The sequence below is a fragment of the Verrucomicrobium sp. 3C genome (genome assembly GCF_000379365.1).
GTDB lineage: Bacteria > Verrucomicrobiota > Verrucomicrobiia > Methylacidiphilales > Methylacidiphilaceae > Methylacidimicrobium.
The window spans coordinates 136950-183653 of record NZ_KB901875.1 but is presented as its reverse complement, the minus strand read 5'-3'; the positions used below and the strand labels follow the sequence as shown (position 1 = coordinate 183653).

Genomic DNA, 46704 nt, shown 5'->3' with positions numbered 1-46704 from the left:
CCCCCAAGGGGCAGGCACCCAATCTGGCCTCTCAAGCTTTGGGAGCGGCCTTGCGGGCGTTGCCGGGACAGTGGCGGGATCGCTTTGGATACACTCCGCTCTTGGCCGAGAGCTTCACCGATCCGGAGGCCTATGCGGGGACCTGCTACAAGGCGTGCAACTGGGAGGCGGTAGGCCTACAGCGCGGGCTACAGCCGCCATCGGGCCGATTTTTACCTGCCCAATGACCGGTCCAAGCGGCTCTGGCTGCGTCCTCTTTCGGTCCAAGCGCGGCAAACCTTACGGGCGGCCCAATTACCCGAAGAGTGCCGCGCCGGTTTGAGCGCGAGACCCTCGGGCACGCTGCCGGTCAACGCCCAACAGCTCGAATCGTTGCTGGAGGTCTTTTGGAAAGCGCCCGATCCGCGCAAGAAGAACGCCCACTATCCGGTCGGGTCGGTGTTGACCTTGATCGCGATGGCGCTTTTGGCTGGGCGGCGGGAGATCGCTGAGATCGCCCGTTTTGCCACCAGTCTGACCCAGCCCCAACGCCGTCGGCTGGGCTTGCCGCTCAAGAAAGGCACGGGTGGCTTTCATCCGGTTCCCGGCTACAGTGTCTTCTACCAAGTGCTCACCCGCATGGATCCCGAAGCCTTCGCTTCCAGGCTCACCGACTGGTTGCAAGCACAGGGCGGCACGCTGCCGCAGGCGCTGGCCTTGGACGGCAAAATGATTCGTCATCACATTGGCCTCCTGACCATGGCCCAACAGGAGGACGGCGCCCCGCAAGCGGTGGCGGTCCACGACCGAAAGCAGGACACGCCCCGTTGCGAACAAAGCGCGGCGGTGGCGCTGCTGGAAAAGCTGCCGGCCCTGGATGGCAAAATCATCACGGCCGACCCATTGCATTGTCAGCGGCGCCAAGCCCGTCTCATCGTCGAAAAAGGGGGCGATTACCTGTTCGGGATCAAGGGAAATCAGCCTCGTTTGCTCCAAGAGGCTCAAGCCTTGGATGCTTTGCCCGACACCCCCTTTTTACCGACAACCGATCCGGTCATGGCCGGGTCGAAACCCGAGGGCTCCATGCCTTCTCCATCGAGCCCCTGGTCGTCGACTTCCCCTTTGCCCGCTCCCTGATCGTGGTGCGCAGCCAGCGCACGAAGAAAAAAGCGCCCTCACCAGCATCGAGTCCCGTTACTACCTCTCCAGCGCGCCACCGGATCCGTATGCGCCCCAAGAATGGTTGGACTGGATCCGAGGACATTGGGGTGGGATGGAAAACCGCAACCATTGGCGACGCGATGCCCGGATGGGCGAAGACGGTTCCCGTTCCCGTCAGCCCAACCTGCTGGCCAACTCCGTCCTCATCCGTAACGCCCTCCTCTCGCTCCTATCCGAACGCCTCGGCGCACAATCCCTCCTACACTTCCGCGAACGACTCCTCTCCAGTCCCAAACAATGTCTGGCCATCCTTGCCGCCGCATGAACTCCAAAACAAAAGACCCTGTGGGTAAACTGCCATCGCTCGCGGAGGGCGGCGTTCCGTTCGGCTTGAAGGTGCATGACATCGCCTCCAGTGATCATAGAGGGCCAGCGGATGCTGGAGGGCTCTCCACCAGCAAGACGACTCAGGGAAGGGCCACCGGCTTTGCCGCCAGCGGAGGAGGCCGCAGCAGCTTGCGCACCTCGCGGTGGATTTCCGGTCGTGCCCGAGGCGCTTGCGCCCTTCGCTGCTACTCGTCTCCCGTCCTATCCATCGAGAAGATCGCTCCTGCTTTCCTTTCCGCCCGCTTCCCATTCCGCGCGGATTTTGGGAAGACATTGCGGAAATCGCTCGCGGATAAAAGCGATCATCTGCTCCCGAACGGCACAACGCAGATCCCAGGCTTTCGAGGAGTCCTGCGCGCTCACCAGCAGGCGAATGTTCATCGTTCGCTCGGTCGCGTGGGTAACCTGCGTGACTGCCACGCGCCCGTCCCACAGAGGATTGTTCCGGCAGATTTCCAGGAGGTATTTCCGCATCTCCTCCACCGGCATCGTGTAGTCGACGTAGACATGCACGATTCCCAGGAGTTCGCTCGAGTGTCGCGTCCAGTTCTGGAAAGGATGCTCGATCAAATAGGTGATCGGAAGAACCAGGCGGATCTGATTCCAGACGGCGACCACGACGTAGGTCAGGGTGATCTCCTCGATCGTCCCCCACTCTCCCTCGACAACCACGACGTCCCCTAGGCGCACCGGTTGAGCCATAGCGATCTGCAACCCGGCGAAGACGTTGCCGATCGTCTTCTGTGCGGCTAGGCCGCCGATCACGCCGAGGATGCCGGCGGAGGCAAGCAGGCTCGCGCCCACGTGACGGACCTCGGAAAAGAGCATCAGAACCGAGGAGAACGTCAATAGTCCGATCACGAAGGAGAGCACCCGAGTCGCCATCTTCACCTGGGTTTGAAGCTTTCGGGAGCGTAAATTCGCGGCCGGATCCAAGCTGCTCAGTGGGTGGCGGCGCAGCATCGCGTCGCCCACCGCCGCCACGCCATTCCCGGCCGCAAGGCCGATCAAACCGATGCCATAAATGGCCAAAACTTTATGAAGCATGGCCCGATAGAAGTCGGAAAGGGGGAAGCTTTCCAGGGCGATCAATCCGATTGCGGGAGCAAGGAAATGAGCAAAACGGACAAGCCTGGGGAAGAGCACGACGGCCCATTGCCCGCGGCCAATGCCGGTTTTCCGGCGAAGCCAACTCAAGCCGACCGCCATAAACCGAGCGAGAAACCACCAGAACGCCAAGGCCCAAACCGCCTCCACCCCGACCACGATCGATAGGCGAGGCAGCCCCTCCCCGCCAAACTGGCGGAGATAGTTGGATATCGCCAAAACGGTCATGACGGCAGCGGTCCCCCATAGGCCCACTTGAACCGGGGGAAGCAGGGAGCTTAGGATTCCGTCCCGCCACCCCTCCGGCTCGCTCGGCGTCCGCCAAGAAATCGGCTTCCGATGCCACAGGCCGAGCAATTTTGGCAGGAGCGCACCCAGAATCAGAAGCGCCAAGGCGACCGACACCTCTCCCAGAGGCAGTTGTTCCAATCGATAAGGCCAATAATAGACTACGGCGGTCATGTAGGTCATGCGGCCAACGGCAATCCTGCGGCCGGCGGAAAACCGGTACGGATCAACTGGGGGATCGAGGAGATCGACCCGCCCCTCTGCCTTCAACCTAGCATGGCCTCCGGTACGGATGTCAACGATTTGATCGACCGCTCTCGCGCCTTCTCCTGTTGCCTCAAAAATAAAGGAAACCGGAACGGGTGCGAGGAGTGAGGGTCGTTGCCTCAAAAATCGACGACACCCTAATTGGTGATGTTTTCTGCCTTAGCTGTCATGTCCCGGATGATTGCGTACTGTTTTTTGAAAGAGCTGCGGATGGGATTGTTGCCATGTTTTTAGGGCCTGAAGTGGGGTTTGATGATTGAGCGATTTTTGAGGGAGGTGTTCGTTGTAGAGCCAGGCGTAGCGGTGGAGCGTGGTTGTCAGGTCGAGGGAGCTTTGGAAGTGATGAGTACGGAGGATCTGCGCCAGTCTTCCGTTGAAGCGCTCGACCATGCCATCGGGGCGAGGCGACTTCGGCTTGGTCAGGCGGTGCTCGATGCCCAATGCTTGGCAGAGCGCGTCGAACTCATGGGATCCGGTAGCATCCTTGGGTTCTTGGCCGAAGACCCGATCGGTGAACTCCTTGCCGTTATCGGTGAGGATGGTTCGGATTTTCACGGGTGCCGCTTTGGCCAGCGCGTGGAGGAAGCTGCGGGCGGGCCGCCGGGGTCTTCGCACGCTTGACCGCCAGGAAGACCCAACGGGTGGCTCGGGGGTCCTTGGCGACGAAGACATAACGGCGAGAAGTCTCGTCGGCCATCTGGGGCAGGTATTTGAGGTCCACAGGAAAATAGCCCGGCAGGTAAACTGGAAAGGGTTGGGTGGGATTGGCCGGTTTTTCAGGTTGAGGCAACCGGGAATGGCCTCCACGTCGCAGGAGCCGGCCCAAGGCCGAGCCGGTCATCGAGGGTTCGATAAACATTCGCGGATGACGGCCGACAGATCGTCCAGCGGCAGCCCGAGCTGCTCCAGAAACCGCACATTTCGATCCTCTCCGACGAGTTCCTTGTCGAGGTGCGAGGCGTGCCGCAGCGCAACCTCGCGATCGATCTGCTACGGAAACTGCTCAAGGGGGAGATCAGCATCCGCCGCCGCAAGAACGTCGTCCAGGCCCGATCCTTCGCCGAGATGCTGGAGCAGACCATCCGCCGGTATCAGAACCGTGCGATCGAGGCGGCGCAGGTGATCGAGGAGCTGATCCAGCTCCCAAAGGAGATGCGGCAGGCGAACGCCCGAGGCGAGGAGTTGGGCCTGTCCGAGGGCGAGTTGGCTTTCTACGACGCGCCCGAGACCAACGACAGCGCAGTCAAGGTGCTTGGGGACGAGACGTTGCGAACGATTGCCCGCGAACTCGTCGAGACGGTGCGCAACAACGTGACGATCGATTGGGCCCTGCGCGAGAGAACGTCCGCGCCCAACTGCGCGTGCTGGTCAAGCGCATCCTCCGCAAGCACGGCTACCCGCCCGACAAGCAGGAAAAGGCCACGCAGACGGTTCGAGAGCAGGCTGCGCTGCTCTCAGCAGAATGGGCGGTAGCCTGAAGTGGGCATCTGCTGCGGGCTCAGGCTGCGACTGGCGCGAGGCGTAGAAGACAGGGTGGGCGGTAGGCTTGTCACCTCGCCGGCTTGCGAATGGTCGTCCCCGGAATGAAATTGGGGTGTTGGCTCGATTTCAACCTCCAGGTGCGGATGAGTCTCACGGAATCCGCGTGCCGCTTGAGATGGAGCGAACCGAATTTCCCCCGATCGGATGCATAAGCTCTCGGGTATCCCGAGGGGAGTTGGCCGCTTGAACTCGGGCAACGGCGCGCTTTGAGACTGCGCCAGATGCGAGCTTCTAAAGCCGGAAGCGGCTTACGTGCGGAGGCTGGGAGGTTCCATCCGGATGGTCCAGCTCGGCGCGCGTGAAGTAAAGGCCCTTTGTCAAGAGTTCGCCGATCTTCCACGGACACGTTTGCGGAAGATCTTCTTCGGCCACAGTCCAATCGATATCCCGCTCCCGGTGCATTTTCCGAGACTTTTCGATAACTTCGTCGCGGATGTCGCCATACGCTTCCGCCATCGTCTCGTCCAACTGGTGTTTAAGGCTTGGGCTGTCCTTCAAAAGTTTTGCCAATTGGCGACGCTGCTCCCGGACCGTATCGTACCAGCCCCATCTCTCTGCCTGCGAAGGTTTCGTCAGGTACGCGATGTAAAGAAGATGTTCCATCAACGTCCCAAGCCGATTCCACAGCTCTCTCTGTTGCTATTTTCCCGAGCTTTCTACCTCCTCGGCCAGATCCTCGAGATCCAACTCCGCGAAGCGCCGCGCGCGTAGGAGTCGAGCCGTCTCCATGCTCCAAGCGTAGAAATCGCGGTCGTAGAGCTTCCGCATCGTCATGTAGTGACGATCCTCGTGCGCTGGAAGAGGCGCAAGCGGAAAGCGCCGCTCTCCCACCTCTCCCTTCCCCGTGCGCCGTGACCAAGGGTGCATCGTCCAGTGGGGAGGGAGTCATCCCCACCCGGCAACTATTGCTCCAGCCGGAGGCGCCCGATGCGGCTATGACGGTAACGCCGGTGGTCGAAGCCTCTGGGAAAAGGCCCGGAAAGCGGGAGAGCCGAGCAAGCATGCCCTAAGGAAAGTGAACGCTGCACAAAACCTCGAAACCGGCAATGCGGACGTCGAGCGCGTGAGACAGAAGCGAAGGCCGCCGTTTCCCTGAGAAGGAGAGCAATGAGGCACCGCGGAGAGTCGCCGGGGTATGGGGGAGGGCATGCGTGCGAAGGGCGATGCATCAGCACGGAAGCCCGATCCGGCCGGGAGTTCCGGTGAGCCGCACGCATGCCGGCCGCTGCCTCGCGCGGGGCGGGCAGGCTCTCCGCAGGAGAAAGCTTCTCAAAGAAGGTTGGTTAGCTTTGGCGGGCTTCCGCCCGCTCCTTGTGAGCGCCGCGTTCATGGCCTCCAGCCCCCGTCGGCTCCTCGGCTCCATCAGTGGCCAAAGACAAGGGAGGAGTAGGCCGTGAAAGGTCTCCCCGTGGTGAAGGAGGACTTTCTTCGGGCCTTGGATCTCGAAGAGGAAGCGATGGTCCCCGGCCAGCAGGCGTGGGGAAAGCCAGTAACAGGTCCAACACAGTTCCTGGTTCGGCTCCACCGCGCGGACCTCAGCGTTCATGCCAACCCGGAGGAGAGTGCGGAGCGCAGACGCGAAGCACAAGTCGCGCGCCCGGATGGGCCTCCCCGCGAACCGAGCGGAGGAAAGGATTCCATTGGGGATAAGAAGAGAAGTCCACGAGCTCATTCCAGACAGCCACGGGGGAAGCCTTGATCTCGATTTTGGTTGCAATCGTTCGGCTCATGTTTGGGCGCGGTGTCGTATGAAGTGCTCCCTAAAAAGCCGACCAGTGGTTAAGCTAAGAAAGAAGCCACTGGAATGACAGACAAGACAAGCAAACGGACGCGCCAACGGCGCAGCGCGGAGTTCAAGGCCAAGGTGGTCGTCGCGGCGCTGCGCGAGGACGAGACGCTCAACCAATTGAGCACGGAATTTGGGGTGCATCCGGTCGTGGTGGGGCATTGGAAGAAGCAAGCGCTTCGGGCTCTGCCTGGAGTCTTTGGCCGGCGGCCAGAGCGGGAGACGCAGCTGAAACTCCCCATGACTAAAGCCAGGGGGTTCTAGAGAATAGAGATCCGGCTCTCCGGGGCTCTCGCTTGCGCTACAGCATCCCCGGCCTCGCCGGAACGGCTGCGAGGGCAGCCGCTTCCCATTTTCCCCTTCGACGGGCGACCCGCTCTGACGTTCCTGACGTGCGGTCGGGACAAGCCCTCCCGGCTCGCTGGTTTCTTCACTCTCGACATCGCCCGTCGCGGGAGCGGTTCCGCACCCGGCCAGGACTTTCCAACCCGGCTGATGTCGAGGAAATCCTTCTCGAAGCATTTCGCGAGAAAGGCGCTGTAGAGATCCCGCTGCACCGGCTCGGTGCGGCCATCGCCGAAGACGTGCGTCCGCAAAGAGAGCGGCTTCTTCACGTAGTGCCCGGTCGTATGGTCGAACTGGCTCAAGCGGGTCTTCCGGGGGTCGATCTCGGATGAATCCGCCGCCGCCGCGCTTTCAGCCTTGCGGCGAATCCTCTCCACCCACATCCCCGGAGCGCGCACCTTGACGCTCCGTCCGAAATTCTTTTGAAAACTGCTATAGCATAGCTTCTCCCCCTTGATGGTCTTTCCCTGCGCCAATATCCGATTCGCGAGATTGCCGTGCGCGGTCTTCCGTGCGGCGGCCAGCCGCCGCTCGGTTTCCGCGAGATCCCGTCGCCTGCGCTTGTAGTGTTCCGACCGGACCCAGCGCTTGACGCCGCGCTTCACCCGACCCGCGGTGTCGTAATTTCCAGGATTGGTCGCCCGGCGGGACCGGTCCATGGACCGCAAGATCCGCCGCGTCTCCCTCCAGGGCTGCTCGACTTCCGGAGAGAGCTTTTCCAGGCTTGCATCCGTTTCGGAGACGAAGGCCACTGTCGATGGCCCCAGATCGTACCCGACGACATCCTCTCCCGCGGGCCGAACCTGCGGGGCGAGTCCTTCCTGGAGGAGCTGCGCGTACCAGCGAATCCGGCACCGGATCGTCCTGCGAAGGATGCGGACGTATTTGGTTCGGGGCTTCCAGCGCGATCCGCTGCCAGCCGCGCTTGTCCTTCGGATCGAGCCCGAGCGGCAAGACCAAGCCCGCCCAATGAATCGCCGGAACCGGTTCTTTCCGGAACCGGACCCGGATCAGGGCATCGCCCTTGGCCTTCGACCCGAGTGGAACCGGCTGGCTGGCTTGAATCTTGGCCGGCCCCGAACGCCGAAGGCATAGCCCTGGACGGCCTGAAATGCCCGCAGACTCGCGGTCCGCGTGTCGTGCGATCCGAGATGATCGCCGATGGAGCAGGCATCCCGGCATGCCTCCGCGAACTTCTGGATGGAGTCGCGAGTAAAACCGAATCGTTCCTGTGTTTTTCGGAAGCGGCTGGATCGCTCCTTGTTGGAGATCCGATTCCCGCTTTGTTCATCCATGACCGTTTTCGGCATCCGGCAAGCGTGCTGCCAGTCCTTGGATTGCCGCATCAAGGCCAGCCGGCGAAGGGCCTCGCCCAAGGAGGCATTGTAGGTCTGGCGTGCTGCTGCGAGGCGCTTGGAGAGGGCAACCTCGTCCGCCGCGGTCGTTCGCAACGGAAACTCGGCGATGAAAGATGGAGTCTTGGCTCGCATCGAATGCTCTCCAGCATCTTATACAGACACGTAAATATCCATCAAGCTTTGCCTCGCCGCTCACCCCATGGCTAAAGCCAGGGGCTTGCGCGGCGATTTTCGGTCATCGAGTCGCGGGAGCGGGAGCTGCCCCGAGCAGATCGGGCGGTTGGAGGTGGAAAACCTCTGGCTTGAAAAAGTTCGGCCCTCTCACTTGAGGCTCGTCGCGTCAGGATTGACTACCTAGGCGAGCTATCCGTGCGCCGCCAGCGCGAGTTGCTCGGGCTGGACCGCAGCGGGCTTTACTACGAGCCGGTGGGTTCGGATGCCCAGGAGATCTCGTTGTGTCATCGCCTGGACGAGCTTTATACGGCGCATCCGTTCTACGGTGTGCGCCGGATGACCGAGGTCCTGCGACGCGAAGGCGCCACCGTGAATCCCAAGCGGGTGCGGCGTTCGTTGCGGCAAATGGGGTTGCTGGCGGTCTATCCGAAGCCGCGATTGAGCCTGTCGGCATTCGGGCAACGCGTGTTTCCGTATTTGCTGCGCGGGCTGGCGATTGAGCGACCGCATCAGGTCCGGGCTATTGACATAACGAATGGGCGACTGCGAAGCAGCTTTGCATTTTTGGTAGCGCTGCTCGAATGGTTCAGCCGCTACGTGATGGCATGGCAACTGGAGCCGAGCCTGGCAACGCTGCATTGCTTGCGCGTCCTGGAGGCGGCAATGGCCCGAGCCGGCTGCTCGGCGCAGATCGTCAATAGCGATCGGGGGAGTCAGCCGAGCCCAGTGGTCCATGAAGCAAAACTCCCTTGGGCGCGCCGATCCTCTTTACCCATCCGCCTGTCTTACAAGCGTTCTCCTGCGGCTCGAGACAGCCGGGTTGACCTCCATCCGTCATGCCTTCCGGCCTACTGTTGAACCGCAGAGGGAGAACGAGCATGGAAATGCTGCAACAGAAAGCGCGTCCCCGATCGCCTAGGGAGGCGCGGCTTGCGCAGGAAGGGCGCGGTCTACTCGATCCGAAGACGGCTCTCCGGCTATATCATTCGGTGGCGAATGCGGCGCAGGGGCAGCGCGGGACCATTGGATCGCTGCATAGTAAACGACGCCTGTATACCGTATGCGGTATTCTGGAACGTCTCCAGAGGTTGTCGTATCTCCGCCCGTCTCAAGCTGATCGGGGTCCAGCAACATCAAGGCATTCGCGCCGACTTTCTTGGCGAGAGCCACGGCCCTCGTTCTCGCCGAGACGAACGTACCCTTGCGGGCAAAAATCAACCCGACGATCACGTAAGGCTTGGCGGGAGCAGTGGTGTAGATCGCCATCCCTTTTACCTCGCTGTGGATACCGGAACCCTCGTTACCCACCGTAGGGTGTTCGAAAGGTTGCCAGATTACTCCTAGAGCGGCTGCTCTGGGCGGCCCTACTGCAACCACGCCACACGCGACCGAGAGGGCAAGGACGGCTCGCTTTACTAAGCCCATAAATCGGGTTCGCCCCATTCGCCCGATGAGGATCGGGCCGTAAACAACCCGCGACTGAAGTCGCAGGCTTTATTGTGAAGCGCAGACATGATTGCCAACATCCGCACCTCCAACATTAGGCGTGCTTACGGCCGCCCTTGGCGGAACCGCCGTTCCGCCAATCCGGGCAAGATTCCGACTCGCGCTCAAGTCGCTGTGCGCCCGGAGACCACAGTGAGGACACGCGAACCGATGCTTCGTGCGTCTGCCCAATTGTTTACAAGACGAGCAGGTTTGGCTCGTGTAGGCCGGATCGACGTATTCGACCGCGATGCCGGCCGATTTCGCCTTGTACTCGACAAAGCGTTGGAGCTGCCGGAAGGCCCAGCGATGCAATCTTCCGCGCATGCGCTTGCCAGCCTTGATCCGGTCTCGGATATGCGTCAGGTCCTCCATCGTGATCTTGGAGACTCCGGCCTCGAGCGCCTCCCGCACGATGGCCTTGCTCGTCTCGTGGTTCACATGGGTGACGTGCCGCCTCTCCTTGCCGGAGACCTGCCGAAGCTTCTGTTTTGCGCTTCGGCTGCCGTTGGACTGGAGACGGCGACGCAGGGCGAGATGGTGGTCGCGACGATCGCACAGGCGACCGCCTCCGAATATCCCTCCCAAACTATGTGCCGCGAGATTGTTTTCGCCGACATCCACGCCCATTACCGGGCCGGATGCGATCGACTCCTTGTCGTCGGATTCGACGACGAGGTTGAAATACCAGTTCCCCTTCCGAAACGCCAGTTCCGCCTCCTTCGGCCGGCCGAAGGAGAGGATGCGCCGCTGGTGTTCCCCAAGACGCATCGGAACGATGACGCGTCCGCCCAGGGAGTAAAGCGAGACGGCATTCTTCTTGAGCGCGTAGGTGCGCTTGTCGAAGTGGACGCTGGCGCGCTGGAAGCTGATTGCCGGAACCGGCGTGTCTTTCGGAATCCGTCCGGTTACCTTGAGTGCCTTGTACGCCTTGCAGACCGAAAAGATGGCATTGCAGCACATCTGGCTGCCCAGCGGAGTCGAGGAGCGCATCTCCGAATAAGCGCGTTGATGCAATGCCACCCGATTCCAGACCCGATGCTCGCGAACGACGGCGGAAAGTCGCTGGCAGGCGTTCGCAAAGGCGGATTGCAGCGCGGCAAGCGCCGCTCGCTGCTCTGGCGACGCGTCCAACTTGATCGACGCCGTGCGCATCATGGCCTATCGCCTCTTGGTGACGTGTTCGGATCGTTCGATGTAGCGACGGATGGTTTCCGCGCTGACATTGCCGGCGGTGCCGACGTAATAGGATGGAGACCAGAGATGTCCATCCCACAACCGCTCCTTAAGTGCTGGAAACCGTTGAAACAGCAAGCGAGCCGTAACGCCCTTGAGCACCTTGACGGCGTCGGCCACGGCAATGGCGGGAGGTATGCTGAGAAACAGATGGATGTGGTCCGGCTGAATCTCCTTGGAGATCATCGGCCAATCTCGTTCCGCGCAAATCGAATCCAGCATCGCTCGCATTTCCTCGGCCACCGGTCCCGTCAACACGTCGATCCGATACTTCGGGCACCATACCACATGGTATGCGGTTTGGTAAACACAATTGCGATTAGTGATAACTCGTTGTGTGTCGGAAAGACTACATCACGTGTTGCGTTCCGCGCAACCGCAATTCCTCCCGCGATTGAAATCGCAGGTTTCCTTGCAGGAACTCTATGAACGGCCGCAGGTCGAGGTGGCGGGGTTCCAGATGATCTCCCACCAGGGTGGGGGCGGTGGAGAGGGCGAGGGTGGGTTGGGCGATGTAGTTGCGTGGATCGGCACGGATGAGTTCGGCAAAGCGGGCCCGTTCCTCGGAGGTGGCTTGTGGCCCAATGAGCATGCCATAGCCGCCGGATTCATTGGCGGGCTTGACCACCAGTTCCTCAAGGTGGGCGAGGACATAATCGAGGTCCGCTGCGCGCATGCACAGGTAGGTGGGCACGTTGGGCAGGATTGGTGCTTCGCCCAGATAATAGCGGATGATCTCCGGCACGAAGGCATAGACTACCTTGTCATCGGCGACCCCGGCGCCGGGCGCGTTGGCAATGGCCACCGTGCCCTTGCGCCAGGCAGTAATCAGGCCCGGTACGCCGAGCACCGATTTCGGGTTGCAGACTTCGGGGTCGAGGTATTCGTAGTCAATGCGCCGGTAGATGACATCCACCCGCTCGGGGCCGGCTATGGTCTTGAGGTAGACGATGTCATCCTGACCAACGAACAGGTCTGGGCCTTCCGCCAGATAGGACCCCGTCTGCTGGGCGAGGTAGCTATGTTCAAAGTAGGCGGAGTTGTAAATGCCGGGCGTCAGCACCACCACTACGGGGCGCTCCCCAGTTCGGGGGGGAGAGGGCGGCCATGGTATCGTAGAGGCGGCTGGTATAGTCATCCACGGGCAAGACCCTGCAGCCCTGGAAGAGTTCCGGAAAGAGGCGCTTCATGATCCGACGGTTTTCGAGCATGTAGGAGACCCCCGATGGCACCCGCAGATTATCCTCCAGGACATAGACGGTGCCATCCCGGTCGCGCACTAGGTCGCTTCCGCAAATGTGAGTCCAGACGCCAAAGGGCGGGTGGATGCCCATACAGGCTGGACGGAAATTGTGCGACCCCTCCAGCACCTCGCACGGAAAGACGCCGTCGCTGATGATCCGCTGGGCATTGTAGAGGTCGTCGATGAAGAGATTCAGGGCGCGCAGGCGCTGCTTCAGGCCCGCCTCGATCCGCTCCCATTCCCGTCGGGAAAGGATGCGCGGGATGATGTCCAAAGGCCAGGCGCGGTCGATGTTACCCGCTTCCGTATAGACCGTGAAGGTGATGCCCATGGCCAGGATCGCGGCCTCGGCCGCCTGCCGGCGGGCGGCGAGGGCGCTTGGGTCGAGACTGAGCAAGTGAGCAAAGAGGGCCTTGGCCGCGGGCCGGGGCTGTTGCTGGGCGTCGACGAGCTCATCATGGGCCGATTTGCTCTCCATATGTCTCAGAAAGCAGGCTCATACTCCCCCTGTGCGTGGCGGGTGCCTATTCGCCACATCTTGTGCGTTGATCGGCATAAGCGGATGGCGCTAGGCTGCGCCCCTGCTACACCACCGGCCTGCGGGTCCGCACCGGGCGGTTCGAGAAGTTGAGCTCATGCGAGTCGAGGGAAACCAAGAGCGTCATGGTTGACCCGATCAAAGAGCCTCTCCAGAGCAACGTCAATGAAGCAATCACTATGCCAGCCAATGGACGTGGTAGGTCTCGCCCGGGTCCGGCAAGGGTGCCACTCGACTCCCGCCTCGGCCTGATGCACGGGCTTCGAGCAAATTCCGGATGCGGACGATGCCATTACCGTGGCAACGCACCACCCAGACGCAGATCCAATACCGCCGGGTAATCGGCGTTGGTCTCCTCGGGTGGCGCATCCATCGCACCGGGGTGGCTTCCCTCCGGAACGAAGGTCCCCGCTACGGGCCCCCTGGTCCACATCACCGGCGGTGGCGTGTAGGGTCCCGGGGTATGCCCGATCCTCTCGAAGCGGCTTTGGCGGCGCGCTTCCGCTTCCCAGGCGTTCACCGGATATAGCTCGGAATTGCGTCCGCCGGGGTGCATGACATGCAGGGTGCAACCCCCGATGGAGCGGCCATTCCAGGTGTCGATGAGATCGAAGACGAGCGGGGAATGCACCGGAATGGTGGGGTGCAAGGCCGAAGGCGGCTGCCAGGCCCGATAGCGCACCCCTGCCACAGCCTGATCGGGAGTGCCGGTCTTGCGCAGCGGGATGCGCCGGCCATTGCAGGCCAGCACATGGCGTGTGTCGCTCAGACCGCTGAGCAGAACCTGCAGACGCTCCACCGAGGAATCGACATAGCGGGCCGTCCCCTGCCCCGTCACCTCCTCCCCCAGCACATGCCATGGCTCGATGGCCGCGCGCAGTTCGATGCCGATGTTACCGAGCTGAACCTGCCCGTAAACGGGAAAACGGAACTCCAGAAAGGGTTCAAACCAGGCTAGGTCGAGAGGGAGGTCGTGGGCCTGGAGATCAAGCAGGATCTCGCGCAGATCCTCCCAGAGATAATGCGGGAGCAGAAAGCGGTCATGCAACTCGGTGCCCCAGCGCATCAGGGCGTGGCGATAGGGATGTTCCCAGAAGCGCAGCAGCAGGGCTCGGACCAGGAGCTGCTGGACCAGACTCATGCGCGCATGGGGCGGCATCTCGAAGGCGCGCAGTTCCACTAAACCCTGGCGGCCGGCCGGGCCGCTGGGGGAGAAGAGCTTGTCGATGCAGATTTCCGCGCGGTGGGTGTTGCCGGTCACATCCACCAGCAGGTTGCGGAAGAGGCGATCCACCAGCCATGGCTGGTGCGCGTCGCCCGGCGGAATCTGGCTAAAGGCGATTTCCAGCTCGTAGAGGGCCTCGTGGCGGCCTTCGTCGACACGCGGTGCCTGGCTGGTAGGGCCGACAAAGAGACCGCTGAAGAAGTAGGAGAGGGCGGGATGGTGTTGCCAGTAGGTGATGAGGCTCTGCAGCAGGTCGGGACGGCGCAGGAAGGGGCTATCTGCGGGAGTGTTGCCGCTTAGGGTGATATGATTGCCTCCGCCGGTGCCGGTATGGCGACCGTCCAGCATGAACTTCTCGGCCCCGAGACGGGATTGCCGCGCGGCCTCATAAAGACCGACGGTATTGGCCACCAACTCCGTCCAGGAGCGGGATGGATGGATATTGACCTCGATGACTCCGGGATCCGGGGTGACCAGGAGTTTTTCCAGGCGCGTATCGCGGGGCGGCGGATAGCCCTCCAGCACCACCGGCAGGCCCAGGTGCGCTGCCGTGGCCTCGATGGCGGCGACTAGGTCCAGGGCATGTTCCAGGCGTTCCAGGGGTGGCAGAAAGACGTAGAGGCCGCCCCCTCGGGGCTCGATGGCCAGGGCGGTGTGAGGGATCTGACGAGGGGAAACGTCGGCATCCGCGGGGGCCTGCGTCTTTTCGGCAGCAGCGGGCGAGGGCACGAAGCGGCTGTAGCGCGCCGCCACCTCCCCCTGGATATCGGCCAGCGGCATGTGCGTCGCAAAGGGGTCCACCTCCGGACGTATTTCCCGGTCTTCCTCGGCGACCCAGGGTAGGGCATCGAGGGGTAGGCGCAGGCCCAGGGGCGAATCGCCGGGAATGAGGATGAGTCGGCCGCGGCGAAAGGTCCATGCCGCCGAGCGCCAGGTTTCCCGTGTTTCATCCCAGGCAAGGGGCAGAACGAAGCCGACGGGCTGGTTCAGGCCGCGGGAGAGTTTGTCGGCCAGGGAACGCCGTTCTCGGGCATCGTCAAGCCGCAGCTGCGCCAGATCGAGGTTGATGGGCAACTCCGCCTCCTGTTGCAGATAATGGAGCGCATCTTCATAGGCCGGCAGGACAAACTGCTCTGCCACGCCAAGATAACGGGTGAGGGTGCCGGCAAAGCGCTCCGCGTCCGACAGCGTCCGGCCAGAGTCCCCGCCCGCTATAGCGAGGAGGCCGGCATCCCGCCACACGGGTACCCGGTCCTTGCGCCAGTAGAGTCCCAGGGCCCAGCGTGGGAGGGCTTCGTCGGGGTACCACTTGCCTTCGCCGCTATGCAGCAGCGAACCGGGGGCAAAATCCTGCTGCAGCTTGCGCACCAGAATTTCCGCCCGCTCGCGCTTTTGCTCGCCGAGGGCAGCGTTGTTCCATTCCGGGGTATCCCGGGCATCCACAGCGACAAAGGTGGGCTCGCCGCCCATGGTCAGGCGCACATCCCCTGCCGCGAGGCGCGCCTCCACCCGCTGGCCGAGGTCCATGATGGCCGCCCACTGGCGCTCGCTGTAAGGCTTGGTGACACGTGGAGTTTCCCGGATGCGGGTCACCGTATTGTTAAAGGCGAAGGTCACCTCGCAGGGATCGGTAGCCCCGACGATGGGCGTAGCCGTGCTCGGGTGCGGGGTGCAGGCCAACGGGATGTGTCCTTCGCCGGCAAAGAGCCCCGAAGTGGGGTCCAGCCCGATCCAGCCCGCGCCCGGCAGATAGACTTCGGCCCAGGCGTGGAGGTCGGTAAAATCCTGTGCGGGGCCTGCCGGGCCTTCCAGGGGCTTCTCATCGGCCACGAGTTGAACCAGATAGCCGGAGACAAAACGGGCCGCCAGGCCCAGATGGCGGAGGATCTGGACCAGTAGCCATCCGGTGTCGCGGCAGGAGCCCAGATGGCAGGCCAGGGTCTCCTCGCAGCTCTGTACGCCAGGCTCCATGCGCACGCTATAGTCAATGGTCTTCTGCAACCGTTGATTGAGGGCTACTAGAAAGAGCACGGTGTTTTGCTCTTGCCGCTCCATGCCATGGAGAAAGGTCTGCAGCAAGGGCCCGGCCGCTTCGCACTCCAGATACGGTGCCAGTTCCTTGGCAAGGGCCGCCGGGTAACGGAAGGGCCAGCGTTCGGCGCTCTCTTCGACAAAGAAATCAAAGGGATCAAGAACCGTCAGATCGGCAATGACCTCCACATCCACGAGCAGCGACCGGGCGCGTTCCTGGAACACCAAGCGCGCTAGATGGTTGGCGAACGGATCTTGTTGCCAATTGAGAAAATGCTTCTGCGGAGCGACCTTGAGGCTGTAGGCAAGGATGGGGGTGCGGCAATGGGGCGCCGGGCGCAGGCGCAGGATATGGGGATAAATCGTTACGAGACGGTCGAAGTGATATTCGGTCCGATGGCGAATGGCAACGTGGATACCCATGGGAATACCTCCTGGTGTTCATGCGCCTGAGTTAAGGGGAAGGATAAAGGGGGCATATCTTACCTTCATCCATCTGCCCTTCCCAGGGAAAGGGAGGCAGGCTGTTCAATGCCTGCAAGAGTCCTTCGTTCCAGCGCTCACCAATGGAACGGAAAAAAGGATCATCCTCGCTCAGGTACAGCCGCTGTCCTTTCTCGAGGCTGCCGGTGCGGTAGATGAGCAGTTCCACTGGCCCGCCCACGGAAACATTGCTGCGCATGGTGGAGTTCATCGACACCAGGGCACAGCGCCCCGCTGCCTCTAGGGAGGGGTCCGGGCGAATCACTCGGTCGAGGATAGGTTTGCCATATTTGATCTCGCCAATCTGCAAAAAGGGATGCTCGGCGGATTCATGAATATAGTTGCCCTGGGGATAGATCAAGAACGTGGCCGGTACCTCCGTGCCGATCTGCCCGCCCAGGATGAAACTCGCTTCAAAGCTGGTGCTGCTGACGTCACGCTCTGCCTGATTGCGCTTTATTTCGGCGTTGACCATCCCGATATAATCGGCCGCCTCCAGCATGGATTGCACGCTGAGGAGGTTGGTATCGGCGGCCCTGCTTCACATCATTGCGCAGGCGCTTGATCACGCCCTGGGTGGTGGCCAGATTCCCCGACGAGAGGGGGCAGAGCATGCGGTTTCCCGACCAAAGGAAACTATGCATTTTGGAGTAGATGCTCACATTATCGGTGCCCGCATGGGTGCGTGAGTCCGAACAGAGGACCAAACCACGGTTCACATGAATGGCGAGGCAATAAGTCATGAGGCAAGTCCAATTTCCTATTGTCCAAATGAACGGCCGATGTCGTGCCGCAACAGGTTCGGCGTGTCCTTGATGAGCAGATTTGTGGGCTTGTGCGTGTCCAGAATCTCGAGGACGCAATCGAATACGTTGCCCCATTGCGGGCGATCGAAGCCGAGTCCGTCGTTTGCCTTCGAGAACGGCTGGCACCGGAATCCAGCACACAGAATATCGTGGGGCGGCACCTCGCCAAAGGCTTCGCGCATGTCGAAGCTCTTTTCATCCAGGTCGGCAAGCCCGGGATCGGTCTCCGAGGCGAAGATGCAGGTATGCCCTAGCCGCCTAAGGGCCTGATGGAATCCCCCAAGCCCGGAAAATAGGTGAATGAATCCGAGCCCTGTCATCCGCTCAGCCATCCAAGGGAAACGACAGTTGCTTAGCGGCGCGCCGCTCCAGCAGGTTTTTCACGGCGACGCTCACGACCGTACTGCAAGGTAAGCGGCGGACGGTGCTCCTCGGCCACGGCGCGCAACGCCTAATAGTCCCCCGAGTCTAGAGAAACTGTGAACCGCTTCTGCTGCGCCGCCTTGATCATGAAGGACCCCTTCCGAGCAACCTGCACCAAAGCCCGCCGCTTGTCGATCGATTAACCGATAAGGTAATTGCCTATCTGTCAGCTGCCGCATGCTTATCCGAACTTCCCGGCAAAGCTCGAAGTTTCCAGGAAAAAAACGCCTGGATTAAGTGGCTGCCGCGCTAGGACTCGAACCTAGAACACACAGATCCAGAGTCTATCGTATACCAGGTTCTATACCACAAGCAAACCCAGTTAAATCCCACATGAACCATCCGGATAGGCAAGAGCGCCCATCCACGGGCATCTTGTCTCGCCTAGCCGCCTGTGTACACACTATCACCCGTATGGCGGAGGAGGAAGTCCGAAACAAGAAGCCGCGCCTACGCAGCCCGACGCGCCGATCGCGCGAGAAGGCCATCGAGGTCTGCCGCGTCAAGGAGACCGGCAAGAATCCCGGCAGGCCGTGGACCGTGACCGGAGTCTACCTGGACGGGAAAAGGGTCAGGCGGTTCTTTGCGACCCGGGACGAGGCGGAAGCCTTCGCCCGCCTTCAGAAGCTCGCGGCAAGCCGGCTCGGCCATTACGCCGAGCGGATCTCTCCGGCGCTCGCCGAGGAGGCGCTCCGCTGCCAGGAAGCCCTCCAACCTTACGGCAAGTCCCTGATCGAGGCCGTCCGCGAGTACGTGGCGACCTTGGAGGCGAGGCGAAGGAGCGTGTCGGTGGAGGAGCTCTTTTCGGAGGTGATCCGCGTCAAGCGCCAGGATGGGAGAAGCCGGAGGTATGTGCATGAGCTCGGACTCTACTTGCGCCGTTTTGCCCGGGATTTCGGGCAGAGGCCCGTTGCTTCCCTCGAGAGCCGAGAGATCGACGACTGGCTGCGGGCTCTTCCGGGCTCCCCGATCCATCGGAACAACTTTCGGCGAAACCTGAGCGTGGCCTTCAGCCACGCGGTCGATCGAGGCTATCTCGAAGCAAATCCGATGGTCAAAACGAGCGTCGCCAGGGTCGTCGACCGGCCGCCCGAGATCTTTTCTCCCGAGGAAGCCGCCCGCTTCCTCGAAGCATGCCGGACCCTGTGCCCGGAGATCGTTCCGATGCATGCGATCGGGCTTTTCGCCGGCCTTCGCGCCGCCGAGATCGAGCGGCTGGATTGGAAGGAGATCAAGCTGGCGCGTGGGCATATCGAGGTGACGGCCGAGAAAAGTAAGACCGCGCGCCGGCGGCTCGTTCCGATCGAGCCGAACCTCGGCACCTGGCTTAAGCCTTTCGAGCGGGGGGCGGGCCCCGTGGTTCCGCCCAACGCCGTCGATAAGCGGCTGGCGGCGATGAAGGCGGCCGGGCTCCCCAAGTGGCCTCGCAACGGCGAGAGGCACTCCTACGCTTCCTACCATCTCGCCCACTTTCAGGATGCGGCCAAGACGGCGCTCAACATGGGCCATACGAGCACGGCCCTCCTCTTCAACACGTACCGGGAGCTGGTGACACCCGAGGAGGCGGCCGAGTATTGGGCGCTCGAGGCGCCGAAGGGAGGGCAGTCGTGAGTCTTGAAGCATGGCTGCCCCAGCTCCTGCCGGGAGCGGTTGCATGGGCGGAGACGGTTGCCGCGGACGCGGCGGCGACGGGACGTGCGCTTTCGAATTCCGAGCTTTCGGTGGCGAGCAGGGTGGGTATTCGCTTTCCCGAAATGATTCGCCTCCGAATCCTGCATCAGTTTCCCGTCCCGGAGGATCCGCGGCTTGAGGAGGCGGCTCGGCAACTGGGGCTGCTCGGTCCGGAGATGCGCGGTTTGACCCTGGGGTATTCGATCCTGGTGCGCGAAGGCTGCTTGTCGACCAGGCTCTTGTCGCACGAGTGCCGGCACGTCTACCAGTACGAGCAGGCCGGAGGCATCGCCGGCTTTCTGTCCGAGTATCTCCAATCGGTCGCGCGCGTTGGCTGTGATGACTTACCCTTCGAGGAAGACGCGCGGGCTCACGAAGTGGAGTAGTCGCAATTGTGATAGAGGTTTCTTCTCGGCTTTCTGGTTCACTGCCCGCCTTGGGACCGAATGGGTGGCCAAAGGGTTCACCGAAGAGGTGCCCAAGGTGCTCCGCCGCCTTCGGGCAATCCGCTTGATCCGACTCGTTCCGAACGGACGGCCTTTGATCGGGTTCTTCTCCGAGATTCCCGCTGACATCAACGCCCTGCTCCAAAAGCTCGACCTGCTCCCGCTCTTCGCTCGCCCGCCCAAATGGGCCATGTAGGCAGAACGAAAAAGTCTTAACGTTCTGCTGCAATCAGTTGCGACACTACACAGCGGAAGTTCGGTTATCTCGCCCTCATTGGAAGTTCACCAGAACCGATCTGCGAGACGATGGCCGCAAGGTCGCGTGAGTATGCCGAATTTCGCCAATGGGTGCCTGCCGAAAACGCAGGCGCGCAAGGGACGCCGCATTGGGAAGCCGCGAAACATGTTGGAGAGCCGATCGGCCTGAACACGCACCCTGCCTTTCTACTACAATTCGGAACTCGACTTCTTGAGAAACTTAACGGCGCATTGGTGGGCGATTTGCTGGTCGGAAGGGAGACTTCTTGATCTCGGTTGCGTGGGCAGCAAGACCGGGAACCGGCGATTACCCCTCTCCCGGCCCAACGTCCTCCACCGGCGAAAAGCCCATTACAGCTAGATCCACCGGCGAAAAGCCCATTGCAGCTAGAAAGCGAGCCTGAACCGGACCAATCTGTGAGGCCTTTCCCAATGGAGTTCGCTCCATAAGCGCGGTAGGCAGGATTAGCAACGACATGACGACCGCTGGCCCAATGAAAGGCCAGAGAAGCGCCATTAATGCTATCAGAGTATCACCTCGTTGCCCTATCAAGTAAGCCATCACTGGAGCAGATATGTACTTCACCGGCACGAAGAGCGCAGCTACGTGTGCAAGGCTCGGCGAAACCCAAAACGGGACGCTTACTGCACGCCATGCAAACGCACCCACAACCACTGCACCGATCACAACGGGCCAGCTATAGAAGTAAAGAAAAACCGGCACGAAGGGCTGGCTGAGGAATATAGGCCAGTCGATCCATTCAACAGCTCGGAGCCACGACCACCGAACATTCTCGTCAATTGAATGCTCTGTCGGATTCCACACTCTGTTCCCCCCCCCCGCCTGCCGCAGGCACGCGAAGCATAGCAGAAGGGTAACCTTTAGATTGAGTGGACCCCGTTGGCAAGACCAATTTCCTGCGATGTCGTAAGCAAGTGAAGTGACCTCTGCGAGGGCAGATGAAGTGACCGCTTGGGAGCGGCGGCCGGAGGGCCCATGAGATGGGGTCGGCGATCGTTTTCGCCAAGCGGAAGGATGGCGGGTTGCGCTCAACACCCCGAGCGAAAAACCTTTGCCGGTGCGTCGCTGATTTGAGGCAACGACCCTCACTCTTCGCACCCGTTCAGTGTCCTTTATTTTTGAGGCAACAGGCACATCCAGCGGCGATGATGACAGGAGCTTTGCATTAGCAAGCCTACCTGGCAGAATCCGCCGCACGCGAATGATCGGGCAAGGGAGGAAAGCGATGAAGCACGCGCTCTGGCCAATCTGCGGGGTCCTGTTGCTACTCACCGCCGCGCGGGCCAGGGCCGAGAGCGCAACCCAAGTGTTCGAGCGGGTCTCTTCCCGGCGTGGTGGTGCTGAGCCTCGATGCCGGCGGCAATCCCTTAGCGCAGGGCAGCGGGGTGGCGATCGCACCCGGCGTAGTGGCGACCAACTGCTATGTCATCCGGGACGGCGCTAGCTGTAAGGTTCGCTACCAAGGCCAAGACTATCCAGTACGCCTGCGCGACACCGACTGGCGGCGCGACGTATGCAGCCTTGATGTTCCGGGTCTGCCTGCGCCCCCTGTGGTGCTCGGCGACACCGCATCGCTCAAGGTCGGCGCCACGGTATACGCCGTAGGCGCGCCGGAGGGCCTGGAACTCACCCTGTCGCAAGGCATCGTCTCCGGTCTGCGTGACCTGGAAGGTGGCCGCTACATCCAGACGACTGCCGCGATCTCGCACGGCTCCAGCGGCGGCGGCCTCTTCGACGATCAAGGGCGTCTGCTTGGCCTGACCAGCTTCTACATGGGAGGCGGCCAGCAACTCAACTTCGCGTTACCGGTGGAATGGATCGGGACGGTGCCGCAACGTTCGGTTAGGTTGCCGGCGCGGGGACTAAGCGAGGTAGATTGGCTCAATCGCTACGCTGTGCTGGAGGCCAAGAATGACTGGCGCGGCCTTTTGACGGTTTCCCAGGCCTGGGTGAAGGCGCAGCCGGGCAGTGCCTGGGCTTGGGCTGGCTTGGGCGAAGCGTACATTGGTACCGGCGAGCATGCCGAGGCGATTGACGCCTACCACCGGGCGTTAAAGATCAGCCCGCAGCTTGCCGGGGCTTGGTACAACTTGGGGATTGCTTACGAGGACGCTGGCCGGAATGCTGAGGCAATTGAGGCCTACCGCCAGGCGTTAAAGATCAACCGCCAGCTTGCGGCGGCTTGGATTAACCTCGGGGGTGCTTGCAGCCGCGCTGGCCGGAATGCCGAGGCGATTGAGACCTACCACCAGGCGCTGAAGATTGACCCGCAGGATCCGAAGGCTTGGTACAACCTGGGACGCTGAAGTTTCTTCGATTTTGCGGACGAGGGTTTTGGGGGATAAAAAGGAAAACCCCAAATGAACAACGGAAAGAGCAGCAGCAAGTTCGCGCGTCGTTATGACCGCGAGTTCAAAGAGAATGCGGTGGCCCTGGTGCGAGGGGGGCGTTCGGTTCTCGAGGTAGCTCGCGATCTCGGCGTTTCCCATTGGTCGCTGAATCTGTGGGTCAAGGATGCCCAAGGCGGTCGGATTTTCAGCGATCCCAAGACTTTGGCGGCCGAATCGCCCGAGCAGCGCGAGCTGCGAAGGTTGCGCCAGGAAAACGACTATCTGCGCCGTCAGCGCGACATTTTAAAAAAAGCATTGGGCATCTTGTCGGCCGAGATGCCTGCCAACGATATGCGGTGATGCAAAAAATGACCAAAGATTATTGCCTCACTGAATTGGCCGAAGCTCTGGAGGTTTCCCGGAGCGGCTTCCATGCTCACCAGCACAAGGACCGGGGAAGCCGTCGGCAACGGGACAAGCAACTGCTTGCGGCCATCCATCCAGTTTTCCTGGAAAGCCGGAGAACCTATGGCAGCCCGCGCATCACCTGGGCACTGCGTAAGGCCGGAGAGCCTTGCGGCAAAAATCGCGTGGCCCGCTTAATGCGGGAGCTCGGTCTGCGCGCGAAACAAAAACGCCGCTTCCGTCCCCGAACCACCGATAGCGCCCATCGCCTTCCGGTCGCCGACAACTGGCTGGCCCGGATGCCCGCGCCGGATCGCCCCAACCAGATCTGGATCGGTGACATCACCTACATCCCCACCGCCGAGGGCTGGCTCTATCTTTGCGGCATCCTCGATGCNTGTTCCCGCCGGTGTGTCGGCTGGCATGCCGAGGACTCGCTCTCCACGCCTTTGGTGACAAGAGCCTGGAACAAGGCGTGGAAAAGCCGGCGCCCCGACCCAGGGCTCTTGCACCATTCCGATCGCGGCGTCCAGTATGCCAGCGGAGAGTTCAACGCGCTACTGCACTCCTGCGGTGCCGTCGCCTCCATGAGCCGCAAGGGACAGTGTTATGACAATGCCATGATGGAATCCTTCTGGGCCACGCTCAAAACCGAGTGCTTCGGCTCCTTCCTCCCGAAAACAAAACAAGAGGCCAAGATCATGATCTTCGATTACATCGAATGCTTCTACAACCGTCGCCGCCTTCATAGCGGCCTCCATTACCAATCCCCGCTGGACTTCGAAAAGAATCTCGCTAACCTAAACAACTAAATCCTCCGAAGCCCCGTCCACGTTTTCGAAGAAAGATCACGCGCCTACGCTAACGTTGGCCAGCATGCCGAGGCGATTGAGGCCTGCCAGCAAGCGTTGAAGCTAAACCCGCAGGATGCGGTGGCTTGGTGCCTCCTGGGTCTTGCCTACGTCGGTACCGGCCAGCATGCCGAGGCGATTGATGCCTGCCGCCAGGCATTAAAAATCAATCCGCAGGATCCGAAGGCTTGGTGTGGGCTAGGCGGCGCCTACAGCCTCGCCGGCCGCTATGCGGAGGCGATTGAGGCCTGCCACCAAGCGTTGAAAATCGAAGAAACTTCATTGAGCGCCTGCCCCTGATGCGCGAACCGGGCATGCTCACCGAACGGCCAATGCAGTCGCGCCAGCCCCTTGTGTCCGATGCCCGCCGCGAGCGGATCAGCCAGGGCGTCGCCCTGGTGCGAAGTCGCGCGCCAAAGTCACGTATGGCCCCTTGATCAGCACTTCGGCACGTTCAACGTGCTGCTCGAACTGTTCGCGCAGTTTGGGATCCGCCAGGCGGTACGAGCTCTTGATGAAACTGCGGTACTCGGCAGTCAGATGCCGCACGCTTTCGATGACGGAGAAGCGGTTCATCACAACCCCTGTTCCAGCAGGAATGCCGTCCGCACGTCCGACATCCAGCGTTCCAGAAAGTGATTCTTGAGCCGGGGCCTGGCTCCGGCGCTTCCGGCGAGCGATTCGAGTGAAACCATCCGATCCTTCCATTCCAGCGCGAAGGCCACCTTGAGCGCGGCGCGATCGGCACAACTCGCGATCCAGGCATCGCTACGACCAAGCGCGTGCGCAAAAAGATGCCGTTCGCCCACGTCGAGTTCATTCGCCATCTGCAGGGCTACGGCGAGCCGCGCGACTGCTGACGCTGGGACCGCGTGAATCTTGCTTACGCGTTGCAGATCCCTCGCTTCCACCGGCACGTGATTCCGGCGCATCGGATCGCCGGTACGTGCCTCCTCCACGCACTTCTCGACCGTTTCCACGTTGAAGTGGGTGGTGAGCGCATTCCAGCAATGCGTGCGGACTGCTTCGATGATGATGTTGGTGTCCACCAATACGACCTGTCCGCGTCGCATTGCCGCCCGCCCCCTCACAAATCGAAGGGGACGGGCAGTTCGTAGCTCTCGAAAAACTCCGTCAGATCCTCGAAAGTCATCCCGAGTAGCGAGCCGGCACGGCGCGCCGACAGATCACCGGCCAGCAGACCCGCATGCAGGCGCTGCGCGAACTCGGCGCTGAACAGGTGCGGTTTCGGCTGTTTGTCCATGGGCCGACCGTTGGCGGTGAGCTTCCGGTCGTCGATGTCCATGAGGTCGGCCTTGGACAGCAGGCCGAGATAGAACAGGCGCCACTTCAAGGACTGGGCCGACACGCACAATTCCGTGGCGGTTTCGTTGAGCCATTCGTGGAGATCGCGGTCTTCGGCGCGGCTCTGCCGACGCGCGGCCAGCATGTGTCGCGGCATCAGCAACGTGCCGGCAAAGTTGTCTGCAAGTTGCTCGATGCGCTTTTGCCGTCCCTTGCCGCAATAGTCGCCGTCCGCAAGTTCCTTGTGCTCGGGCGTCATCTGCTCCCAGGTCAACAGATGGAAGCTCTCGTGCGCCAGGTCGAAGTGGCGCCGCCCTTCCGGTTCATTCCGGTTGATCAGGATGGTATTCAGGCCCGGCAACTGGCAGGCAGCGCCGGAGATGCCAGCAGGCGCATCCACATAAAGCACCAGCGCGCCGAGGCGCTGTTTGATGGCCGATTCCAGACGCAGCGCGGGAATCTCTCCGAGCTGCCATTCCCCGGTCAGCGCCTCGGCGGCAGACCAAGCATCTTCGAAGCTGCTTCGCTCCGAAAGCACAAGGCGCGGCTGCAGAGGGCTTGTGGTCTTGCCGGCCTTCTCGCCGAGCTTGCGATAGAGCGCGATCCAGCGGCCGGCACGATCCTCGAACTGGTCCAGCAGGTCGGCACTGGCTTCCCGGCTTGCGCGCCAGTTGAAGCTGCCCTCGCCGACCAGGCGCATGGAGTCGGTGAAGAACTCGATCTCCACCCCGAAGATGTCCATCGCGCGCACGAGTTCGTCGGCCGTGATCTTGCGCTTCCCGGCTTCGACGGCAGCGAGTGTCTGACGATCCTTGAAGCCGAATCTGCTTGCAAGCTGGGCCTGAGTCCAGCCTTTCTTCTCGCGGGCGCATTTGAGCCGGCGGGCGATAATGTCACTCATGGGTTGTTCACTTGCCTCGATCGTTGTATTTGGGCTTGCTGCGAACGATGACCCGCGCTTCGGTCCGCTTGGCCTCAGCAATGCTCGGCATCTGCTCGATCCGCACCCTCGCACCCGGCACGGAATCCTTTGCGCCAGCGAGATGTTCTGCAATGCGCTGTTGCACGCGGCCGCGTTGGGCAACACCGACGTAGTTCGGTTTTCCGGCCTCGGTCTGAATGCGGTACATCGCCGGCTTGTTGTTCGGCAGCTTGGCAATGCCGGATTTATTGAAGGAAACGGTCTTCCTGGCCATGACGGTACTCCAGTCCGTGCCACCCATTGATACGGGCAGCTCTGTCAAGTGTTCTGGCATTGCATTTCTTAATATGCAAGTTTTTTATGTTAACCGTTCCACATCCATTTAGCAGAGCAGATACGAAAGACCTTATTTTTCAATCACATACGAACAATCTGGGTACATTCTGGAATTGAGAGGGAAAGGCTGCCGCATCGTTGAGGCCACCCCCGGCGTAACGCCAGCCCATATTTGGTGTGCGCCGTGCAAAGGGTGCATCGCCCAGTGGGGAGGGAGTTATCTCCACCAGCAACTATTGCTCCAGCCGGAAGCACCCGGAGCGGCTGCTGGTGGCAGCGCCGGCGGTCGAAGCCTTTGGGAAAAGGCCCGGAAAGCGGGTCAGCGAGCAAGCAGGCCCTAACGGAAGTGAACGCTGAACAAAGCCTCGAAACGGGCAATGCGGACGCCGAGCGCGCGTGGAAGAAGCGAAGACCGATGTTTCCCTAGGAAGAAGAGCATATGAGCACTGGGGAGAGCCGCCGGGGTAACGCGCGAGGGCATGCGCGCAAAGGACGATGCATTCACACGAGCAGTCCATCTGGCAAAGCTTCCCGGGTCAGCCGCCCGCAGCTTCCTCCACGCGCTGGCCAAGGCGGCACCCGTCAAAATCCAAACCATCCTCACCGATAACGGCGAGGAGTTCACCGATCGCGTCTTCGGCCAAGAACCCAAGGATGCCACCGGATCCCATGAGTTCGACGCGCTCTGCCAAGCATTGGGAATCGAGCACCGCCTGACCAAGCCGAAGTCGCCTCGCACCAATGGCATGGTGGAGCGCTTCAACGGAAGATTGGCAGCTAAGGCCGACAGATTACTCGTTTTTTGTTCCGCAAAGCTCGAACCATATGGGACGGACTTCCCTCACAAGTCCCCATCGCGTGCTTCCATAGCCTCCCGTCAAAGCCCGACGGCACGCGCGGCATGATTGATTCCTTCGCTGATCATCGGATGCGGGAAGGCCATGTAGCTGAGGATCTCCGCGGTCGTGCCTTGCCGAACCGCTAGCGCCAGGGGCGCGATCAGTTGCGCAGCTTCGATCCCGGCGATCTGAGCGCCGATCAGGCGCCCCGTCTTCTTTTCGAAGAGCAGCTTGAGGAAGCCGTCTTCGCCGAAGATCTGGGCTCGCGTGTCGGTTTTGTATGAGTAGGTCGACGCGATGGTCGCCAGATTCTCACGGGCGGCCTCGGCCTCGGTCTGTCCAACCCAGGCTACCTCAGGCTCGGTGAAGACGGTGAAGGGGACCGACGGGAAATCCATCGTCTTGTTGCCGCGTCCTTCGCTGAGAATGTCGTCGGCGGCGACGAGGCTCTGGTAGACTGCGGAATGGAAGAGCATGCTCCGACCGTTGACATCACCCGGAGCATAGATGTGCTCATGCTTCGTGCGGAGCCGGTCGTCCACGTCGATCTTCCCCTTCACCGGAAGGCCGAGGATCGAGACGCCTTCAGGAAGGACGGGCTCGCGCCCCGTCGCCATCAGCACGCAGTCCGCCTCGATCGACTTCGCCTCTCCCGCCTGCTCGTAGCGGACGAGGAGATCGCCGGACGCCCCCCGCTCGATGGCCGTGACCTTCGCGTTGACGAGGATGCGGAGCCGCTGTGCAAGAGCCGCGTGGAGGAAGCGGGCGATTTCGGGATCGACCCCCGGGAGGACTTCGCCCGTGACCTCGAGGACGGTGGCTTCGGCGCCGAGATTTTGGAGCATCGAGGCGGTTTCCAGGCCGATGTATCCCGCTCCGATCGCCACCAGCCGGCGAGGGAAGGGGAGATCGGCGCCGAGCCGGAAAAAGTCGTGTGAGGTGACGGCGAGCTCCGCACCCGGGATCGGAAGGACATGAGGTCGGGAGCCCGTCGCGAGGATCAGGTGCTTGGCGTGGTAGCGGTGGAGTTCTCCGTGCGCAGCGGCCACTTCGACCGTCCGCTCGTCGACGATGCGTCCGACTCCTTTGTGGAAAACCAACGAGGATGCTTCGATCTGGGCCCGATGCTGGGCGTAGCGGAGGGACTGGACCCGGTCCTTGTGGGCGAGAACAGCGCACCAATCGACCTCCGGCTTCGTTCCCCGCAAGCCGAAGAGGGGATACTTGTCCGGCCAAGTGCGGGCGAGGGAGGCTTCCCGTACGCTCTTCGAGGGAACGCATCCTTCCGCCAAGCAGTCGCCGCCCAGATTCCCGATCGGATCGGCCATGACGACCGATCGGCCGCTCTGGGCGAGACGAAAGGCAGCGGGATATCCGCCTCCCCCGGCTCCGAGGATCATCACGTCGATATTGGATTCGATTGTCATGTCACTGCCTCCAGCGCCGAAGTGCTCGACGTTTCACGATTCTTCTACACAGGCTCGTAAGCGCAAGCCCAATATAGGGAAGAGAGTCCCTCGATCCAGGGCCTTTATGAACGGCCAAGTGATTCTGTGCCAGGGAGGAAAAAAAGGCTAAACACGAAGCGATTTTTCGATGCGATAGGCTCGATGAAACAGCTTTTCCATTCAAGAGCCGATGGGGCAAGGGATTGCAGGCTAGCAGTCTCGATTGCTAGTTCTCCCGAAGAAGTCGGATGGTTCGATGGGCAGTGGAAGGAACGCCACTATCTGGGGGCAGGGCGGTCGATGGGCGACGATTTGCGCTAGGCCATTGCCCAAGATGGGGAGACGGTGGCGCTGCTGGTTTGGAAGGCCGGCCTGCTACGCGCTCAACGATTGGGATCGGTGGATTGGATGGAGCGCCGTATAGCGGATGGAACGGCTCAAGTTGATCATACAAAACCGGCGTTTTCTGCTGCTCACTCCCAAGGGGCAGGCGCCCAATCTGGCCTCCCAAGCTTTGGGAGCGGCCTTGCGGGCGTTGCCGGGGCAGTGGCGGGATCGCTTTGGCTACACTCCGCTTTTGGCCGAGAGCTTCACCGATCCGGAGGCATACGCGGAGACCTGCTACAAGGCGAGCAACTGGGAGGCGGTAGGCTACAGCGCCGGCTACAGCCGCCATCGGGCCGATTTTTACCTGCCCAATGACCGGCCCAAGCGGCTCTGGCTGCGTCCTCTTTCGGCGCAAGCGCGGCAAACGTTGCGGGCGGCCCAATTACCCGAAGGGTGCCGCGCCGGTTTGAGCGCGAGGCCCATGGGCACGCTGCCGGTCAACGTCCAACGAGTCGAATCGTTGCTTGAGGTCTTTTGCGAAGCGCCCGATCCGCGCAAGAAGAACGCCCACTATCCGGTCGGGCCGGTGTTGACCTTGATTGGGCTTGCTGCTCAAGAAGGCCACCGGAGGCTTTCATCCGGTTCCCGGCTACAGTGTCTTCTACCAGGTGCCCACCCGCATGGATCCCGAAGCCTTCGCTTCCAGGCTCACCGACTGGTTGCAAGGGCAGGGCAGCCTGCTGCCGCAGGCGCTGGCCTTGGACGGCAAAATGATTCGTCATCATAATGGCCTCCTGACCTTGGCCCAACAGGAGGATGGCGCGCCGCAAGCGGTGGCGGTCCACGACCAAAAGCAGGGCACGCCCCGTTGCGAACAAAACGCGGCGGTGGCGCTGCTGGAAAAGCTGCCGGCCCTGGATGGCAAAATCATCACCGCCAACCCGTTGCACTGCCAGCGGCGCCAGGCCCGTCTCATCGTCGAAAAAGAGGACGATTACTTGTACGGGATCAAGGGAAACCAGTCTCGCTTGCTCCAAGAGGCGCAAGCCTTGGACGCCTTGCCCGACCCCCCTTTTTGCCGACAACCAAGCCGGTCATGGCCGAGTCGAAATCCGCCAACTCCATGCCTTCCCCATCGAGCCCCTGGCCGTCGACTTCCCCTTTGCCCGCTCCCTGATCGTGGTGCGCAGCCAGCGCACGAAGAAAAAGGATGGTCTGACCGGCACCCGAGTCCCGTTGCTACCTCTCCAGCGCGCCACCGGATCGGTATTCGTTCCAAGAATGGTTGGACTGGATCCGAGGACATTGGGGCGGAGCCGAAATCGGCAACCATTGGCGACGCGATGCCCAGATGGGCGAAAACCGTTCCCGCTCCCGCCAGCCCAACCTGCCGGCCGACTTGGCGCTCATCCGCAACGCCCTCCTCTCGCTCCTCTCCGAACGCCTCGGCGAACAATCCCTCCCGCAGTTCCGCGAACGATTCTGCTCCACCCCTAAACAATGTCTGGCCATCCTCGCCGCCGCATGAACTTCAAAACAAAAGACCCTGGAGAAGCTCACGGGATATCGCTTGCGGCAATCGGCAGGAGGAAAAAGGGATCACGGAAGAGGGTCTCAAACTCGGGATTGACGCCAGGGTCGTTGGCCAGCATGAAACGGCCCCCAACCGCCTCCATTCTCCACTGAATATGCCACTGGCCGTTTTTCCTGCTCGCGTCCGCGCAGACGACGACGGTTCCCGGCTGCCAGTTACCCCAACTCCTCTCTTGCGGCGAAAAGAGTCGAACCGCCGTCTTCGGTTCAAATGTAACCGGGTCTGTAACCCTCTGGAGAAGCAAAAAGCCCCCTCGAAACTCCACTCCGTCACGCCTTTCCGCCGGAGAGATGTCGCGAGAGCATGACCAGACCTCGGGACCATTATAGTTGGCGACTTCCGCCAGCCACGACCCGCTTTCCCAGGAGCCGGCGGATGCCGGCAAAGAGCGCAGGCGCAGGGCGCGAGGCTCGTGGTTGGCCACCTTCAAATAGAGATGCCGGTTCGGTCCAATCCAGTATCTTCCCGAAAGCTGCTGAAGGGCGATCTCTCCTAACTCCTTCGCATAGCGTTCGTTGGGACATGACCAGATCAGCCCGTTCGAAGCCTGAATCCAATAGTGTTTCCCATTCTGCCAACGCCCTTCCACGAGACCATTCCCGTTGTCCGTTTCTCGAGGCGGAATCAGAGAGGAGTGGAAGATCGGCCGGCGTTCGGAGAGCCTGCCGGATATCCACCAGTCGCCCAGCAGGGAGGCGGCGAACACGGTCAGCGCGACCAGAAGGATTAAATCGATCGTTTTCTTCGTCATCATTAGAACATTCTCGATCATGCTCTATTTCCCAACGGGCTTGGGATGAGCGTTTTCTGGACCGACTAATGAACCAAGGCTGCGCGGTTCCTTCCGGATTGCCCAATCAGAAAGCCCTATCGCATGGTCTAAAGGGTTCGACATCTCCCGTTCGGCATCCGTTCAGTTTATATTAACCTGACTTTGATGTGCGCCGTGAAAAGGGTGCATCGTCCAGTGGGGAGGGAGTGATCCCCACCCGGCAACTTTTGCTCCAGCCGGAAGCACCTGGAGCGCCTGCTGGTGGTAGCGCCGGTGGTCGAAGCCCCTGTGAAAAGGCCCGGAAAGCGGGAGAGCCGAGCAAGCAGACCCTAACGGAAGTGAACGCTGAACAAAGCCTCGAAACGGGCAATGCGGACGCCAAGCTCGTGTGGAAGAAGCGAAGGCGGATGTTTCCCTGAGAAGAGAGCACCATGGGCACCGGGGAGGGTTGCCGGGGTTTTGGGCGACGGCATGCGCCCAAAGGGCGATGCAATCAGCACGGGAGGCCTATCCGGCCGGGAGTTCCGGTGAGCGCACGCATGCAGACCGCTGCCTCGCGCGGAGGGCAGGCTCTCCGCAGGCGAAAGCCTCTGAAAAGAGGCCGGTTAGTCTTGGTGGCGGGCTTCCCCCCGTTCCTTGAGTGCCGCGTTCATGGCCTCCAGCCCCTGCCGGGTCCTCTGCTCCATCAGTGGCCAAAGACAAGGGAGGAGTAGGCCGTGAAAGGTCTCCCCGTGGTGAAGGAGGACTTTCTTCGGGCCCTGGATCTCGAAGAGGAAGCGATGCTCCCCAGCCAGTAGACGCGGGGAGAGCCAGTAACAGGTCCAAGACAGTTCCCGGTTCGGCTCCGCCACCAGGACCTCGGCGTTCATGGCAACTGGAGGAGAGTGCGGAGCGCAGACGCGAAGCGCAAGTCGCGCGCCTGGACGGGCTACGGGCTATAGTGGACCCCGATTTTGAGACAGGGATTTAAGCTGCCATCTTGGGAGGGTGATGGCATGAGCGAAGGCAGGAAGCGCAAAGCACATAGCGCGGAGTTCAAGGCGAGGGTGGGAATGGAAGCGATCCGGGGGTTGAAGACGCTCAACGAGATTGGCCAGCAGTACGGGGTGCATCCAGTCGTGGTCGGGCATTGGAAGAAAGAGCTCCTGGAGCGGGCGGCGACGATTTTTGAAGGGAAGCGTGGGCCGAAGCCGGTTGGGCATGCGGATGAAGATCGGCTGTATGGGGAGATTGGTCGGCTGAAGATGGAGTTGGACTGGCTTAAAAAAAAGTCCGGACTATGAGCAGCGAGGCACGGATAGGCTGGATAGAGCGAGAGGCGGAACTGGCGGTGGTGCGGCAATGCGAACTGGCAGGGGTGGCACGGGCTACGTTCTACGGACGGGGGGCGTCTGGCGAGCAAAGCGAGGAGGATTTGCTGCTGTGCCGGCTGATGGATGAGGAATACACGCGTCGGCTGTTTTACGGCAGCCGCCGGATGGTGGTTTTTCTTGAGCGACTGGGATATGTCGCAAACCGCAAGCGGGTGCGGCGGTTGATGCGCCATATGGGGTTGGCTGGGATGGCGCCGGGGCCTTCGACGAGCGTGGGACATCCCGAGCAGGCAGTTTATCCCTACCTGCTGCGCGGCATGGAGGTCAGCCGGCCCGATTAGGTTTGGAGTATCGACATTACGTACATCCAACTCCTGCGAGGTTTCGTTGATCTGGTGGCGATCATCGACTGGTACTCGCGGCGGGTACTGGGCTGGCGGATCAGCAACAGCCTGGACACCTCGTTCTGCGTCGATTGCCTGGAGGATGCGTTGGCTCTGCACGGGAAGCCGGAGATCTTCAACAGCGATCAGGGCTCGCAGTTCACCAGCGCTACGTTCACGGGCATGCTCAAGGGCGCAGGCATTGCGATTAGCATGGATGGAAGGGGTCGAGCGTTGGACAATATTTTTGTCGAACGGCTCTGGCGCAGCCTCAAGCATGAGGACGTGTATCTGAAGGAGTGCGGCACGGTGGCCGAGTTGATCGAACTTCCGCTGTGTAGTGTGGCAACTGATTGCAGCAGAACGTTAAGAGTTTTTCGTTCTGCCTACATGGCCCATTTGGGCGGGCGAGCAAAGAGCGGGAGCAGGTCGAGTTTTCGGAGCAGTGCATTGAGGTCGGCGGAGATCTTGGAGAAGAACCCGATCAAAGGCCGTCCGTTCGGGGCGAGTCGGATCAAGCGGATCGCCTGAAGGCGGCGGAGCACCTTGGGCACCTCTTCGGTGAACCCTTTGGCCACCCATTCGGTCCCGAGGCGGGCATTCATCCAGAAAGCCATGAAGCAAATCCTCACGTGGTTGCGGACCCGATCGGGCCGCCAATGATAGACAGGACGGACTTCGAGGTAGCTCTTGAGTTCTGAAAAAGCGGCTTCGACCTCTGCGAGCCGCTTGTGGTGGGTCAGCACCTCCTGAGGTGAAGCCTTGGCGGACGGGAGGTTGGTCCCGAAAAGATACCAGCCGTCGATCGCCTCTTCTTCTTTGACCCGCTCTTGGTCAAGCTTCCACCAGAACCGGCCCTTGGCGTCGACTCCGTACTGAAAGTATTTATGGGCTTGGAGCCGCTGGAGCGCCCGGCCGATCCGGCTGCCAAGCTCGACTGGGTCCGTCCCCTTGCGTGTTGCCTTGGCAATCTGGCGCAGCTCTTCCTCTGCGTGGGCGATGCGGCTCTGCCGCCGCTCCCGATCGCGCATCGCGCGCCGCTCCCCTCCCGCAATGACGTAGCGAACCCCTTGGTGCTCGATTTCCATCACCCGGGTCCGATCCGTCAGCCAGAGCTGCCGGTCTTCGGGAAGTCGCCGAATGATCTCCTGGAGCTTAGCCCCAGTCGATCGGGTTACGTACTCAAGCTCCATGCCGGTGAGCATCTCCAGGTTCCACCGGCTCTTCATCCCGCCGTCGAAGACGAAGGTAGCCTCTCTGATCCCGAGCCGGCGTCTGAGAGTCACCAAGAGCCCCGTCAGTGTCGCGCTGTCCGCCCGGTTCCCCCGCAGGACCTCCACATGGATCGGGATCCCCCGGGCATCGGCGGCGACCGCAAGAAGCACCTGGCGCCGATCTTGCCGATGATCCCGGCTGTAGCCGTACTGCGCCAATCCCTCGGGCCCGTCCCCCTCGAAGTAGACACTCGAAAGGTCATAGAGCACCAAGCTCGCTCCGTCTGGTTGGGCCTCCCGGTAAAGCTTCTTCTCGATCCCGCTCCAGCAACCATTGAGCCCATCCATTGCCCGGTAGAGATCGTCTTCTTCCAGGTCCTTCTCCTCCAGCCCGCACGCCTTGGCCAAAAGCGTCCCGCCTGCTTCCTCCCGAAGGGCGAGCTTGGATGAGGGAAAGAGAATCCGTCCAAAGATCATCGCCTTCAAAAGCCGCCCCTTCCGCTCCGAACCCACCCCGGATAGAACCTGATCGAGTCCAAATCGCTGCCACGCTTGCTCGAGGACCGCGAGTCCCCCGTAATCGAGCGCCTCTCGAGCTTGCAACTCATCGAGAGAGACCAGCGGCTTCTTCCGTAAAGCGGCGGCCAGCGCTTTCCGGGCGTCCTCCGGCACCCGGGTCACGTTGGCGATCAGGCGTGTCTTGACCTGCTTCCCCACCCGGTAGGACTCCCGGATTACGTAGGAGGAATAGACCTTCCCGTTGCGCCGCGTGCGAACCTCCTGCAAATGCATGCCTACAATTTAACCGATAGTTCTAGTAATGGTCGAGCCAATATTATCATTGGTATGTCCTACAAAAATACGTAGAAGTCATTGATCCATCAACAAAATGGTCAAATATGCTTATCCCGTTGACGCCCCTAACGTCAGCCACGAGCACCATCATCCCGAAACCCATGCGCTCCATATCCACCGGGCTTTCGGCAACCTCAAAACCTGGCTTAATGGCACCCATCATGGCGTTGATCCCAAATCTGCAAAATTATCTCGATGAATTCATGTTTCGCTTCAACCGGCGCAAGACTCCCATGGCTGCGTTCCAGAAATTGCTCGGGCCGGCCACGATCAAAATCCCCGTCAACTACGAGAAGATGGCGTTAGGGGCGTCAACGGGATAAGCATATGGTCAAAAACCTGCGGAAGATCCGCTAGTCATGTTGTTCTTTTTTCACAACAAACCGCATTGCCGAAGGTTTACTCGAATAAGGAAGAGTTGTGGCACGAGCAGCGAGATCTCACTTTCCCGGAGTCCTTGCCAAGGACGATCGGGTTCTCCTGGGTTGCCGTGCTCACAGAACCACAAAGCTTATACCCGAACTGAAGCCAAGGGGCAGGAAAGCAAGCCGAGGACGGAAGGACTCAGTGGAATTTCGGCTTACCGCCCCGAGACAACGGTAGGAGCACGCTCTTCCTCCGATGAAATCCCACGCAGTCCTCGTCCTCGGCATGCACCGCTGCGGCACCAGCGCCCTGACCCGCTGCCTCGGCTTTCTAGGCGTGGAGCTCGGCTCGGAGTTCATTGAGCCGGCCGAGGACAATCCGACGGGTTTTTGGGAGGATAGCAAGTTTCTCGTCATCAATCGGCGGTTGAACCAGTTGCTGGGAGAGGAGAGGGATCGCTTTTGGGAGCACTCGGCTCCCCTGGAAATCCCCGCGTCTTCCCCGGAAGTGCGCTCCCTGATGTCCGAGGCGATCGAGTCGATCCGGGGTAGGTTTGCCGCCTGCCCGTGGTGGGCCTTCAAGGATCCGCGGACCCTCCGGGCGCTTCCCTTTTGGGAGGAAGCGTTGGTGCAAGCCGGCATAAAGATTATCGAGGTGATCGCCGTCCGCCATCCGCTCGCCTGCGCAGAGTCGCTTCTGCGGCGCGACGACATTCCGGAGGATAGGTCCCTCCTTCTCTGGGCCAGTCATTATCTTGCCCACTGGCCCCGAGTCGCCGCCAGGCCCTTCGTCGCGGTCGATTACGACCGGCTCCTGGAGGAACCGGAGCGGGAACTGCGGCGGCTGAGCGATCGGCTGGGGCTGCCCTGGCGCGAGACGGCGGTAGAGGAGGCGGGCCGCTTCCTGCGAGCCGATCTCCAGCACACCCGTTTTGCGGCGGAGGATCTGCAAGATCGGCCGGACATTTCTCCGCTGGTCGTGGAGACCTTCCAAGCGCTCAACGACCTTTGCGCCGACCATGAACCGAAGGTTGCTTCCTCCCGGATGAGGTCTCTCCACGCGGAGTTCCGGCGAATGGTGCCGCTGCTCCGCGTTATGGATGCAGAGTGGCTTTCAACCAAGTTGGTTTTCATGGCGGAGCTGCAAGAGTGCCGGGCCATTCTCGCGACGCGATCGCGGGAGTTAGCCGCCTTGCGGACGCAGATCGGAGCGTCGCGCACCTACCGGTTGCTTCTTAGGCTGCGCACGCTGGAAAGATCGTTCCGCGGGCTGAGGAAGCGGCTGCTCGGGTCGCGGAGCCACGAGTCGCAGTGAGGGAGAAGGTCTAGCCTGACTTCCATGTGCGCCGTGAAAAGGGTGCATCGCCCAGTGGGGAGGGAGTGATCTCCACCCGGCAACTATTGCTCCAGCCGGAAGCACCCGGAGCGGCTACTGGTGGTAACGCCGGTGGTCGAAGCCTCTGGGAAAAGGCCCGGAAAGCGGGTCAGCGAGCAAGCAGGCCCTAACGGAAGTGAACGCTGAACAAAGCCTCGAAACGGGCAATGCGGACGCCGAGCTCGTGTCGAAGAAGCGAAGGCCGTTGTCTCCCTGGGAAGGAGAGCAATCGACGCAATGGGGAGAGCCGCCGGGGTAATGGGCGAGGGCATGCGGGCAAAGGACGATGCATCAACACGGGAGGCCCATCTGGCCGGGAGCTCGGGTTGGCGCGAGCGGACCGACCGCTGCCCCGCGAGGAGTCGAAGCGGGACCGGGTGGGAATCGGATAGGCCCAAGGTACCGGAGAGCTCGGAGAAAGTCCGGGGGAGGGAAGGGGCCTTAGTTCAAGGGAAACGTCGGAAGGAGCGAGAGCACGGAGATTGGCGATGAGTCTAGAACCTCCCTTGCGTGTTCGGAAGCTCCAGACGACGTTGCAGGAAAAAGCGAAGGCAAGTCCGACCTATCGCTTCTACTCCCTCTACGACAAACTCTACCGCGAGGATGTGCTCGCCTACGCCTGGCTGCTCTGCCGAAAGAACGGCGGGGTAGCGGGAGTCGATGGGCAGACCTTCGAGAGGATCGAGGAAGAAGGGGTAGAGAGGTGGTTGGACCGATTGGCGGAAGAACTCCGAAACAAGACCTATCGGCCAGAGGCGGTTCGGCGGGTGTGGATTCCCAAACCCGACGGGGAAGCGGAGGCCCTTGGGGATATCCACCATACGGGATCGGGTGGCACAGATGGCAGCGGTCCTCGTGCTGAGTCCGATCTTCGAGGTGGATTTAGCAGAAGAACAGTATGCCTATCGAGAAGGGCGAAGCGCCTTGGATGCGGTCAAGAAGGTGCATGCTCTCCTCAACACGGGCTACACCGAGGTGATCGACGCCGACCTCTCCGGCTACTTTGACAGCATCCCTCACCATGCCCTGATGAAGAGCTTGGCCCGGCGGATTTCCGACGGCGTCATGCTCGCTCTTTTGAAGGCATGGCTGGAAATGCCCGTCGAGGAAGACGACGGCCGAGGAGGGAAGCGGAGGACGACTCAGGCCAAGGATCGGAGGCGGGGGACTCCGCAAGGGGCTCCCATCTCCCCTCTACTGGCCAACCTCTACATGAGGCGGTTTATCTTGGCATGGAAGCGGCAAGGATGGGCCGCCCGATGGGCGGCGCACATCGTATCGTACGTCGACGACTATGTGGTCCTCTGCCGCCATCACGCCCAGGAAGCCCGGAAGCAAATGGAGAAGATCATGGAGCGAATCGGGCTCACCGTGACCCCGGAAAAGACCCGGATCTGCCGAGTGCCGGAGCAAAACTTCGACTTTCTCGGCTACACCTTCGGTCTTTGCTATAAGCCCATCACGGGCCGCAGCTACCTGGGGACGCAAGCCTCCGAGAAACGGGTGAACCGGCTGCTGCAGAGCGTGAGCGAGCAACTTGGTTGGAACACTCTCGGAATGGAGGGCACGGCACGGGTGATGCTCCTTAATCGCCGGCTGCGAGGATGGGCGAACTACTTCTGTCTTGGCTCGGTCAGCCGAGCGTACCGGGTGGTGGATCGTCACGTCCGGTATCGGCTCCGCCGGTTGCTCTGCCGCAAGCATAAAGTCCTTGGGCCGGGAAAGACCCAGTTCGCAGACTGGTTTCTCCGGGACAAGTTGGGTCTTCTCTCCCTTAGGAGCTTAACGCGGAGCCTGCCGTGGGCATAATCCTGCGCCAAACCTTGTCCGAAAGCCGAATGCGGGAAATCCGCACGTTCGGTTTGATGAGCGGGGAGTGGAAACGGATGATAGGGAGAGATACTCAGGCACTGCCAGACCGCAAGGGGCAGCTCCCGCTATGGCTCTCCTACGTCGCACCGCGCCACTCCTCGACTCTGCGCTCGATTGGTTGATCGTTTTGTCCTCGCTCAGCGCCGCGACGACCACCTTGGCCTTGAACTCCGCGCTGTGCCGGCGACGCGTCCGTTTGCTTGTCTTCTCCATCATTCCAGTGGCTTCCTTTTCTTAGCTTAACCACTGGTCGGATTTTTAGGGAGCACTTCACCCCCTCGCGAGCTGCTTAGCGGAGTGTCCTGAAAATGATCGTTTTCACTGACAAGCCCGCTTGCAAAATGATGGCAGTTATCATATCGTGCTATCATTGATGACTTGGCACGCAAGGGGATGACCCATGGCAAATGTAACCGTAAGAAATCTGCCGGATGCCGTGCATCGCGCTCTTCGAGTACGTGCCGCCCATCACGGCCGCAGCACCGAGGCGGAAATCCGCGCCATTCTGGAAATGGCCGCTTGTCCTCCCGAGCGCGTCAAACTCGGTTCCTTGCTGGCTTCCATCGCCCGCGAAGCGGGCGGCCTGACGGAGGCCGAAGCTGAGCAGTTCAACCAGTTCCGCGACAAGACGCCAGCCGAGCCAATGAGCTTTGAATGATCGTTATCGACACTAACGTGATTTCCGAGCTGTGGAAGATCGAGCCGAATCCCAACGTGCTGGCCTGGATCGACGCGCAGGCGGTTGAAACGCTCTATCTGTCGGCCATCACCGTGGCCGAATTGCGCTATGGCCTTGCGACTATGCCCGAGGGCAGGCGCCGCACCCTCTACCAAGAGCGGTTGGAGCATGAGGTGTTGCCAATCTTCGCAGGCCGCGTGCTGCCCTTCGACCTGGATGCTTCGCAAGCCTATGCCGACTTGATGGCGCGGGCGAGGGCAGGGGGCAAGGCGATCGGCAAGGTGGACGGTTATATCGCCGCCACGGCCGCCGTGCACGGCTTGATGGTTGCCACGCGCGACACCAACCCTTTCGAGGCCGCCGCGCTGAAGACCATCAATCCGTGGGAGGTAGCGCCCTGACCAACCAGGAGCGAAAGCCCATGGGAAACAGCCCGGAAATCGGGAGAGCCGACACCATGGGATGCCGAGGAGATCAAACGGAAAGGTCGCAAGAAAACGGCCGTGCGCGCCGACGCCAGCCAAAAGATCGAAAGCTGACCTTACCGAAATCTGGGATTACATCGCCGACGAATGCATGGCGAGCGCGACTTGAACGCGATCTTTCCCCCGGACGATTGAGCCGCAGCTGAGCTATTCCTGGGTCAGCTGTGCGTTGCAGACGGCTGGACTGCTGGGCAAGCGGAAGCGGGGGCGGGTTCATCGGCGGGAGCGAGAGCGGAGGCCGATGCGGGGGATGCTCTTGCCTGTGGACGGGAGCCCTCGTGATTGGATTCCGGGGTTGGGATGGCAGCCGGATCTGATCGCCTTACTGGACGATGCGGCGAACGAAGTCTACGAGGCCATTTTATGCGAGGAGGAAGGGACCAAAGCGATCCTTTCGGGCTTACGGAGCGTCATTGAGAAAGAAGCGCTTTTTTGCAGCCTCTACACCGACCCGGGGCAGCCGACCGGGGCAGCCATTTTTTCCATACGCCCGAGGCGGGAAAAGAGGTAGACCGAAGCCGGCTCACGCAAGTCGGCCGGGCGTTGGGAGCCTGTCCGGAAATTTGTGTGTGGGTCACAACCAAGGTGGGAAGAAACGGAAATGGAAGTGACCGCGAACAAGGAGGAGGAAGCGCAGGGCTGAGAAGGGAAGAAGGTGGAGGCCTCTGCGGCTTCTTTCGCCACGCGGTCGCGAACCTCCTACGGCACAACATATACGCGCGGAGCGACTTGACGGTTAATAGGCATCGTAGGCACTCTGCATCCTAAGCCCGCTCTAAAGGTTCTACCCGGGAGAGAGGGAGTGGCGTGCATGCCTCCGTCCTGGTGGCAAGCTCCGAAGCATGGGTTTCATCTAGATTAGGCTGGACGATGAGCGAAGATCCCCGGTCGGTTTGGAAGACCGAACTTCTGCGAGGCACGCTCTTTCCCAAAGAGAACTTCCCGATCCTGGAGAACTCGTGGTGGCGCTTCATTACCGGGACAGAGCCCGACTCGCGGATCCTGCAACCCCGAATCCCCAGGCTCACGGAAAGCGGAAAGCTACTGGGAAGCGAAGCGCTCTTGGCCTTGGATTGCCAGCGCGGTCGCATCGACTGGATCTTACGTCCCATTCCTCCTAGGGACCCTCCCGACGATCTGCCCGCCATCGGGCCTTTCCCGGAGGCGCTGGCACTTTTCCAACGCCTGCTCTTGCCGTGGCTTCCTCAGAGCCCCAAAGCTGCGCGCTTGGCTTTCGGCGCAACCCTCTTCCACACGGTTCAGGACGTCCCTAGCGGAAACCGCTTCCTCGCCCCCTTCTTGCCGTGCGTTAAAATAGACGTCGAAACGATCACGGATTTCCTCTACTCGGTGAATCGTCCCCGGCATTCCCAGTCCGTTTCGGGACTTTGCGTCAACCGCCTCGCCCGATGGGCCAACCTCGAGGTTGCTCTCGGTATTCCCACACTCATCGGCCATTTTCCTGTCTGCCGGCTCGAACTCGATGTGAACACCGCTCAACAACCTTCCGTGGAAATCCCTGTCCAACGATGCGAGAATCTCTTCCGGGAATTGCTCTCCCTCGGAGAAGAAATTGCCGAAAAGGGAGACCAGCCATGAGCGCTTTGATTTACACCTTCCGGGAGGAGTCGACAGCAACGACCGGCCCGGAGCAACGCTATGGGCCGGAAGCCCTAAAGGAGGTTCCTTTCTCCGCGTCGACCAAGGCCGAGATCGAGGAAGAGAACGCGCCGCTAAGACAAAACTCTTTAACGAGGGACTTGGCAGCGGTCTACCTGGCTTTCACTTCCCACTTGGGGCACTCCAGCACCCAACCCGGGCAACTCCCTCCTCCGAATGCCGCGTTTGATCTCCTCGGCGTGTCGATGTCGGATGCTCCCATCCTCCTGCCGGAGGTCTGGGTCCGCGGAACCATGTTCACCGCACCTTCTGCGGAAGACCCGGAGACGCGGAAGCAGCGAGAAGAAAATCAGCGGGCTATCTCGCTCCTGGAATCCTGGCTCCGGGAACCGACGCCTTCCGGCGACCTCGAGGAGGCTTCCTTGCGCCAGTTGATCGAAGACCTGGAGGAAGACAGGCTTTCCGCGAGAAAGCGCTTTGCCGATGCGGGTGGTGCTCCTTGATTGCGAGCCATTGGGCTTGCTGATTCATCCGCAGGCCGGCGACCGATCCCGCGCCTGTCTTCAATGGCTCCACTCTTCGCTACAAGCCGGCGACGGGGTTTGCTTGCCAGAGATCGCGGATTACGAAATCCGGCGGGAGCTCTTGCGCAGAGGGAATCAGAGATCTCTGGAGAAGCTCGATCAGCTTAAGGAGACGATCCGTTATTTGCCTCTCACGACCGAAACGATGAAGAGAGCGGCATCCTTTTGGGCAAAAGCGCGCCAAAACGGCCGCCCCACGGCCCATGACAAGGCCTTGGATGGGGACATGATTCTTTGTGCGCAAGCCGTGCTCATAAGGGAAAGCAACGGTCATGAGGTTGTCGTCGCAACTGGAAACGTCGGCCACCTGAGCCTTTTCGTCGTTGCTAAACGTTGGGAGGAGATCGGTTCATAGAGTTCCTGCAAGGAAACCTGCGATTTGAATCGCGGGAGGAATTGCGGTTGCGCGGAACGCAACACGTGATGTAGTCTTTCCGACACGCAACGCGTTGTCACCAATCGCAACTGTGTTTACCAGACCGCATACCATGTGGTATGGTGCCCGAAGTATCGGATCGACGTGTTGACGGGACCGGTGGCCGAGGAAATGCGAGCGATGCTGGATTCGATTTGCGCGGAAAGAGATTGGCCGATGATCTCCAAGGAGATTCAGCCGGACCACATCCATCTGTTTCTCAGCATGCCTCCCGCCATTGCCGTGGCCGACGCCGTCAAGGTGCTCAAGGGCGTTACGGCTCGCTTGCTGTTTCAACGGTTTCCAGCACTTAAGGAGCGGTTGTGGGATGGACATCTCTGGTCTTCATCCTATTACGTCGGCACCGCCGGCAATGTCAGCGCGGAAACCATCCGTCGCTACATCGAACGATCCGAACACGTCACCAAGAGGCGATAGGCCATGATGCGCACGGCGTCGATCAAGTTGGACGCGCGCGTCGCCAGAGGCAGCGAGGCGGCGCTTGCCCGCGCTGCAATCCGACTTTGCGAACGCCTGCCCAGCGGCTTTCCGCCGTCGTTCGCGAGCATCGGGTCTGGAATCGGGTGGCATTGCATCAACGGACCTATTCGGATCTGCGTTCTTCGACTCCGCTGGGCAGCCAGATGTGCTGCAATGCCATCTTTTCGGTTTGCAAGGCGTACAAGGCGGCACTCCAAGGTAACCGGGCGGATTCCGAAAGACACGCCGGTTCCGGCAATCAGCTTCCAGCGCGCCAGCGTCCACTTCGACAAGCGCACCTACGCGCTCAAGAAGAATGCCGTCTCGCTTTACACCCTGGGTGGACGCGTCATCGTTCCGATGCGTCTTGGGGAACACCAGCGGCGCATCCTCTCCTCCGGCCGGCCGAAGGAGGCGGAACTGGTCTTTCGCAAAGGCAACTGGTATTTCAACCTCGTCGGTCGTCGAATCCGACCGACAAGGAGCCGATTCGCATCCGGCCCCGGGGAATGGGGAGTGGATGTCGGGCCGAAAACAAATCTCGCGGGCACACATAGTTTGGTGGGGGATGTTCGGGAGCGGTCGTCTGTGCGATCGTCGCGCGACCAGGCCTCTCGCCCTGCGTCGCCGTCCTCCAGTCCGCCAAGGGCAGCCGAAGCGCCAAAACAGAGAAGCTTCGGCAGGTTCTCCGGCAAGGAGAGGGCGGCACGGTCACCCTCATGTGAACCCACGAGACGGAGCAAGGGCCATCGTGCGGGGAGGCGCTCGAGGCCGGAAGTTGCCAAGATCATCGATGGAGCGAGACCTGACGCATATCCGAGACCGGATCAAGGCTGGCAAGCGCATGCGAGGAAGATTGCATCGCTGGGCCTTCCGGCAGCTCCAACGCTTTGTCGAGTACAAGGCGAAATCGGCCGGCATCGCGGTCGAATACGTCGATCCGGCCTACACGAGCCAAACCTGCTCGTCTTGTAAACAATTGGGCAGACGCACGAAGCATCGTTTCGTGTGTCCTCACTGTGGTCTCCGGGCGCACAGCGACTTGAACGCGAGTCGGAATCTTGCCCGGATTGGCGGAACGGCGGTTCCGCCAAGGGCGGCCGTAAGCACGCCTAATGTTGGAGGTGCGGATGTTGGCAACCATGTCTGCGCTTCACGATAAAGCCTGCGACTTCAGCCGCGGGTTGTTTACAGCCTCGCTGGGAGTTCACGTGCGTTTATCGTGCATTGGGGGGTGCTGGAAGGCAGCAAGCGACGATGCGGACTGGCCGCCGCGCCGCTCCCGATCCTCCCGAGAGAATAGGGCACAGAATGCGGCGGAAGTGGTGTATCCAGATTGATATCCGTTCCTTACTGCTTCACTTTGGACGCAGTTTGGTAGTGTCCGCTTTTTTGTGTGCGGGTCGATTTCAGCATCCAGGAGCTCTTTCTTCCAATGCCCGTCCACGACTGGATGCACCCCGTACTGCTGCCCAATCTCGTTGAGCGTCTTCAACCCCCGGATCGCTTCCATTCCCACCTTCGCCTTGAACTCCGCGCATGTACCTTGCGCTTCCTGCCTTCGCTCATGCCATCACCCTCCCAAGATGGCAGCTTAAATCCCTGTCTCAAAATCGGGGTCCACTATAGTCTGACCCGGCTCCAGTTCTTCTGCTCCACATGGGCATTGTCATCCTTGTGATAGGGCCGTGAGCGAGTGAAGCCCACGGGCCTGCGCCGCTGGGAGAAGTAGCGGAGCAGATGATGGTTCAAAAACTCGCTCCCGTTGTCGCAATCAAAGCCCAGGATCGGAAAAGGCAGCTCGCCTTCGAGCTGGCGTGTCTTCTCCACGATCTGGGTTGCTCCCTTGTTCCAAACGGCTCGGGAAGCGGTCCAACCCGAGTAGATATCGGTGTAGGTGACCGTCCAGACGAAGTCCTCGGCCAAGCTCTGCCCACAATGGGCCACGGTGTCCGCTTCCAGATAACGGGGCTCGGTGGCATCCCAATGGTCGGTTCGCACCGGAATCTGGGTCTTGAGCAGGCTGCCCGGTTTGGTCCCGCAAAGTCGCTTCGGAATCACGCAGCGGATGGGAGCCAAAAGCCGGTCGATGGTCGCAGGACTCATCTCGCAAAGGTCCCGCTCCACCCACTTGGGCAGTCTCCCAAAGCGCTTCCGATAGTAGGGAAGCCACAAGGGTATCGCCGCCGCTAACCGCTTCCCGCGCATCTGTTCTCCCGCTTGCCAGATCGTTTTGAGCGGCTCCAGGACCTCTTCTCCGTACCGAGCGGGCCTCCCTCTCCTTTCTTCCTCGGCCTTCGGTGGCCGCTTGCCGGACAAAAGCTTGATCGCATGCTTGCGCGAGTAGCCCCACTGCTCGCAGAACTCATCGAGCATCCGCCCCTTCCCCTTTCTCCCCCGCCGGGCGTATCGCTCACGCATCCGCCCAAGCACCTCTTCCGCAACCTGTTGACTCATCTTCATGACCTCCGTGGTTCTTCGGTGTCATTTTTTATGAGTCAACGACCCTCCTTTGCCCGCCCCGCCCACCTCCGCTTCGGTGTCAAAATTTATGAGTCAATTCGCCTGGGTGAGCAGACATAACGTCGTACCGTTCCAACGGAAGAAGACCGGCACGTGGCTAGAACGCCAGACGGCATGACCCGTCGCGGCCGTCGTAAACGACCACCATGTACCGAAAAGCAGCCCTTCCGAGCAGAACCTGATGCTGTTGCTTGCCAGAGTGGAGCCGAACCCCCAGAAATCGGCACCACGTCACAAATTGCAAGGCGGGGATGCGAAGATAGGCGAGGAAAACGTCAAATACGTCCAGTCCGCCAATCCCCGAACCCTGCTGCCGATCGATAGGCGGCAGATTTAGCTCCTTGGCAAGATCGGCATCGATACAGCTATCGCGCGCTCCGGTATCCAGAAGAGCCGGAACCAAATTTACCGGCTGCTGCGTTTGGAGTTTTTGGAATGCTTCGATTCTCGAACTCTCCTGGAAAACCTCGGGCTTAAAGCCGATCTCCACAAGCAGGGTAGGCCCGTTGAGGTACAAAAGGCCTGCCGCGTCGACCGGCTGCAACGCCGGGGGAGAGGCAGCTCGGTTAACGATGAACGGCGAAAACCCGCAGTTGACGATGGGCATTACGCTCAGGCCATCTACGGAAAGAAAACGGATGCCGGCAACACGGGAGCCGGAGCCCCAACTTGGCGGATCAAGTATGGTCCCCGCCCAAATCGTCGCACAGCCTCCTCGGCTGCAGCGTTGAACGTGTCCCAAGCGCCAATCAATTTCCCGCCGCAAAAGACGACGAATTTTCCGGCGTAAACTTCTTCTAGATGGCCACGCAGCTTCTCAAACGCATCAATCTCGGCCGACAAAGCTTCCGCGTCCTGTGCCGTTGACGTCTCCTCCGCACTCATTGCTTTTACGCTATCCTGACTTTGACACTTTTTCACCGACATTGTGATTTATCAATTACTTACGGAAAGCATGTAGTACGTAATATATGAAATAATATATTGACGTGTATTCGTTGCGTTTGGCATAAAAGAGTGCGTAATGTACTTTTGCGAGGTCAAGTCGCGGCAGAAGGGGAAGGTCTACAAGAGTTATTTCATCCGAGAGTCGTATCGGACCGAGAAAGGACCTCGTTCCCGGACGATCTGCAACGTCACCGCGCTACCCG

44 protein-coding genes, 1 tRNA gene and 9 pseudogenes are annotated in these 46704 nt (G+C 60.9%); 28 read left to right on the top strand and 26 right to left on the bottom strand.

Annotation, left to right across the window (positions count from 1 at the left end; translation table 11 throughout):
* From A37A_RS21025 to A37A_RS0101185, 3 genes and pseudogenes are all read left to right on the top strand, one after another.
* A pseudogene (locus A37A_RS21025) lies at positions 1 to 227 on the top strand (Druantia anti-phage system protein DruA); the annotation flags it as partial.
* A 91-nt stretch (positions 228 to 318) separates the two neighbouring features.
* Positions 319 to 1116 (top strand): ISAs1 family transposase, encoded by a 798-nt coding sequence (locus tag A37A_RS0101190; protein ID WP_026195569.1) that lies wholly within the window; start codon positions 319 to 321, stop codon positions 1114 to 1116.
* Positions 1117 to 1222: 106 nt separating this feature from the next.
* Complete coding sequence (locus A37A_RS0101185; protein WP_155996394.1) at positions 1223 to 1465, top strand: hypothetical protein; 243 nt, start codon at positions 1223 to 1225, stop codon at positions 1463 to 1465.
* A 263-nt stretch (positions 1466 to 1728) separates the two neighbouring features.
* Here A37A_RS0101185 and A37A_RS14985 read toward each other — a convergent pair whose 3' ends face one another.
* The 3 genes from A37A_RS14985 to A37A_RS21015 form a co-directional block, all read right to left on the bottom strand.
* The gene (locus tag A37A_RS14985; protein ID WP_018289719.1) at positions 1729 to 3192 is read right to left on the bottom strand and encodes a mechanosensitive ion channel family protein; all 1464 of its coding nucleotides are present in this window, start codon (positions 3190 to 3192) and stop codon (positions 1729 to 1731) included.
* Positions 3193 to 3348: 156 nt separating this feature from the next.
* Complete coding sequence (locus A37A_RS21020; protein WP_231363717.1) at positions 3349 to 3744, bottom strand: integrase core domain-containing protein; 396 nt, start codon at positions 3742 to 3744, stop codon at positions 3349 to 3351.
* Positions 3716 to 4048, bottom strand: a complete 333-nt coding sequence (locus tag A37A_RS21015; RefSeq protein ID WP_231363715.1) for a hypothetical protein — start codon at positions 4046 to 4048, stop codon at positions 3716 to 3718. The genes A37A_RS21020 and A37A_RS21015 overlap by 29 nt, the downstream gene beginning before the upstream one ends.
* A 44-nt stretch (positions 4049 to 4092) precedes the next feature.
* Between A37A_RS21015 and A37A_RS21010 the strand changes: the two are divergent.
* Positions 4093 to 4667, top strand: a pseudogene (locus tag A37A_RS21010) (DUF3387 domain-containing protein); the annotation flags it as partial.
* Positions 4668 to 4962: 295 nt separating this feature from the next.
* On the opposite strand, the pseudogene A37A_RS17885 reads toward A37A_RS21010, so the two are convergent.
* A pseudogene (locus A37A_RS17885) lies at positions 4963 to 5460 on the bottom strand (DUF29 domain-containing protein).
* 806 nt (positions 5461 to 6266) lie between these two features.
* Entirely contained in the window at positions 6267 to 6461 is a 195-nt protein-coding gene (locus A37A_RS21005; protein WP_018289714.1) for an SRPBCC family protein, read from the bottom strand.
* Positions 6462 to 6535: 74 nt separating this feature from the next.
* On the opposite strand from A37A_RS21005, the gene A37A_RS14965 reads away from it, so the two are divergent.
* The gene (locus tag A37A_RS14965; protein ID WP_018289713.1) at positions 6536 to 6781 is read left to right on the top strand and encodes a transposase; all 246 of its coding nucleotides are present in this window, start codon (positions 6536 to 6538) and stop codon (positions 6779 to 6781) included.
* Here the strand turns inward: A37A_RS14965 and A37A_RS21000 are convergent.
* Positions 6778 to 7614 (bottom strand): hypothetical protein, encoded by an 837-nt coding sequence (locus tag A37A_RS21000; RefSeq protein WP_018289712.1) that lies wholly within the window; start codon positions 7612 to 7614, stop codon positions 6778 to 6780. The two genes, A37A_RS14965 and A37A_RS21000, sit on opposite strands and share 4 nt — an antisense overlap.
* A 258-nt stretch (positions 7615 to 7872) precedes the next feature.
* Positions 7873 to 8352, bottom strand: coding sequence for a hypothetical protein (locus A37A_RS0101140; RefSeq protein ID WP_018289711.1), 480 nt, complete (start codon positions 8350 to 8352; stop codon positions 7873 to 7875).
* A gap of 237 nt (positions 8353 to 8589) precedes the next feature.
* Between A37A_RS0101140 and A37A_RS14960 the strand changes: the two genes are divergently transcribed.
* The gene (locus A37A_RS14960) at positions 8590 to 9252 is read left to right on the top strand and encodes an IS3 family transposase (RefSeq protein WP_018289710.1); all 663 of its coding nucleotides are present in this window, start codon (positions 8590 to 8592) and stop codon (positions 9250 to 9252) included.
* A 636-nt stretch (positions 9253 to 9888) separates the two neighbouring features.
* On the opposite strand, the gene A37A_RS0101125 is transcribed toward A37A_RS14960, so the two are convergent.
* The 7 genes and pseudogenes from A37A_RS0101125 to A37A_RS19825 all read right to left on the bottom strand — a co-directional run bounded on the left by A37A_RS0101125 (position 9889) and on the right by A37A_RS19825 (position 18179).
* Entirely contained in the window at positions 9889 to 11037 is a 1149-nt protein-coding gene (locus tag A37A_RS0101125; protein WP_018289708.1) for an RNA-guided endonuclease TnpB family protein, read from the bottom strand.
* A 3-nt stretch (positions 11038 to 11040) separates the two neighbouring features.
* Positions 11041 to 11442 (bottom strand): IS200/IS605 family transposase, encoded by a 402-nt coding sequence (tnpA, locus tag A37A_RS0101120; RefSeq protein WP_081616149.1) that lies wholly within the window; start codon positions 11440 to 11442, stop codon positions 11041 to 11043.
* Between the two features lie 82 nt (positions 11443 to 11524).
* A pseudogene (locus tag A37A_RS21960) lies at positions 11525 to 12836 on the bottom strand (circularly permuted type 2 ATP-grasp protein); the annotation flags it as partial.
* A 352-nt stretch (positions 12837 to 13188) separates the two neighbouring features.
* On the bottom strand, positions 13189 to 16575 hold the full coding sequence (locus tag A37A_RS0101105) for a DUF2126 domain-containing protein (RefSeq protein ID WP_018289707.1): 3387 nt from the start codon (positions 16573 to 16575) through the stop codon (positions 13189 to 13191).
* 31 nt (positions 16576 to 16606) lie between these two features.
* On the bottom strand, positions 16607 to 17137 hold the full coding sequence (locus A37A_RS14950) for a hypothetical protein (RefSeq protein ID WP_018289706.1): 531 nt from the start codon (positions 17135 to 17137) through the stop codon (positions 16607 to 16609).
* Positions 17138 to 17395: 258 nt separating this feature from the next.
* Positions 17396 to 17761, bottom strand: a complete 366-nt coding sequence (locus A37A_RS0101095; RefSeq protein ID WP_018289705.1) for a DNA cytosine methyltransferase — start codon at positions 17759 to 17761, stop codon at positions 17396 to 17398.
* A 341-nt stretch (positions 17762 to 18102) separates the two neighbouring features.
* Positions 18103 to 18179, bottom strand: a tRNA-Gln gene (locus A37A_RS19825).
* A gap of 99 nt (positions 18180 to 18278) precedes the next feature.
* Here A37A_RS19825 and A37A_RS0101090 point away from each other — a divergent pair.
* The 7 genes from A37A_RS0101090 (at position 18279) to A37A_RS14940 (ending at position 24147) form a co-directional block, all read left to right on the top strand.
* Positions 18279 to 19475, top strand: coding sequence for a tyrosine-type recombinase/integrase (locus tag A37A_RS0101090; RefSeq protein ID WP_018289704.1), 1197 nt, complete (start codon positions 18279 to 18281; stop codon positions 19473 to 19475).
* Positions 19472 to 19921, top strand: a complete 450-nt coding sequence (locus A37A_RS0101085; RefSeq protein WP_018289703.1) for a hypothetical protein — start codon at positions 19472 to 19474, stop codon at positions 19919 to 19921. Before A37A_RS0101090 ends, A37A_RS0101085 begins: the two co-directional genes overlap by 4 nt.
* 64 nt (positions 19922 to 19985) lie before the next feature.
* Positions 19986 to 20177 (top strand): hypothetical protein, encoded by a 192-nt coding sequence (locus A37A_RS19820; protein WP_018289702.1) that lies wholly within the window; start codon positions 19986 to 19988, stop codon positions 20175 to 20177.
* A 1415-nt stretch (positions 20178 to 21592) separates the two neighbouring features.
* Entirely contained in the window at positions 21593 to 22567 is a 975-nt protein-coding gene (locus A37A_RS17875) for a tetratricopeptide repeat-containing serine protease family protein (RefSeq protein WP_018289700.1), read from the top strand.
* 54 nt (positions 22568 to 22621) lie between these two features.
* Positions 22622 to 22951, top strand: coding sequence for a transposase (locus A37A_RS0101065; RefSeq protein WP_018289699.1), 330 nt, complete (start codon positions 22622 to 22624; stop codon positions 22949 to 22951).
* Positions 22951 to 23808: an IS3 family transposase gene (locus A37A_RS0101060; RefSeq protein WP_018289698.1), complete on the top strand. Its 858-nt coding sequence runs from the start codon at positions 22951 to 22953 to the stop codon at positions 23806 to 23808. The genes A37A_RS0101065 and A37A_RS0101060 overlap by 1 nt, the downstream gene beginning before the upstream one ends.
* The gene (locus tag A37A_RS14940) at positions 23809 to 24147 is read left to right on the top strand and encodes a tetratricopeptide repeat protein (protein ID WP_081616147.1); all 339 of its coding nucleotides are present in this window, start codon (positions 23809 to 23811) and stop codon (positions 24145 to 24147) included.
* A 78-nt stretch (positions 24148 to 24225) separates the two neighbouring features.
* Here the strand turns inward: A37A_RS14940 and A37A_RS0101050 are convergent, their stop codons facing one another.
* Genes A37A_RS0101050 through A37A_RS0101035 form a run of 4 tightly spaced genes read right to left on the bottom strand, consistent with a single transcriptional unit; the run spans position 24226 to position 26396 of the window.
* Positions 24226 to 24423, bottom strand: a complete 198-nt coding sequence (locus A37A_RS0101050) for a hypothetical protein (protein ID WP_018289696.1) — start codon at positions 24421 to 24423, stop codon at positions 24226 to 24228.
* Positions 24423 to 24920, bottom strand: a complete 498-nt coding sequence (locus A37A_RS14935) for a hypothetical protein (RefSeq protein ID WP_018289695.1) — start codon at positions 24918 to 24920, stop codon at positions 24423 to 24425. Before A37A_RS14935 ends, A37A_RS0101050 begins: the two co-directional genes overlap by 1 nt.
* Before the next feature lie 14 nt (positions 24921 to 24934).
* Positions 24935 to 26053 (bottom strand): XRE family transcriptional regulator, encoded by a 1119-nt coding sequence (locus A37A_RS0101040; RefSeq protein WP_018289694.1) that lies wholly within the window; start codon positions 26051 to 26053, stop codon positions 24935 to 24937.
* Between the two features lie 7 nt (positions 26054 to 26060).
* Complete coding sequence (locus tag A37A_RS0101035) at positions 26061 to 26396, bottom strand: hypothetical protein (RefSeq protein ID WP_155996390.1); 336 nt, start codon at positions 26394 to 26396, stop codon at positions 26061 to 26063.
* Positions 26397 to 26946: 550 nt separating this feature from the next.
* Between A37A_RS0101035 and A37A_RS19815 the strand changes: the two are divergent.
* Positions 26947 to 27186 (top strand): annotated as a pseudogene (locus A37A_RS19815) (DDE-type integrase/transposase/recombinase); the annotation flags it as partial.
* A 101-nt stretch (positions 27187 to 27287) separates the two neighbouring features.
* On the opposite strand, the gene A37A_RS0101025 reads toward A37A_RS19815, so the two are convergent.
* Positions 27288 to 28676, bottom strand: a complete 1389-nt coding sequence (locus A37A_RS0101025; protein WP_018289563.1) for a dihydrolipoyl dehydrogenase — start codon at positions 28674 to 28676, stop codon at positions 27288 to 27290.
* 448 nt (positions 28677 to 29124) lie between these two features.
* Between A37A_RS0101025 and A37A_RS20990 the strand changes: the two genes are divergently transcribed.
* Complete coding sequence (locus tag A37A_RS20990) at positions 29125 to 29811, top strand: Druantia anti-phage system protein DruA (RefSeq protein ID WP_018289691.1); 687 nt, start codon at positions 29125 to 29127, stop codon at positions 29809 to 29811.
* Between the two features lie 498 nt (positions 29812 to 30309).
* Positions 30310 to 30552, top strand: a complete 243-nt coding sequence (locus A37A_RS0101015) for a DDE transposase family protein (RefSeq protein ID WP_018289690.1) — start codon at positions 30310 to 30312, stop codon at positions 30550 to 30552.
* A 28-nt stretch (positions 30553 to 30580) separates the two neighbouring features.
* On the opposite strand, the gene A37A_RS0101010 is transcribed toward A37A_RS0101015, so the two are convergent.
* Positions 30581 to 31390: a hypothetical protein gene (locus A37A_RS0101010; protein WP_018289689.1), complete on the bottom strand. Its 810-nt coding sequence runs from the start codon at positions 31388 to 31390 to the stop codon at positions 30581 to 30583.
* 605 nt (positions 31391 to 31995) lie between these two features.
* Positions 31996 to 32259, bottom strand: coding sequence for an SRPBCC domain-containing protein (locus A37A_RS14920; RefSeq protein ID WP_018289688.1), 264 nt, complete (start codon positions 32257 to 32259; stop codon positions 31996 to 31998).
* 126 nt (positions 32260 to 32385) lie between these two features.
* Between A37A_RS14920 and A37A_RS19810 the strand changes: the two are divergent.
* Positions 32386 to 33383, top strand: a pseudogene (locus tag A37A_RS19810) (IS3 family transposase); the annotation flags it as partial.
* An 89-nt stretch (positions 33384 to 33472) separates the two neighbouring features.
* On the opposite strand, the gene A37A_RS0100985 reads toward A37A_RS19810, so the two are convergent.
* Complete coding sequence (locus A37A_RS0100985; RefSeq protein WP_018289685.1) at positions 33473 to 35092, bottom strand: IS1634 family transposase; 1620 nt, start codon at positions 35090 to 35092, stop codon at positions 33473 to 33475.
* 175 nt (positions 35093 to 35267) lie between these two features.
* Between A37A_RS0100985 and A37A_RS19805 the strand changes: the two are divergent.
* Both A37A_RS19805 and A37A_RS0100970 read left to right on the top strand, forming a co-directional pair.
* Positions 35268 to 35478, top strand: a pseudogene (locus A37A_RS19805) (transposase); the annotation flags it as partial.
* A 298-nt stretch (positions 35479 to 35776) separates the two neighbouring features.
* Positions 35777 to 36835 (top strand): sulfotransferase family protein, encoded by a 1059-nt coding sequence (locus A37A_RS0100970; RefSeq protein ID WP_018289682.1) that lies wholly within the window; start codon positions 35777 to 35779, stop codon positions 36833 to 36835.
* A gap of 554 nt (positions 36836 to 37389) precedes the next feature.
* On the opposite strand, the gene A37A_RS20985 is transcribed toward A37A_RS0100970, so the two are convergent.
* Positions 37390 to 37716, bottom strand: coding sequence for a hypothetical protein (locus A37A_RS20985; protein ID WP_018289681.1), 327 nt, complete (start codon positions 37714 to 37716; stop codon positions 37390 to 37392).
* 10 nt (positions 37717 to 37726) lie between these two features.
* Between A37A_RS20985 and A37A_RS14915 the strand changes: the two genes are divergently transcribed.
* The 9 genes and pseudogenes from A37A_RS14915 (at position 37727) to A37A_RS20980 (ending at position 44192) form a co-directional block, all read left to right on the top strand.
* Complete coding sequence (locus A37A_RS14915) at positions 37727 to 38704, top strand: reverse transcriptase domain-containing protein (RefSeq protein ID WP_231363712.1); 978 nt, start codon at positions 37727 to 37729, stop codon at positions 38702 to 38704.
* A 463-nt stretch (positions 38705 to 39167) separates the two neighbouring features.
* Positions 39168 to 39425 (top strand): plasmid stability protein stbC, encoded by a 258-nt coding sequence (locus A37A_RS0100945; RefSeq protein WP_018289678.1) that lies wholly within the window; start codon positions 39168 to 39170, stop codon positions 39423 to 39425.
* Positions 39422 to 39847 (top strand): type II toxin-antitoxin system VapC family toxin, encoded by a 426-nt coding sequence (locus A37A_RS0100940; protein WP_018289677.1) that lies wholly within the window; start codon positions 39422 to 39424, stop codon positions 39845 to 39847. The genes A37A_RS0100945 and A37A_RS0100940 overlap by 4 nt, the downstream gene beginning before the upstream one ends.
* Positions 39848 to 40100: 253 nt before the next feature.
* Positions 40101 to 40442, top strand: coding sequence for a hypothetical protein (locus tag A37A_RS0100935; RefSeq protein WP_231363710.1), 342 nt, complete (start codon positions 40101 to 40103; stop codon positions 40440 to 40442).
* 359 nt (positions 40443 to 40801) lie between these two features.
* Positions 40802 to 41530 (top strand): hypothetical protein, encoded by a 729-nt coding sequence (locus tag A37A_RS0100930; RefSeq protein ID WP_018289676.1) that lies wholly within the window; start codon positions 40802 to 40804, stop codon positions 41528 to 41530.
* The gene (locus A37A_RS0100925; RefSeq protein WP_018289675.1) at positions 41527 to 42054 is read left to right on the top strand and encodes a hypothetical protein; all 528 of its coding nucleotides are present in this window, start codon (positions 41527 to 41529) and stop codon (positions 42052 to 42054) included. Before A37A_RS0100930 ends, A37A_RS0100925 begins: the two co-directional genes overlap by 4 nt.
* Complete coding sequence (locus tag A37A_RS0100920) at positions 42035 to 42490, top strand: PIN domain-containing protein (RefSeq protein ID WP_018289674.1); 456 nt, start codon at positions 42035 to 42037, stop codon at positions 42488 to 42490. Before A37A_RS0100925 ends, A37A_RS0100920 begins: the two co-directional genes overlap by 20 nt.
* A 108-nt stretch (positions 42491 to 42598) precedes the next feature.
* Positions 42599 to 42988, top strand: a pseudogene (gene tnpA, locus A37A_RS0100915) (IS200/IS605 family transposase); the annotation flags it as partial.
* Between the two features lie 835 nt (positions 42989 to 43823).
* Positions 43824 to 44192, top strand: coding sequence for an RNA-guided endonuclease TnpB family protein (locus tag A37A_RS20980; RefSeq protein WP_020493833.1), 369 nt, complete (start codon positions 43824 to 43826; stop codon positions 44190 to 44192).
* Positions 44193 to 44441: 249 nt separating this feature from the next.
* Here the strand turns inward: A37A_RS20980 and A37A_RS20975 are convergent.
* From A37A_RS20975 to A37A_RS0100895, 3 genes and pseudogenes are all read right to left on the bottom strand, one after another.
* Positions 44442 to 44599: pseudogene (locus tag A37A_RS20975) on the bottom strand (IS3 family transposase); the annotation flags it as partial.
* A 54-nt stretch (positions 44600 to 44653) separates the two neighbouring features.
* Positions 44654 to 45487: a hypothetical protein gene (locus A37A_RS14900; protein ID WP_196799450.1), complete on the bottom strand. Its 834-nt coding sequence runs from the start codon at positions 45485 to 45487 to the stop codon at positions 44654 to 44656.
* A 163-nt stretch (positions 45488 to 45650) separates the two neighbouring features.
* A complete protein-coding gene (locus A37A_RS0100895) occupies positions 45651 to 46160 on the bottom strand; it encodes a retropepsin-like aspartic protease (RefSeq protein WP_018289669.1) in 510 nt (169 codons plus the stop codon).
* Positions 46161 to 46704 lie beyond the last annotated feature (544 nt).

Excerpts from the sequence above, each read along its gene's own strand:
- A37A_RS0100930 (WP_018289676.1), top strand. The coding sequence starts at position 40,802 with ATGAGCGAAGATCCCCGGTCGGTTTGGAAGACCGAACTTCTGCGAGGC.
- A37A_RS21015 (WP_231363715.1), bottom strand. The coding sequence starts at position 4,048 with ATGTTTATCGAACCCTCGATGACCGGCTCGGCCTTGGGCCGGCTCCTG.
- A37A_RS0101010 (WP_018289689.1), bottom strand. The coding sequence starts at position 31,390 with ATGATCGAGAATGTTCTAATGATGACGAAGAAAACGATCGATTTAATC.
- A37A_RS14920 (WP_018289688.1), bottom strand. The coding sequence starts at position 32,259 with ATGAACGCCGAGGTCCTGGTGGCGGAGCCGAACCGGGAACTGTCTTGG.
- A37A_RS20990 (WP_018289691.1), top strand. The coding sequence starts at position 29,125 with ATGGAACGGCTCAAGTTGATCATACAAAACCGGCGTTTTCTGCTGCTC.
- A37A_RS0100925 (WP_018289675.1), top strand. The coding sequence starts at position 41,527 with ATGAGCGCTTTGATTTACACCTTCCGGGAGGAGTCGACAGCAACGACC.
- A37A_RS0100920 (WP_018289674.1), top strand. The coding sequence starts at position 42,035 with ATGCGGGTGGTGCTCCTTGATTGCGAGCCATTGGGCTTGCTGATTCAT.
- A37A_RS0100945 (WP_018289678.1), top strand. The coding sequence starts at position 39,168 with ATGGCAAATGTAACCGTAAGAAATCTGCCGGATGCCGTGCATCGCGCT.
- A37A_RS0100970 (WP_018289682.1), top strand. The coding sequence starts at position 35,777 with ATGAAATCCCACGCAGTCCTCGTCCTCGGCATGCACCGCTGCGGCACC.
- A37A_RS14950 (WP_018289706.1), bottom strand. The coding sequence starts at position 17,137 with ATGCTGGAGGCGGCCGATTATATCGGGATGGTCAACGCCGAAATAAAG.
- A37A_RS20980 (WP_020493833.1), top strand. The coding sequence starts at position 43,824 with ATGGAGCGAGACCTGACGCATATCCGAGACCGGATCAAGGCTGGCAAG.
- A37A_RS21005 (WP_018289714.1), bottom strand. The coding sequence starts at position 6,461 with ATGAGCCGAACGATTGCAACCAAAATCGAGATCAAGGCTTCCCCCGTG.
- A37A_RS0101025 (WP_018289563.1), bottom strand. The coding sequence starts at position 28,676 with ATGACAATCGAATCCAATATCGACGTGATGATCCTCGGAGCCGGGGGA.
- A37A_RS0100895 (WP_018289669.1), bottom strand. The coding sequence starts at position 46,160 with ATGCCCATCGTCAACTGCGGGTTTTCGCCGTTCATCGTTAACCGAGCT.
- A37A_RS0101065 (WP_018289699.1), top strand. The coding sequence starts at position 22,622 with ATGAACAACGGAAAGAGCAGCAGCAAGTTCGCGCGTCGTTATGACCGC.
- A37A_RS20985 (WP_018289681.1), bottom strand. The coding sequence starts at position 37,716 with ATGGTGGATATCCCCAAGGGCCTCCGCTTCCCCGTCGGGTTTGGGAAT.
- A37A_RS14965 (WP_018289713.1), top strand. The coding sequence starts at position 6,536 with ATGACAGACAAGACAAGCAAACGGACGCGCCAACGGCGCAGCGCGGAG.
- A37A_RS0100940 (WP_018289677.1), top strand. The coding sequence starts at position 39,422 with ATGATCGTTATCGACACTAACGTGATTTCCGAGCTGTGGAAGATCGAG.
- A37A_RS0101040 (WP_018289694.1), bottom strand. The coding sequence starts at position 26,053 with ATGAGTGACATTATCGCCCGCCGGCTCAAATGCGCCCGCGAGAAGAAA.
- A37A_RS14900 (WP_196799450.1), bottom strand. The coding sequence starts at position 45,487 with ATGAGTCAACAGGTTGCGGAAGAGGTGCTTGGGCGGATGCGTGAGCGA.
- A37A_RS14935 (WP_018289695.1), bottom strand. The coding sequence starts at position 24,920 with ATGCGACGCGGACAGGTCGTATTGGTGGACACCAACATCATCATCGAA.
- A37A_RS0101105 (WP_018289707.1), bottom strand. The coding sequence starts at position 16,575 with ATGGGTATCCACGTTGCCATTCGCCATCGGACCGAATATCACTTCGAC.
- A37A_RS0101140 (WP_018289711.1), bottom strand. The coding sequence starts at position 8,352 with ATGCGAGCCAAGACTCCATCTTTCATCGCCGAGTTTCCGTTGCGAACG.
- A37A_RS0101050 (WP_018289696.1), bottom strand. The coding sequence starts at position 24,423 with ATGAACCGCTTCTCCGTCATCGAAAGCGTGCGGCATCTGACTGCCGAG.
- A37A_RS0100985 (WP_018289685.1), bottom strand. The coding sequence starts at position 35,092 with ATGCATTTGCAGGAGGTTCGCACGCGGCGCAACGGGAAGGTCTATTCC.
- A37A_RS0101090 (WP_018289704.1), top strand. The coding sequence starts at position 18,279 with ATGGCGGAGGAGGAAGTCCGAAACAAGAAGCCGCGCCTACGCAGCCCG.
- A37A_RS0101095 (WP_018289705.1), bottom strand. The coding sequence starts at position 17,761 with ATGACAGGGCTCGGATTCATTCACCTATTTTCCGGGCTTGGGGGATTC.
- A37A_RS0101125 (WP_018289708.1), bottom strand. The coding sequence starts at position 11,037 with ATGATGCGCACGGCGTCGATCAAGTTGGACGCGTCGCCAGAGCAGCGA.